At 68.6% G+C, this 47,179-nt stretch carries 49 protein-coding genes and 2 pseudogenes (1 of these 51 running past the window's edge); 21 read left to right on the top strand and 30 right to left on the bottom strand.

Translation table 11 applies throughout. The features are described 5' to 3' along the window. The 4 genes and pseudogenes from QZM35_RS21870 to QZM35_RS21855 form a co-directional block, all read right to left on the bottom strand. Positions 1-265: pseudogene (locus QZM35_RS21870) on the bottom strand (aspartate aminotransferase family protein); the annotation flags it as partial. A gap of 37 nt (positions 266-302) precedes the next feature. Beyond that, positions 303-1,640 (bottom strand): glutamine synthetase family protein, encoded by a 1,338-nt coding sequence (locus QZM35_RS21865; RefSeq protein ID WP_089426495.1) that lies wholly within the window; start codon positions 1,638-1,640, stop codon positions 303-305. A gap of 27 nt (positions 1,641-1,667) precedes the next feature. Next, the gene (locus tag QZM35_RS21860; RefSeq protein WP_089426494.1) at positions 1,668-2,456 is read right to left on the bottom strand and encodes a gamma-glutamyl-gamma-aminobutyrate hydrolase family protein; all 789 of its coding nucleotides are present in this window, start codon (positions 2,454-2,456) and stop codon (positions 1,668-1,670) included. Positions 2,457-2,739: 283 nt separating this feature from the next. Then, positions 2,740-2,925, bottom strand: a complete 186-nt coding sequence (locus tag QZM35_RS21855) for a hypothetical protein (protein WP_043184603.1) — start codon at positions 2,923-2,925, stop codon at positions 2,740-2,742. A 455-nt stretch (positions 2,926-3,380) separates the two neighbouring features. Between QZM35_RS21855 and QZM35_RS21850 the strand changes: the two genes are divergently transcribed. Beyond that, positions 3,381-3,932, top strand: coding sequence for a cupin domain-containing protein (locus tag QZM35_RS21850; protein ID WP_089426670.1), 552 nt, complete (start codon positions 3,381-3,383; stop codon positions 3,930-3,932). A gap of 96 nt (positions 3,933-4,028) precedes the next feature. Next, positions 4,029-5,519, top strand: coding sequence for an aldehyde dehydrogenase (locus tag QZM35_RS21845; RefSeq protein WP_301776758.1), 1,491 nt, complete (start codon positions 4,029-4,031; stop codon positions 5,517-5,519). Between the two features lie 64 nt (positions 5,520-5,583). On the opposite strand, the gene QZM35_RS21840 is transcribed toward QZM35_RS21845, so the two are convergent. Next, a complete protein-coding gene (locus QZM35_RS21840; RefSeq protein ID WP_011353438.1) occupies positions 5,584-5,784 on the bottom strand; it encodes a heavy-metal-associated domain-containing protein in 201 nt (66 codons plus the stop codon). A gap of 349 nt (positions 5,785-6,133) precedes the next feature. On the opposite strand from QZM35_RS21840, the gene QZM35_RS21835 reads away from it, so the two are divergent. Together QZM35_RS21835 and QZM35_RS21830 are read left to right on the top strand one after the other, a co-directional pair. Next, on the top strand, positions 6,134-6,466 hold the full coding sequence (locus QZM35_RS21835) for a cupredoxin domain-containing protein (RefSeq protein ID WP_011353437.1): 333 nt from the start codon (positions 6,134-6,136) through the stop codon (positions 6,464-6,466). A 12-nt stretch (positions 6,467-6,478) separates the two neighbouring features. Further along, positions 6,479-7,315 (top strand): FTR1 family protein, encoded by an 837-nt coding sequence (locus tag QZM35_RS21830; protein WP_089426492.1) that lies wholly within the window; start codon positions 6,479-6,481, stop codon positions 7,313-7,315. 87 nt (positions 7,316-7,402) lie between these two features. Here QZM35_RS21830 and QZM35_RS21825 read toward each other — a convergent pair whose 3' ends face one another. The 9 genes from QZM35_RS21825 to QZM35_RS21785 form a co-directional block, all read right to left on the bottom strand. After that, complete coding sequence (locus tag QZM35_RS21825; RefSeq protein ID WP_021162109.1) at positions 7,403-7,621, bottom strand: hypothetical protein; 219 nt, start codon at positions 7,619-7,621, stop codon at positions 7,403-7,405. Then, entirely contained in the window at positions 7,621-8,112 is a 492-nt protein-coding gene (locus QZM35_RS21820) for a hypothetical protein (protein WP_089426491.1), read from the bottom strand. Before QZM35_RS21820 ends, QZM35_RS21825 begins: the two co-directional genes overlap by 1 nt. A 67-nt stretch (positions 8,113-8,179) precedes the next feature. Beyond that, a complete protein-coding gene (locus QZM35_RS21815; protein ID WP_011353433.1) occupies positions 8,180-8,500 on the bottom strand; it encodes a DNA-binding transcriptional regulator in 321 nt (106 codons plus the stop codon). Then, on the bottom strand, positions 8,493-8,858 hold the full coding sequence (locus QZM35_RS21810; RefSeq protein WP_089426490.1) for a type II toxin-antitoxin system RelE/ParE family toxin: 366 nt from the start codon (positions 8,856-8,858) through the stop codon (positions 8,493-8,495). The genes QZM35_RS21815 and QZM35_RS21810 overlap by 8 nt, the downstream gene beginning before the upstream one ends. A gap of 129 nt (positions 8,859-8,987) precedes the next feature. Further along, the gene (gene glmS, locus QZM35_RS21805) at positions 8,988-10,805 is read right to left on the bottom strand and encodes a glutamine--fructose-6-phosphate transaminase (isomerizing) (protein WP_089426489.1); all 1,818 of its coding nucleotides are present in this window, start codon (positions 10,803-10,805) and stop codon (positions 8,988-8,990) included. A gap of 55 nt (positions 10,806-10,860) precedes the next feature. Then, entirely contained in the window at positions 10,861-12,222 is a 1,362-nt protein-coding gene (glmU, locus tag QZM35_RS21800) for a bifunctional UDP-N-acetylglucosamine diphosphorylase/glucosamine-1-phosphate N-acetyltransferase GlmU (RefSeq protein WP_089426488.1), read from the bottom strand. A 134-nt stretch (positions 12,223-12,356) separates the two neighbouring features. Continuing rightward, positions 12,357-13,352 (bottom strand): tRNA 2-thiocytidine(32) synthetase TtcA, encoded by a 996-nt coding sequence (gene ttcA / locus QZM35_RS21795; RefSeq protein WP_046544270.1) that lies wholly within the window; start codon positions 13,350-13,352, stop codon positions 12,357-12,359. Further along, positions 13,349-13,753 (bottom strand): dihydroneopterin aldolase, encoded by a 405-nt coding sequence (locus QZM35_RS21790; protein ID WP_043186999.1) that lies wholly within the window; start codon positions 13,751-13,753, stop codon positions 13,349-13,351. Before QZM35_RS21790 ends, ttcA begins: the two co-directional genes overlap by 4 nt. 79 nt (positions 13,754-13,832) lie before the next feature. Further along, positions 13,833-14,474, bottom strand: a complete 642-nt coding sequence (locus tag QZM35_RS21785) for a Rossmann fold domain-containing protein (RefSeq protein ID WP_301776757.1) — start codon at positions 14,472-14,474, stop codon at positions 13,833-13,835. A 13-nt stretch (positions 14,475-14,487) separates the two neighbouring features. Here QZM35_RS21785 and QZM35_RS21780 point away from each other — a divergent pair, with 13 nt between their 5' ends. Continuing rightward, complete coding sequence (locus tag QZM35_RS21780) at positions 14,488-15,681, top strand: class I SAM-dependent methyltransferase (protein ID WP_089426486.1); 1,194 nt, start codon at positions 14,488-14,490, stop codon at positions 15,679-15,681. 11 nt (positions 15,682-15,692) lie between these two features. Next, on the top strand, positions 15,693-15,887 hold the full coding sequence (locus QZM35_RS21775) for a DUF2905 domain-containing protein (RefSeq protein WP_039355363.1): 195 nt from the start codon (positions 15,693-15,695) through the stop codon (positions 15,885-15,887). 22 nt (positions 15,888-15,909) lie between these two features. Here the strand turns inward: QZM35_RS21775 and QZM35_RS21770 are convergent, their stop codons facing one another. The 6 genes from QZM35_RS21770 to QZM35_RS21745 all read right to left on the bottom strand — a co-directional run bounded on the left by QZM35_RS21770 (position 15,910) and on the right by QZM35_RS21745 (position 22,961). Then, the gene (locus QZM35_RS21770; protein ID WP_069249042.1) at positions 15,910-16,131 is read right to left on the bottom strand and encodes a hypothetical protein; all 222 of its coding nucleotides are present in this window, start codon (positions 16,129-16,131) and stop codon (positions 15,910-15,912) included. 101 nt (positions 16,132-16,232) lie between these two features. Continuing rightward, complete coding sequence (locus QZM35_RS21765; protein WP_089426485.1) at positions 16,233-17,141, bottom strand: carbohydrate kinase; 909 nt, start codon at positions 17,139-17,141, stop codon at positions 16,233-16,235. Continuing rightward, positions 17,138-18,418, bottom strand: a complete 1,281-nt coding sequence (locus tag QZM35_RS21760) for an AGE family epimerase/isomerase (protein ID WP_089426484.1) — start codon at positions 18,416-18,418, stop codon at positions 17,138-17,140. The genes QZM35_RS21765 and QZM35_RS21760 overlap by 4 nt, the downstream gene beginning before the upstream one ends. Next, entirely contained in the window at positions 18,415-19,434 is a 1,020-nt protein-coding gene (locus tag QZM35_RS21755) for a LacI family DNA-binding transcriptional regulator (RefSeq protein ID WP_039355370.1), read from the bottom strand. Before QZM35_RS21755 ends, QZM35_RS21760 begins: the two co-directional genes overlap by 4 nt. 362 nt (positions 19,435-19,796) lie before the next feature. Further along, positions 19,797-21,635 (bottom strand): phosphodiesterase, encoded by a 1,839-nt coding sequence (locus QZM35_RS21750; RefSeq protein WP_301776756.1) that lies wholly within the window; start codon positions 21,633-21,635, stop codon positions 19,797-19,799. Between the two features lie 294 nt (positions 21,636-21,929). After that, entirely contained in the window at positions 21,930-22,961 is a 1,032-nt protein-coding gene (locus QZM35_RS21745; RefSeq protein ID WP_301776755.1) for a bile acid:sodium symporter family protein, read from the bottom strand. A 346-nt stretch (positions 22,962-23,307) separates the two neighbouring features. Here QZM35_RS21745 and QZM35_RS21740 point away from each other — a divergent pair, with 346 nt between their 5' ends. From QZM35_RS21740 to QZM35_RS21730, 3 genes are all read left to right on the top strand, one after another. Then, the gene (locus QZM35_RS21740; RefSeq protein WP_301776754.1) at positions 23,308-23,802 is read left to right on the top strand and encodes a peptide-binding protein; all 495 of its coding nucleotides are present in this window, start codon (positions 23,308-23,310) and stop codon (positions 23,800-23,802) included. Between the two features lie 345 nt (positions 23,803-24,147). Next, positions 24,148-25,224: a porin gene (locus QZM35_RS21735; RefSeq protein WP_089426481.1), complete on the top strand. Its 1,077-nt coding sequence runs from the start codon at positions 24,148-24,150 to the stop codon at positions 25,222-25,224. A gap of 181 nt (positions 25,225-25,405) precedes the next feature. Further along, positions 25,406-26,368, top strand: coding sequence for a LysR family transcriptional regulator (locus QZM35_RS21730; RefSeq protein ID WP_089426480.1), 963 nt, complete (start codon positions 25,406-25,408; stop codon positions 26,366-26,368). 118 nt (positions 26,369-26,486) lie between these two features. Here QZM35_RS21730 and QZM35_RS21725 read toward each other — a convergent pair whose 3' ends face one another. Beyond that, positions 26,487-27,446 carry a nitronate monooxygenase family protein gene (locus tag QZM35_RS21725; protein ID WP_047852303.1) on the bottom strand — a complete coding sequence of 320 codons (960 nt, stop codon included), beginning with the start codon at positions 27,444-27,446 and terminating at the stop codon, positions 26,487-26,489. 266 nt (positions 27,447-27,712) lie between these two features. Between QZM35_RS21725 and QZM35_RS21720 the strand changes: the two genes are divergently transcribed. Then, the gene (locus QZM35_RS21720; protein ID WP_089426478.1) at positions 27,713-28,609 is read left to right on the top strand and encodes an alpha/beta fold hydrolase; all 897 of its coding nucleotides are present in this window, start codon (positions 27,713-27,715) and stop codon (positions 28,607-28,609) included. Positions 28,610-28,664: 55 nt separating this feature from the next. Here the strand turns inward: QZM35_RS21720 and QZM35_RS21715 are convergent, their stop codons facing one another. Further along, on the bottom strand, positions 28,665-29,156 hold the full coding sequence (locus tag QZM35_RS21715; RefSeq protein ID WP_011353413.1) for an Lrp/AsnC family transcriptional regulator: 492 nt from the start codon (positions 29,154-29,156) through the stop codon (positions 28,665-28,667). Between the two features lie 112 nt (positions 29,157-29,268). On the opposite strand from QZM35_RS21715, the gene QZM35_RS21710 reads away from it, so the two are divergent. Next, complete coding sequence (locus tag QZM35_RS21710) at positions 29,269-30,171, top strand: DMT family transporter (protein WP_089426477.1); 903 nt, start codon at positions 29,269-29,271, stop codon at positions 30,169-30,171. A gap of 265 nt (positions 30,172-30,436) precedes the next feature. On the opposite strand, the gene QZM35_RS21705 is transcribed toward QZM35_RS21710, so the two are convergent. The 4 genes from QZM35_RS21705 to QZM35_RS21690 are packed head-to-tail and all read right to left on the bottom strand — an operon-like array spanning position 30,437 to position 33,079. Further along, a complete protein-coding gene (locus tag QZM35_RS21705; RefSeq protein ID WP_089426476.1) occupies positions 30,437-30,649 on the bottom strand; it encodes a DUF1289 domain-containing protein in 213 nt (70 codons plus the stop codon). Continuing rightward, positions 30,646-31,152, bottom strand: a complete 507-nt coding sequence (locus QZM35_RS21700; RefSeq protein WP_089426475.1) for a YbaK/EbsC family protein — start codon at positions 31,150-31,152, stop codon at positions 30,646-30,648. The genes QZM35_RS21705 and QZM35_RS21700 overlap by 4 nt, the downstream gene beginning before the upstream one ends. Before the next feature lie 26 nt (positions 31,153-31,178). Then, positions 31,179-32,111 carry a hydroxymethylglutaryl-CoA lyase gene (locus QZM35_RS21695; RefSeq protein ID WP_089426474.1) on the bottom strand — a complete coding sequence of 311 codons (933 nt, stop codon included), beginning with the start codon at positions 32,109-32,111 and terminating at the stop codon, positions 31,179-31,181. A 26-nt stretch (positions 32,112-32,137) separates the two neighbouring features. Next, positions 32,138-33,079: a glyoxylate/hydroxypyruvate reductase A gene (locus QZM35_RS21690; RefSeq protein ID WP_301776753.1), complete on the bottom strand. Its 942-nt coding sequence runs from the start codon at positions 33,077-33,079 to the stop codon at positions 32,138-32,140. 334 nt (positions 33,080-33,413) lie between these two features. Here QZM35_RS21690 and QZM35_RS21685 point away from each other — a divergent pair, with 334 nt between their 5' ends. Next, positions 33,414-34,037 (top strand): alpha/beta hydrolase, encoded by a 624-nt coding sequence (locus QZM35_RS21685; protein WP_174973179.1) that lies wholly within the window; start codon positions 33,414-33,416, stop codon positions 34,035-34,037. 250 nt (positions 34,038-34,287) lie between these two features. On the opposite strand, the gene QZM35_RS21680 is transcribed toward QZM35_RS21685, so the two are convergent. After that, positions 34,288-34,575 carry a hypothetical protein gene (locus QZM35_RS21680; protein WP_089426471.1) on the bottom strand — a complete coding sequence of 96 codons (288 nt, stop codon included), beginning with the start codon at positions 34,573-34,575 and terminating at the stop codon, positions 34,288-34,290. A 553-nt stretch (positions 34,576-35,128) separates the two neighbouring features. Between QZM35_RS21680 and QZM35_RS21675 the strand changes: the two genes are divergently transcribed. From QZM35_RS21675 to QZM35_RS21665, 3 genes and pseudogenes are all read left to right on the top strand, one after another. Beyond that, positions 35,129-35,884, top strand: coding sequence for a (2Fe-2S)-binding protein (locus tag QZM35_RS21675; protein WP_089426470.1), 756 nt, complete (start codon positions 35,129-35,131; stop codon positions 35,882-35,884). A gap of 18 nt (positions 35,885-35,902) precedes the next feature. Next, positions 35,903-36,904, top strand: coding sequence for a xanthine dehydrogenase family protein subunit M (locus tag QZM35_RS21670; RefSeq protein WP_301776752.1), 1,002 nt, complete (start codon positions 35,903-35,905; stop codon positions 36,902-36,904). After that, a pseudogene (locus tag QZM35_RS21665) lies at positions 36,901-39,123 on the top strand (xanthine dehydrogenase family protein molybdopterin-binding subunit); the annotation flags it as partial. The gene QZM35_RS21670 and the pseudogene QZM35_RS21665, both read left to right, overlap by 4 nt. Here QZM35_RS21665 and QZM35_RS21660 read toward each other — a convergent pair. Beyond that, entirely contained in the window at positions 39,124-40,044 is a 921-nt protein-coding gene (locus tag QZM35_RS21660) for a LysR substrate-binding domain-containing protein (protein ID WP_089426467.1), read from the bottom strand. Between the two features lie 112 nt (positions 40,045-40,156). Between QZM35_RS21660 and QZM35_RS21655 the strand changes: the two genes are divergently transcribed. After that, positions 40,157-40,795: a glutathione S-transferase family protein gene (locus QZM35_RS21655; RefSeq protein ID WP_301776751.1), complete on the top strand. Its 639-nt coding sequence runs from the start codon at positions 40,157-40,159 to the stop codon at positions 40,793-40,795. Between the two features lie 56 nt (positions 40,796-40,851). Here QZM35_RS21655 and QZM35_RS21650 read toward each other — a convergent pair whose 3' ends face one another. Continuing rightward, the gene (locus QZM35_RS21650; RefSeq protein WP_301776750.1) at positions 40,852-42,123 is read right to left on the bottom strand and encodes an MFS transporter; all 1,272 of its coding nucleotides are present in this window, start codon (positions 42,121-42,123) and stop codon (positions 40,852-40,854) included. A gap of 106 nt (positions 42,124-42,229) precedes the next feature. Between QZM35_RS21650 and QZM35_RS21645 the strand changes: the two genes are divergently transcribed. From QZM35_RS21645 to QZM35_RS21635, 3 genes are all read left to right on the top strand, one after another. Next, positions 42,230-43,273: a LysR substrate-binding domain-containing protein gene (locus tag QZM35_RS21645; RefSeq protein WP_089426464.1), complete on the top strand. Its 1,044-nt coding sequence runs from the start codon at positions 42,230-42,232 to the stop codon at positions 43,271-43,273. A 115-nt stretch (positions 43,274-43,388) separates the two neighbouring features. Continuing rightward, positions 43,389-43,598, top strand: coding sequence for a hypothetical protein (locus QZM35_RS21640; RefSeq protein ID WP_089426463.1), 210 nt, complete (start codon positions 43,389-43,391; stop codon positions 43,596-43,598). After that, on the top strand, positions 43,598-43,978 hold the full coding sequence (locus tag QZM35_RS21635; protein WP_301776749.1) for a type II toxin-antitoxin system VapC family toxin: 381 nt from the start codon (positions 43,598-43,600) through the stop codon (positions 43,976-43,978). Before QZM35_RS21640 ends, QZM35_RS21635 begins: the two co-directional genes overlap by 1 nt. A 56-nt stretch (positions 43,979-44,034) precedes the next feature. Here QZM35_RS21635 and dapA read toward each other — a convergent pair whose 3' ends face one another. Next, entirely contained in the window at positions 44,035-44,928 is an 894-nt protein-coding gene (gene dapA, locus QZM35_RS21630; protein ID WP_301776748.1) for a 4-hydroxy-tetrahydrodipicolinate synthase, read from the bottom strand. Between the two features lie 453 nt (positions 44,929-45,381). Between dapA and QZM35_RS21625 the strand changes: the two genes are divergently transcribed. Next, complete coding sequence (locus QZM35_RS21625) at positions 45,382-46,401, top strand: sulfate ABC transporter substrate-binding protein (RefSeq protein WP_069249019.1); 1,020 nt, start codon at positions 45,382-45,384, stop codon at positions 46,399-46,401. 188 nt (positions 46,402-46,589) lie between these two features. Further along, positions 46,590-47,179, top strand: partial view of an ion channel gene (locus QZM35_RS21620; RefSeq protein WP_301776747.1) — the 5' portion only. Its footprint extends 373 nt past the window's final position; 590 of the gene's 963 nt are visible here — the first part of the coding sequence; the start codon lies at positions 46,590-46,592; the stop codon falls past the right edge of the window.

Below are 47,179 nucleotides of genomic sequence, written 5' to 3'. Positions count from 1 at the left end.
AGCCGACGTTCACGCACCAGAGGCCGGCCATCCCGTCGATCACCTTGTTGCCGTCCGAGTCCCACAGGTAGACGCCGTCGGCCTTCACGATCACGCGGCTGCCTGCACGGTTCAGCGCGCCCATGTCCGAGAACGGGTGGATGTGGTGCGCGGCGTCGAGCGCGCGGTATTCGGCGGTCGTGCGCGCCTGCGTCGCGCGCGGTGCGGCGGCCGTGGCGCTCGGTGCGGCCGGTTGGACCCAGGCAGATTCGTTGCGGTACGTCATGTTTCCTCCGTGATTCCGTATTCGGTCGAGTGCACGCTCAGACGTGCAGCAGCAGATGGCGGCGTTCCCACGAGCTGATCACGCGGAAGAACGCTTCGTATTCGGTTTCCTTCAGCGCGAAATACGCCTTCAGGAACTTGTGGCCGAGGATCTCGCCGAGCGGCTCGCAGGCGGCCATCAGCGTCAGCCCTTCCTCGAGGTTGCGCGGCAGCTGGTACGGCAGGTCGTAGCCGTCGCTGACGAGCGGCTCGGTCGGCTCCAGGCGCTGCGTCATGCCGAGATAGCCGGCCGCGAGCGTCGCGGCGAGCGCGAGGTACGGGTTGCAGTCGACGCCGGGGATGCGGTTCTCGATGCGGCGTGCCGACGGGCCCGAGTGCGGGATGCGGAAGCCGACCGTGCGGTTGTCGTAGCCCCACTGCACGTTGATCGGCGCAGCCATGAAGCGCGACAGGCGGCGATACGAGTTGATGTACGGCGCGAAGATCGGCATCAGCGCCGGCGTGTACTTCTGCAGCCCCGCGAGGAAGTTGTAGAACATCGACGTCGCGCCGCCGGTTTCCGGCGACGTGAACAGGTTCTGGCCCGTTTCCTCGTCGACGATGCTCTGGTGCACGTGCATCGCCGAGCCCGGTTCGTCTTCCATCGGCTTGGCCATGAACGTCGCGTACATGTTGTGACGCAGCGCGGCCTCGCGCACCGTGCGCTTGAACAGGAACACCTGGTCGGCGAGCGACAGCGCGTCGCCGTGCATGAAGTTGATCTCCATCTGCGCGGCGCCGACTTCGTGGATCAGCGTGTCGATGTCGAGGTTCTGCGCTTCGCAGTACTCGTAGATGTCCTCGAACAGCGGGTCGAACTCGTTGACGGCCTCGATCGAATACGACTGGCGGCCCGTTTCGGGGCGGCCCGTGCGGCCGACCGGCGGGCGCAGCGGCAGGTCGGGGTCCTTGTTCATGTCGACCAGGTAGAACTCGAGTTCCGGCGCGACGACGGGCTTCCAGCCCTTCGCCTTGTACAGGTCGAGCACGCGGCGCAGCACGTAGCGCGGCGAGATCTCGACCGGCGAGCCGTCGAAGTGCACGCAGTCGTGGATCACCTGCGCGGTCGGGTCGACGGCCCACGGGATCAGGCGGATCGTCGACGTGTCGGGCACGCACACCATGTCGGGGTCGGTCACGCCGGTCAGCGAGCCGTCTTCCGGATATTCGCCGGTGACGGTCTGCACCATCACGGCCTGCGGCAGGCGCATCGACTCGCCGGACGTGAACTTGTTGCGCGGCGTGATCTTGCCGCGCGCGATACCGGCCATGTCGGGAATGATCGCTTCGATCTCGGTGATCCGGTGCTGCTTCAGAAAGTCTTCGATGTCTTGCATGTCTGTTCTCGTTGGTTGGGTCGGCGCTCAGGCGAGCGCGGCGGCGGCCATGGCGCGCGTGCGGGCAGCGCGGCGGACGCGGCAGGCATCGCCGAAGGCGCGGAAGATCGCGCTCGACAGCGGGTCCTGCGCATGGCGCCACTCCGGATGCCACTGCACGGCGAGGGCGAAAGCCGGCGCATCGACGACGCTCACGGCTTCGATCAGCCCGTCCGGCGCGACGGCCTCGACGGCGAGGCCGGAGCCGAGTTGCGCGATGCCCTGCTTGTGCAGCGAGTTCACGTGCACTTCGTCGCGGCCGCCGGCGAGCGCGTGCAGCGTGCCGCCGGGCGTCAGGCGCACGACGTGCGCGGGGCCGTACTGCGTCTCCATCGGCGCGTCGTCGTCCTCGCGGTGATCGGCGAGGCCCGGCACTTCGTGCACGCGCTGGTGCAGCGTGCCGCCGCAGACGACGTTCAGCTCCTGGAAGCCGCGGCAGACGGCCAGCACGGGCACGCCCGCGGCGATCGCCGCGCGCAGCAGCGGCAGCGTGGTCGCGTCGCGGGCCGGGTCGTGCTTCGTGCCCGGTGCGCTCGGTTCGCCGCCGTACCGGTGCGGCTCGACGTTCGAGTAACTGCCGGTAAACAGCAGGCCGTCGACCGTGTCGAGTACGTCGTCGACCGACTGGCGCTCGCCGAGCGCGGGCAGCACCATCGCGAACGCCTGCGCACCATCGACGATCGCGGCGACGTATTTGTCGCCGACCGTATGCGACGCATGCGCGCCGATTTGCGTGTGGTCGGCGGTGATGCCGACGAGGGGTTTCCTTCTATCCATGACGTCAATCAGTTATCCGGAGGGTTGTTGCGTCTTGCTTGCCGGATGTGGCGAAACGCCGGCGTGCAACAGCCCCGCAGCCTTGCGCGAGACGCAGGGCCGCTGGTGAATGGGCGCAACGGGATGGCGTGGCGATCCGCGCTGCGCGCGACGATCAGGCCGTCGTTCGTTTCATTGCGACACGCGACGCGGCAACGCATGCGCGAACGCGTTCCGTCACCGCATGGACGATGCGGTTGGCGAATCAGCAGATGAAACGAACGACGTAAAGAAAGGAGAGGCGCTACGGCAGCAGCGACGCCACTTCGTCGGTATCGACGGCGACGAATGCGCGTGCGGAAACGGCGTTGTGACGCCGAACGGAACGACGGGACAGGATGGTGTAGATCGACAGGTGAAGCAGGCGAGGACTATGCCAGCCGCAACTGCCGTCGTCGGAAGCGGACGCCGCGCTGCGCAAACTTCGCACATCGCCTCGATCCCACCTCACCAGAGGGCCACGGACTCTCACGATTACACTCGACTGGGTTGTTGAAAGTATTGAACACCTGACCGTTTCGACGCGCGGGGCGTTTAAAATAATCAAGGCGCCGGTTACGCGTTATTTACATTGATGGGCATCAATTTTTGCGTTGCAATAACGTTTTTTGCTGCCGATGAATGCTTGATGACGCTAACCTGAGAGCCAGCATATACGAGCCAAAAACGGCGTCAAATGTTTTTTAACGGTGCTGTATCAGGGCTTTCCCGAGCAGTGCGAACAAAAGATTCGCAAAAGGAATAATCGACGGGGTGTTCATTATTTCGAACGCCTTTCAGGGTTTTCCCCGCTGATGTGCGGCATAAAGTGATTAGAATATTCAACGGCTGTCCACCGCGTCGTTTCACTTTGTCATCGCACTTATCGTGTCCGAAACCGAATCGATGTCCACCGAAGTCGCCGAGCGCCTGCGTTTCGTGCGCAACAAGCATGGCCTGTCGCAGCGCGAACTCGCGAAGCGGGCCGGCGTGACCAACGGCACGATCTCGCTGATCGAACAGGGCCGCGTGAGCCCGTCGGTCGGCTCGTTGAAGAAGCTGCTCGAATGCATCCCGATGAGTCTCGCGGAGTTCTTCACGTTCGAGCTCGTCGAATCGCGCTCGGTCGTGTCGCGTCGCGACGAGATGCCGAACCTCGGCAACGACACGCTCGCGTTTCATCTGGTCGGCGCGAGCATGAAGGATCGCAACATGTGCATCCTGCGCGAGATCTACCAGCCGCAGGCCGATACGGGGCCCGAGATGCTCGTGCACGCGGGGCACGAGGGCGGGGTCGTCGTGTCGGGCCGGCTCGAGCTGACCGTCGACGGCGCGACGTGGCTGCTCGACCCCGGAGACGGCTACTACTTCGAAAGCCGTTTGCCGCACCGTTTTCGCAATCCCAGCGCGGACCTGATCTGCGAGGTCGTCTCGGCCAATTCGCCGGCGACCTTCTGAGCTCCCCCCGCGCGTCACTGCATTCGCTGCCGGCCGGCTGCGCGTCATGCGCAGCGGCGTGTCGCATCGCGAATGCCAAAAAACTGAGGCATCCTGATGAACAAGTTGACTTTGGCTGACTGGCAGGACAAGGCGGCGTCGCTCGAGATCGAAGGGCGCGCATTCATCGACGGCGCGTCGCGCGACGCGCACGGCGGCAAGACGTTCGACTGCGTGAGCCCGATCGACGGCCGCGTGCTCGTGAAGGTCGCCGATTGCGGCGAAGCCGACGTGAACGCGGCCGTCGCGGCCGCGCGCCGCGCGTTCGACGCGGGCGTGTGGGCCGGCATGAACCCGCGTGCGCGCAAGGCCGTGCTGCTGCGCTGGGCCGCGCTGATGCGCGAGCATCTCGACGAGCTGTCGCTGCTCGAGACCCTCGACGCCGGCAAGCCGATCGGCGACACGACGACGGTCGACGTGCCGGGCGCCGCGTACTGCGTCGAATGGTTTGCCGAAGCGATCGACAAGGTGGGCGGCGAGGTTGCGCCGGCCGATCATCATCTCGTCGGTCTCGTCACGCGTGAGCCGGTCGGCGTGGTGGCCGCCGTCGTGCCGTGGAACTTCCCGATCCTGATGGCCGCGTGGAAATTCGGCCCGGCGCTCGCGGCCGGCAACAGCGTCGTGCTGAAACCGTCGGAGAAATCGCCGCTGACCGCGATCCGTGTCGCGCAACTCGCGGTTGAGGCCGGCATTCCCGCGGGCGTGTTCAACGTCGTGCCGGGCGCGGGCGAGCCGGGCAAGCTGCTCGCGCTGCATCGCGACGTCGACTGCATCGCGTTCACGGGCTCGACGGCGGTCGGCAAGCTGATCATGCAGTACGCCGCGCAGTCGAACCTGAAGCGCGCGTGGCTCGAACTCGGCGGCAAGTCGCCGAACATCGTGCTGCCCGATTGTCCCGATCTCGACCGCGCGGCGCAGGCGGCTGCCGGCGCGATCTTCTACAACATGGGCGAGATGTGCACGGCAGGTTCCCGCCTGCTCGTGCATCGCGACATCAAGGACGCGTTCATCGAGAAGCTCGTCGCGGCCGCACGCGCGTACGTGCCCGGCAATCCGCTCGATCCGTTGGTGTCGATGGGCGCGATCGTCGACGGCATCCAGCTCGAGCGCGTGCTCGGCTATATCGAGGCCGGTCGCAGCGAAGGCAGGCTCGTCACGGGTGGTGCGCGCGTGAAGGCGGAAACGGGCGGCTTCTACGTGGAGCCGACGGTGTTCGAGGTGAAGCCCGACGCGAAGATCGCGCGCGAGGAGATCTTCGGGCCCGTGCTGTCGGTGATCGTGTTCGACGACGTAGACGAAGCGGTGCGGATCGCGAACGACACCGAATACGGGCTGGCCGCGGCCGTGTGGACGTCGAACCTGACGACCGCGCACGACGTGTCGCGCCGGCTGCGTGCGGGCACCGTCTGGGTGAACTGCTACGACGAGGGCGGCGACATGAACTTCCCGTTCGGCGGCTACAAGCAGTCGGGCAACGGCCGCGACAAGTCGCTGCATGCGCTCGAGAAATACACCGAGCTGAAGTCGACGCTGATCCGGCTGCGCTGACGCGCAATCGGGCGCGGGCGCAGCGCCGGTCGGCGGTGTGCCCGCGGTTCGCAGGGTGCGGACGTTATGCGGCGCGCAGCGCGGGGTGGAAGCCGGCGGCTTCGATGATCGACTGCACGCGCTCGGCGCCTTGCGCCGATTCGACCTTGACGATCTTCGCCGCGACGTCGATGTCGAGCTTCGCGGCGGGATCGGCGGCCGTCACCGCGCGCGTGATGGCGTTGGCGCAGCCGCCGCAGGTCATGTCCTGGACTTCGAATTCCATCGTGTTCTCCTGAGTTGACGATTGACAAGCATCGACAGCATGAAGCTTGCCACGGTGGGAAGGTCAAGCGTACGCGTGTTGCGGGAAATCCGTGTCGCGGCGTCGCTGCAGCGACAGACGGTTGTAAACGTGAAGTCTGACGAATTGCGGTCGCGCCTTTGACGTCATTCGGAATTTATCCCGATTGACGGCGAAGCGTTCCGGGCACGGCGGGGCGGATGCCTTGCCGGGCAACGCGCGACTGCGATCCATGAAGCGTGATCACCATGTCGCCAGTAAGGGTACGCGAGTTGAAAATGCGAATCGATCTTAGTATCGGTTCCCTTCGATATTTCAATTCGTTACCCTCATGAACCGTTTTGCTTTCGGCTTCGCACTGGCCCTGCTGGGCGCATCGGCCACGTCCGCATTCGCGGCCGACGATGTCGTCAACCTGACCCTGAAGGACCACAAGTTTTCGCCCGATGGCGTGACGATCCCGGCCGGCAAGAAGGTGAAGTTCGTCGTGAAGAACCTCGACGCGACGCCCGCCGAATTCGAGAGCGACGACTTCAAGGCGGAGAAGGTCGTGCCCGCGGGCAAGTCGGTGGAGATCCTGGTCGGGCCGCTGAAGGCCGGCACGTACGAATTCCACGACGAGTATCACGAAGCGCAGTCGAAGACGCACCTGACCGTCAAATAAGCCCCTATCGCCATGTTGTCTACTGCCCTGATCGTCTTTCGTGAAGTGCTCGAGGCCGCGCTGGTGGTGTCGATCGTGATGGCCGCCACCAAGGGCGTGCCGCGGCGCGGCTGGTGGGTCGGCGGCGGGCTGGCGGGCGGCGTGATCGGCGCCGGCCTGATCGCCGCGTTCGCCGACGGGATCTCGCAGTGGGCGTCCGGCATGGGGCAGGAAGTCTTCAACGCGGGTGTGATGTTCGTCGCGACGCTGATGCTCGCGTGGCACAGCATCTGGATGAGCCGGCACGGCCGCGAGATGGCGATGCAGATGACCGCGGTCGGGCGCGCCGTCGCGGACGGCAGCAAGCCGCTGACGGGGCTGGCGATCGTGGTCGGCGTCGCGGTATTGCGCGAAGGCTCCGAGGCCGTGCTGTTCCTGTACGGCATCGCGGCGGGCGATCCGGGGCAGACGCCGCAGATGATCGTCGGCGGGCTGCTGGGTGTGCTGGGCGGCGCCGGGCTCGGCTACGGGATGTATGCGGGCCTGCTGCAGATTCCGCTGAAGCGCCTGTTCTCCGTCACCAACTGGCTGATCGTGCTGCTCGCGGCGGGGATGGCCAGCCAGTGCGTCGGCTTCCTGCTCTCGGCGGGCCTCGTGCCGTCGTGGGGCGATACGATCTGGGATACGTCGTGGCTGCTCAAAGATTCGAGCCTTGTCGGCAAGGCGCTGCATGCGCTGATCGGCTATACCGCGCGACCGGCGGGGATCCAGATCGTCGCGTACCTCGCGACACTGGCCACGATCGTCGGGCTGGCACGGCTCGTCGGCCGGCCGCAGACGGCCATGCGGCCGCCACGGCCTGCAGCCTGAGTTGTTCGGGGTCGACGAGGAAAGGGGCGTCCATGACGCCCCTTTTTTTCATTTGCGGTGTGCAGCCGGCCGATGCGTGGCGCCGGCTCAGCGGTGGCTGTCGATCCAGGCGCGAGCCCATTCGAGCCCTGCTTCGCGCGCATCGTCCTCGGTGTCGAACACACCGAGCACGCCCGACGCCTCGACCAGCTTGTTGTTCTGCGTGATCGTGCCGCTCGCCGCGAAGCGCTCGGGTTGCAGGATCTCGTCCTGCTGCAGGATCGCGTGGCCCCAGATCTGGTAGCCGTGGTAGGTTTGCGCTTCCATTATCGAGTCACCTCCGCGGAGCGGCCGTGCGTGCCGACCTGCAGCACGTTGCCGTCCGGCGTGTATTGACGCGGGATGTTGGAGTAACTCAGTGCGTGCGGCGCATCGGGCGCAGCCGGCTGCATCACCGTCAGGCGTCCCGGTGCGGGCTGCGCAACGGGGCGCGGAGCGGCCGGCGTCCCGGCCGCGGGCGGGCGATGCGAATCGGCTTTCACCGCCTGCGCGACGCGGCGCTTGTGCGGCTTCGCCGCGGCTTTCGGGGTGGCGTTCGCGTGCTTCTCCGCGCTCTTGCCGGTGCGCGCGTCGGCGCCCGTGTGCGTGGCCGGGGTACGGGCGTCCGGCATACGGGCTTCCGGCGTACGGGCTTCCGGCGCATGGGCCGCCGGCTTCCGCGCCTCGGGCGGGTTCCAGACCTCGACGTAATGCTCGGCGGCCCAGCCCGTCGACGCGAACGTCAGCGCCAGCACACCGCATCCAATCAGTCTTACCATTGTCTCTCCGTCATATTCCTTGCGACCCGCGTTCGGCCGGCCGTGCATGCGCATTCGGGGCAGTGGCTCAGGAGAACACCTCGAGCCCGTGCTTCTCGACGATCTGCAGCATCCGGGCGGCGATGCCGCTCGGCCGCTTGTCGCCCTGTTCCCATTGGCGGATCGTCGAAGCCGTCGTGTTCAGGTAGAGCGCGAACACGCTCTGGCTGACGTTGACGGATTTGCGGATGCGGGCGATTGCCTCGGGGTCGAACTGCGGCGCGGCTTCGATGCAGAGATCGTCGTATTCGCGCATCGTCTTCTTGTCGATCAGCTTGGCGCGATAGAGGCCCGACGCGGCGCTGTGAATCGCCTCCGTCGCATCGCTCTTGAATCGACTCTTAGCCATTGCAAATCTCCACAAGCTCTTTAAGTGCGATCAGCGTCGCGACCTCGGTGTCGCTGCGGCGCCCGATATCCGCGGCGAGCTTTCTGAAGGCGCGCAGTTCGCGTTCGTCGATGTCGTCCCGATCGCGTTTCGCGAACAGGAACACGAACACCCACGCTCGCCCGACCTTGCTCAGCACGATCCCGCGCTGCCGATTGCCGTCCAGGCGCTTTTTCCAGACGTTGCCGCCGAGCTCGGTGCCCTGGCCGCGTGCCAGTTCCTGCGCGACGCGGCAGCGTTCGGCATCGGCGATACCTGATTTTCTCGCTGCCTTGTGAAACCACTTCGTCTTGAAGACGCGTCGTACGGAAGCAGGCATGTCGGGTCGGTCGAGTTTGCACAGGATTATATACCACCAAGTGGTATATATTTCGACCTGGCCGAATGGCCTGCTTCACGCCGGACCGCGCCCGGGACGGCCCGGCGGAGGCCATCCCGACTTCCCGCCTTATTCCACCGTCACCGACTTCGCGAGGTTCCGCGGCTTGTCGACGTCGGTGCCGCGCGCGCACGCGGTGTGATACGCGAGCAATTGCAGCGGCACGACGTGCAGGATCGGCGACAGTTGCCCGTAGTGCTCCGGCATCCGGATCACGTGCAGGCCGTCGTCGTTGACGATCTGCGTGTCGGCATCGGCGAACACGTACAGCTCGCCGCCGCGCGCACGCACTTCCTGCATGTTCGACTTCAGCTTCTCGAGCAGCGTGTCATTCGGCGCGACCGTGACGACCGGCATCGCTTCCGTGACGAGCGCGAGCGGCCCGTGCTTCAGTTCGCCGGCCGGATAGGCCTCGGCGTGGATGTACGAGATTTCCTTCAGCTTCAGCGCGCCTTCGAGCGCGATCGGGTAGTGCAGCCCGCGGCCGAGGAACAGCGCGTTTTCCTTGCGCGCGAATTCCTCCGACCACGCGATGATCTGCGGCTCCAGCGCGAGCACGCTGTTCAGCGCGGCCGGCAGGTGGCGCAGCTGCTTCAGGAATTCGGCTTCCTGCGCGGCATCGACGTGCCCGCGCAGCTTGCCGAGCGTGGCCGCCAGCACGAACAGCGCGACGAGCTGCGTCGTGAACGCCTTCGTCGACGCGACGCCGATCTCGGTGCCCGCGTGCGTCAGGAACTGCATTTCGGTGAGGCGCACCATCGCGCTCGTCGCGACGTTGCAGACCGCGAGCGTATGCGTATGGCCGAGCGACTGCGCGTGCTTGAGCGCGGCGAGCGTGTCGGCGGTCTCGCCCGACTGCGAGATCACCAGCACGAGCTGGCGCGGGTTCGGCACCGATTCGCGGTAGCGGTATTCGCTCGCGATCTCGACCTGGGTCGGGATCTTCGCGATCGATTCGAGCCAGTACTTCGCGGTCAGGCCCGAGTAGTAGCTCGTACCGCACGCGAGGATCAGCAGGCTGTCGATCTCCGCGAACGCGGCGGGCGCGGCGTCGCCGAACAGCGTCGCGTCGAATGCATCCGTCTGCGGCACGGTATCGCTGAGCGCGCGCGGCTGCTCGAAGATTTCCTTCTGCATGAAGTGGCGATACGGCCCGAGTTCGACCGCGCCGCCGTAGGCGCTGACCACGCGGATCTCGCGCTGCACGGTGGCGCCGTTGCGGTCGACGATCTTCACGCCATCGAGCGACAGCTCGCACACGTCGCCTTCCTCGAGGAACGTGAAGTGGTCGGTGCTGCCCGCGAGCGCGAGTGCGTCGGACGCGAGGAAGTTCTCGCCGTCGCCGTGGCCGACCACGAGCGGCGAACCCTGGCGCGCGCCGACGACGGTGTGCGGCTGGTCCTTGTGGATCACGGCGATCGCATACGCGCCGTGCAGCTGGCCCACCGCCTCGCGCACCGCGTCGAACAGGTTGCCGCGATACAGGCTGTGCACGAGGTGGGCGATCACTTCGGTGTCGGTCTGCGACACGAATTCGTAGCCCTTCGCGCGCAGCGCTTCGCGCAGCGATTCGAAGTTCTCGATGATGCCGTTGTGGACGAGCGCGAGCGCGTTCGACGAGAAGATCGGATGCGCGTTGTGCGTGACGGGCGCGCCGTGCGTCGCCCAGCGCGTGTGCGCGACGCCGGTGGTGCCTTCGAGGTGCGATTCGCGCACCTGCGCGTCGAGATCGGCGACGCGTGCGACGCTGCGCGCGCGCTTCGGTGCGCCCGGCTCGAGCACGGCGACGCCGCACGAGTCGTAGCCACGGTATTCGAGGCGCCGCAATCCTTCGATCAGCACCGGAACGATATTACGCTGCGCAACTGCGCCGACAATGCCGCACATGAATGAGTGAGTCCTGTAAGTCGACGCGGACGCCGTCGGGGCGCCCGCAAAAGGTTCAGCTTTTCTTCTTGACCGGGCGGACGTAGCCGCTCTTCGCGGTCTGGGTCTTCTCGTTCAACGCGAGCAGGCCGTCGGCCACGTCCTTCCAGATCGTCGTGCCGGCGGCGATCGTCACGCCGCGGCCGACGCGCACGGGCGCGACGAGCTGCGTGTCGGAGCCGACGAACACGTCGTCCTCGATCACGGTGCGGAACTTGTTCGCGCCGTCGTAGTTGCAGGTGATCGTGCCCGCGCCGATGTTCACGCGCGCGCCGATGTCGGCGTCGCCGATGTACGTGAGGTGGTTCGCCTTCGAGCCGTGGCCGATCACCGCGTTCTTCACCTCGACGAAGTTGCCGACGTGCGCTTCGTCCGCGAGTTGCGCGCCGGGGCGCAGCCGCGCGTACGGGCCGATCACGGTGTGCGCGCCGAGCTCGGCGCCGTCGATGTGCGTGAACGCGTCGATGCGCGTGCCCGCGCCGACCGACGCGTTGCGGATCACGCAGTTCGCGCCGATCGTCACGTTGTCGGCGAGCGTCACGTTGCCTTCGAACACGCAGTTCACGTCGATCGACACGTCGCGGCCGCAGCGCAGCGTGCCGCGCACGTCGACGCGCGCCGGATCGGCGAGCGTGACGCCGTCGACGAGCAGTGCGTCGGCGATATTGCGCTGGTGGATGCGCTCGAGCTCGGCGAGCTGCGCCTTGCTGTTCACGCCGAGCGTTTCCCATTCCTCGTCGGGCTGCGCGGTGACGACCTCGAAACCGGCCTCGATCGCCAGTTCGACGACGTCGGTCAGGTAGTACTCGCCCTGCGCGTTCTCGTTCTTCAGCGCGCCGAGCCACATCGACAGCTGGGCCGTGGGCGTGACGATGATGCCGGTGTTGATCTCGGCGATCTTCAGCTGTTCGGGCGACGCGTCCTTCTGTTCGACAATGCGCGTGACGAAGCCGGCCGCGTCGCGCACGATGCGGCCGTAGCCGGTCGGATCGTCGAGCGTGACCGTCAGAATCCCGTAGCGGCCTTCGCGCGCGGCGTCGACGAGGCGCTGCAAGGTCGACGCGCGCGTGAGCGGCACGTCGCCGTACAGCACGAGCGTCGGTTGCGCGGGATCGAGGAGCGGCAGCGCCTGGCGCACCGCGTGGCCGGTGCCGAGCTGCTCGGCCTGCACCGCGAACTGGACGTCGGGCGCGGCGACGGCGGCCTGGACCTGCTCGGCGCCGTGACCGACGACGACGACGAGCCGGGACGGCTGCAGCGTGCGCGCGGTGTCGATGACGTGGGAGAGGAGCGGCCTGCCGGCCAGGGGATGAAGCACTTTCGGCAGCGCGGAACGCATGCGCTTGCCGGTGCCTGCCGCCAAAATCACGATATTCATGGCGCCAGCTGTAAGAGGAGTTCGAAGCCGCCTATTTTAGCATGCGGCCCCCGGCGTCCCGGGCCTGTCGCGGCGGGGCGACAGTGCCGGAAAGAGGACTTGCCGCCCCGTTCCGACAAGGGTTCCGGCCCCGCTTACAGGTCGTCGAACTGGACGATCGAGATCGGTTGGGCGCCGCCCGGCGCCGCGCTGTCGTCGCCCGACGCGCACGGTTCCTCGTCGAACGCGATGTCGCCCTGCGGATCGGCCTCGCCCGTCGCGCGCAGCGACTGGAACGGGTACAGCGTCGTGTCCATCAGGTGCGACGGCACGACCTTCGCGAGCGCGTTGAACATATTCTCGACGCGGCCCGGGAAGCGCTTGTCCCATTCGCGGATCAGCGCCTTCATTTCCGCGCGCTTCAGGTTCGGCTGGCTGCCGCACAGGTTGCACGGGATGATCGGGAATTCGCGCAGTTCCGCGTATTTCTCCAGATCGGTTTCCTTCACGTACGCGAGCGGACGAATCACGATGTTCTTGCCGTCGTCCGACTGCAGCTTCGGCGGCATCCCCTTCAGCTTGCCGCCGTAGAACATGTTGAGCAGCAGCGTCTGCACGATGTCGTCGCGGTGGTGGCCGAGCGCGATCTTGGTCGCGCCGAGCTCGCCGGCCACGCGGTACAGGATCCCGCGGCGCAGCCGCGAGCACAGCGAGCAGGTCGTCTTGCCCTCGGGCACGAGGCGCTTGACGATGCTGTAGGTGTCCTGGTTCTCGATGTGGAACGGCACGCCGACCTGCTTCAGGTATTCCGGCAGCACGTGCTCGGGAAAGCCCGGCTGCTTCTGGTCGAGGTTCACCGCGACGATGTCGAAATCGATCGGCGCGCGCTCGCGCAGGCGCAGCAGCACGTCGAGCATCGCATAGCTGTCCTTGCCGCCCGACAGGCACACCATCACCTTGTCGCCCTGCTCGATCATGTTGAAGTCGCCGATCGCCTGGCCGACCTGGCGCACGATCCGCTTGAACAGCTTGTTGTTCTCGTACGCGTCCTTCTGTTCGCGGCGCGTGAGCGCCGGGCGGCCGGCCGGGGCCGCGGGCGTGTCGAGGGTGGCGGCATCGGCCGCCGTGTCATTCATGTGGGGGGCGTTCATGCGCGCTCCTCGTCCTTGATGCGAAAGACTTCGACGCCGACGGCGTCGCAGTCCGGATAAGCGTCCGGTTTCTCGGTACAGACGCGTACCGCGCGCACGGCATCGTGCGCCAGCAGGCGCGCGGCGATCGCGTCGCACAGCGTTTCCTGCAGGTGGATGTGGCCGCGCGCCAGGCATTGCGTGACGCTCTGCTTCATCAGATCGTAGTCGACGATTTCATGCAGCCGGTCGTCGACGGGGGTGGACAGCGCGAGCGGCACGAACAGGTCGACATTGATGACGACGCGCTGCTCGCCGCGCTTCTCGTGTTCGAAGGCACCGATGTTGATGTGCACTTCGTAGTCGCGCAGGTAGAGCCTGCGGCAGTCCGCGAGGCGGGGGTGCAGGAGAGCGGAAAACATGGTCGTCCCAGTCAAATTGGCGTGCGCACACGCAAAGCGGCGCGGGCGGCGGCGCTCAGGCCGCGCGTTTCCGCGCAGTTCATTCATTCGGGCCGACGGCGGGCGGCACGAGGTGCTCGCCGCCGTCGACGGTCAGCGTCGCGCCGGTGACGCCCGGCGCGCTCGCGAGATAGCAGGCGGCCGCCGCGATGTCGTCCGCGTGCGGCGCGTGGCCGCGCACGAGCGCCGCGACCCGCACCTTCGGCGCGAGCGCCAGCGCCAGCGCCGACGTCGCGCGATTCAGCGCGGCCTGCATCAGCGCGTGCGACATCTGCGCCGGCGCAGGGTGAAACAGGGCCTGATCCAGCACGTGGATCGCGCAGGCGCGCAGCGCCTCGTGCTCGCGCGCGTCGTCGGCGCCGGCGCTGGCGCTCACGAACACCGCGCACGCGGGCCGGCCGAGCGCCGCGCCGCACGCGGCGACGAGTCCGGCGGCGTCGGCTTCCAGGGCCAGATCGGCGTCGAGCACAATCGCGCGGCGGCCGAGCGCCGCGACTTCGGCGACGAGTGCGTCGGCTGCCGCATGCGGCGCGCCGTGGCTGCGCTGCAGCGCGACGTCCCAGCCGCGCCGGGCGAATCCGGTGGCGAGCGCACGACCGATCGACGCGGCGTCGGCCGCGCTGCCCAGGGCACCCGTGACGAGCGCCACGCGCTGGGTCGACATATCGGCTGAAACGGTCATTTACAATGCCGGGATGAACCCGAAAGCTCACGAACCCGCTAGTTTACCTGCTCCCGGCCCTGACGCGCTTGCGCAGTCCGAAACCCTCGCCGCGCAACTGCGCGACGAGATCGCGGCGGCCGGCGGCTGGCTGCCGTTCGACCGCTTCATGGAGCGCGCGCTGTATGCGCCCGGCCTCGGTTATTACAGCGGCGGCGCGCGCAAGTTCGGGCGCCGCGCCGACGACGGCAGTGACTTCGTCACCGCGCCCGAGCTGTCGCCGCTGTTCGCGCAGACGCTCGCGCAGCCGGTCGCGGAAGCGCTTGCGGCGAGCGGCACGCGCAGCGTGATGGAATTCGGCGCCGGCACGGGCAAGCTCGCGGCCGGGCTGCTCGCGGCGCTCGACGCGCAGGGCGTCGAACTCGACGCCTACCTGATCGTCGACCTGTCCGGCGAGCTGCGCGAGCGACAGCGCGACACGATCACGGCCGCCGCGCCGGCGCTCGCCGCGAAGGTGCGCTGGCTCGACGCGCTGCCCGAGCGGTTCGACGGCGTCGTGGTCGGCAACGAGGTGCTCGATGCGATGCCGGTGCGCCTGTTCGCGAAGGCGGGCGGCGCATGGCAGGAGCGCGGCGTCGCGCTCGACGCGCGGCAGGCGTTCGTGTTCGAGGACCGCCCGGCCGCACCGGCCGGCTTGCCGCCGGTACTCGCGGGCCTCGACGATGCGGCGGACGGTTACGTGACCGAGACGCACGAGGCCGCGCTGGCGTTCACGCGCACCGTCTGCACGATGCTCGGGCGCGGCGCGGTGCTGCTGGTCGACTACGGCTTTCCCGCGCACGAGTACTACCACCCGCAGCGCGACCGCGGCACGCTGATGTGCCACTACCGTCACCATGCGCACGACGATCCGTTCCTGTACCCGGGGCTGCAGGACATCACCGCGCACGTCGAATTCACCGGCATCTACGACGCGGCCGTCGCGACCGGCGCCGATTTGCTCGGTTATACGTCGCAGGCGCGCTTCCTGCTGAACGCGGGCATCACCGACGCGTTGTCCGCGATCGATCCGTCGGACATCCACGCGTTCCTGCCGGCCGCGAACGCGGTGCAGAAGCTGATTTCCGAAGCCGAGATGGGCGAGCTGTTCAAGGTGATCGCGTTCTCGCGCGGCATCGACGGCACGCTCGACGCGTTCGCGCGCGGCGACCGCTCGCACGCACTCTGACGGGAGCCGACATGCTGCGCTGGCTGATGACGTCGTTCGTCGCGGTGATGATCCTGACGCGCTGCTGGCCGTGGCTCGGCAAGCTCGGCATCGGGCGGATGCCGGGCGACGTCACGCTGACGCTCGGCGGGCGGCGCTACCCGTTCCCGTTCATGTCGACGCTGGTGCTGACGATGCTGCTGTCGATGGTGGCGCGGCTGCTCTGAGCCGCGCCTGAATGGCGGCGCGCTACAGCTCGATTTCGCCGAGGATCCGGTGCGCGAGCGCCTTTGCCTCCTCGAATGCTTCCTCCTCGCTGGGGCTCGTCGAGTGGACGTCGTAGCGCGTGTTCTCGGTGTCGTCCCCGTCGTCCCGCGCGAGGATCACGTAACCCTGGAACTGCCCGTTGCCCGCATGCTGGGTATGCGCCTTGGCCGTGTAGATGCCCTTCGTGAACGTGTTGGTGTCCATGGTGCTCTCCCGCAAAAGGACACTTCATCGTAGCACTGCGGCGCAGCATGTACAGCGCGGCTTATCGGTGACCGAACGGAGTCCGGCCGCCATCCTGCCCGTCATCGTTCGATCAGCGCGACGACCTCGTCGAGCGTCGGCGCGTGCGCGCCCGTATGCCGGCAGGCCGCGGCGCCCGCCGCCAGCGCGAACACGAGGTGCTCGCGCCAGGTTCGCTGCGGCGCGGCCATCAGGCTGAACAGCATGCCGCCGATCGATGCGTCGCCCGCGCCGACGGTGTCGGCGACCTCGACGCGCGGCGGGCTCGCTTCATGCACGTCGCCGTCCGCGTAGAGCGTCGCCGCCTGCGCGCCGCGCGTGACGAGCACGGCCGCGTGCGGGTTCAGCGCGCGCACCGCGGCGATCGCGTCGGGGCCGTCGCCGCCGAACAGGTGCCGCAGGTCCTCGTCGGACACCTTGATCAGGTCGGCGAGCGCGGCCATCTTCTCGAGCGTCGGCCGGAATGCGGCCGTCATCAGGTTCCGGACGTTCGGGTCGAAGCTGATCTTCACGCCACGCGCGTGCAGGTCGGCCGCGAGCGCGGCCAGCGTGCCGGCGAGCGGTTCGCGCACGAGGCTGATGCAGCCGAAGTGCGCCCATTTCACGTGGTCGGTCCAGCCGGCCGGCAGCCGCGCCGGATCGAACGCGAGGTCGGCGCTCGCTTCGCCGATGAAGAAGTAAGCAGGCGGGCGCGTCTCGTGGACGATCGCGAGCAGCGGCGGCCGCGCGACGCGCTGCAGGAAGCGCAGGTCGAGCCCGGCCGCTTCGCTCGTGCGCCACAGCACGTCGGAGAAGCAGTCCTCGCCGATCGAGCCCGCGAGCGCGCTCGGCACGCCGAGCCGCGCAACCGCGCGTGCGACGTTCCAGCCGGCGCCGCCCGGCACCGAGGTCCATTGCGCGTCGCCCGCGCGCACCATGTCGGTCAGGATGTCGCCTGCCGACACGAAAGCCGGAAACGTGCCGCCGCTCATTGCGTCGGCTCGCTGCGTTGCGCGCGCGCGAGGGTCGCGAGCACGTCGTAGCACGCGCCCATCGTGTGATAGTCGGTCTTGCCGGCCGGGCTCTTCTCGTCGCTGTACTTGCGGTTGTCGCAGGTGAGGATGCGGTACCACGCGCCGTAGCGGTGATCGACGAAGTGGGCCCAGCTGTAGCGCCAGATCTCGTCGTACCAGTCCCAGAAGCGCTCGCTGCCGGTGCGCGCGCCGAGCATCGCGGCGGCCGCGAAGGTTTCCGCCTGCACCCAGAAATACTTGTTGTGGTCGCAGATCGTGAAGTCGGGGCCGAAGCCGTAATACAGGCCGCCGTGATCGGCGTCCCACGCATGCGTGAGCGCCGCGTCGAACAGCTCGGCCGCGCGCGGCACGAGCCAGTCGAGCGGGCGATGCCGCTCGAGGATCAGCAGCAGCTTCGCCCATTCGGTCTGGTGTCCGGGCTGGAAGCCCCACGGGCGGAAGATGTTCGAGCTGTCTTCCTTGTTGTAATCCCAGTCGACCGACCAGTCCGCATGGTAGTGCTCCCACACGAGCCCGCCCGACAGCGCGGCCTGGCGCTGCGTGATGTGGGACGCGAGCTTTTCCGCGCGATCGAGGTACGTGAGGTGGCCGGTCGCCTCGTACGCGGCGAGCAGTGCCTCCGTCATGTGCATGTTCGCGTTCTGGCCGCGGTACGACGACACGATCCAGTTCGGCGTCGCATCGTCCGCATAGAGGCCCGCGGCCGCATCCCAGAAACGGTGCTCGGCGAGCTCGAAGGTGGCCGCGATCAGCGGGCGGGCCTCGTCGAGGCCGGCCATCGTCGCGTGCGCGGCCGCGAGCAGCACGAACGCGAGCCCGTAGCAGTGGCGCGTGCCGTCGAGCGTCGCGCGCTTCGCGCCGTCGCGCCAGTCGAGTTCCCAGTCGTAGCCCTGCAGTGCGTCGTCCCAGTGCGCGTCGCGCAGGAAGCGCAGCCCGTGGCGCGCGTATTCCAGGTGGCGCGGATCGCCGAAATGCCGGTACGCCATCGCGTAGTTGAAGACGAACCGGCAACTGCTGACGAGGTGGCGCGACGTGCGGTTGTAGATGCTGCCGTCGTCGCGGAAGTAGTGGTAGAAGCCGCCCGTCGGGTCGAACGCGTTCGTCGCGTAGAAGCGCAGCGTGTCCTCGATGTGCGACAGCAGGAACGACGGGTCGCGGAAGCTCGCGACGAACGGCGCGGCTTGCGTGTGGGCGGCCGGCGCGGCCGTGCAGGGTTGGACCGGGGGCATGTTCATGATTCGGTGACCGTGGCGGTATCGAGTGCCGGGGAGCCGGCGGGCTGGCTGCTGGCCCGCACGATCAGCTCGACGGGCAGGGAGATCTCGGTGCGCTCGGGCGCCTCCGCGAGCAGCAGCTCGACGCCGCGGCGGCCGAGCGCCTCCTTGTCGACCGCGAGCGTCGTGAGCGGCGGGCTCGCGTGCGCGGCGGCGGGGATGTTGTCGAAGCCGACGATCGCGATGTCGTCGGGAATGCGCAGCCCGCGCGCGGTGCAGACGCGCTGCGCGGCGAGCGCGGCCGCGTCGTTGTACGCGAACACGGCTTCCGGGCGCGGGCCCGGCGCGTCGAGCAACTGCTCCATCGCGCGTGCTGCGCCGGTGTCGGGATCGAGCCCCGCATCGATCGTCACTTCGTACGCGGGATCGAACAGCCGCCCGGCCTCGAAGAATGCGCGCCGGTAGCCGATCGCGCGCTGCGCGATGCTGTAGTGCGCGGGCGAGCCGCCGATGAACGCGATCCGCGTGCGGCCGGTGGCGAGCAGGTGGCGCATCGCGAGCGCCGCGCCCGTCGCGTTGTCGATGTTCACCGAGCGCAGCCCGGGCGCCCACAGGTCGATCAGCACGAGCGGTCGGCCGGTCGCGGCGAGCGCCTCGATCGTCTCGGGCTCGATGAAGCCGGCCACCGCGATCGCGTCGGGCGCGTGCGGGCGCATCTGGCGCAGCACGTCGTCGTTCGGCCCGACCGTGAGCAGCGTCGGCACGATGCCGCGCTCGCGGCACGCATCCTCGACGCCGTGCAGCACGTGCGAGAAGAATGGGCTGGCCGGGAAGCGGTTGTGCTGGCGATGCAGCAGGAACGTGAGCCGGCGGATGCGCGGCCGCAGTTGCGCGGGATCGTAGCCGAGCCGCTGCGCGATCTCGACGATGCGCGCACGCGTCGCTTCGGACAGGCCCGGCTGGTTTTTCAGCGCGCGGGAGACGGTGCCGATCGAGACCTCTGCCGCCCGCGCCACATCGCGAATGGTCGTACCCATCGTTCGGGGTCCGGTTTGTTTAGGGTGAAAGCGATTGTATAGTAAAACGTATTGCGGAATTCGGGCCGGATAGCCGGGGAATACCCGCAAATTCCCGGGTTTTAAGCGCTAATCTGCGAAAACACCGTTACTAAAAATACTAAACAAAGCGCGAAAAAGGCAAGGTGAACGTGCGGGTGCATGGCGAGCGGGAAGCGGGCGGCAAGCGGGCTGGCTTCACGCATTCGCGCGAGTCGTGCGCGGTTGCCTCCGCCGGCCGCCGGAAAGGTGCAGTGCAACTAACGGTCTGGCTGCATGGTGCATGAATGCGCGCCCCCGCCGCACCGGGCGCGTCGTGTCTGCAAACGGCGATCGCCCGCCGTTCAGCGGATTGCCACGGCCGGTGGTTCGCCGCGATGGCGCAGCGCAGCGCGGCCCGCATCGAGGTCGACGACCGCGAGCCCATCCGGCTGCTGTTTCGCGCGCCGCTTCGCGAGCGCGGCGACCGATGCGATCTCGTCGCTGCCGTAGTGTTTCGCGCCGTGCGCGCCGGCCGCCACGCCGACCGCGCCGATCGCCATCGTCACGAAGCCGAAGAACGCCGGGTTGCCATGGCGGTCCTCGCCGTGCAGCCCGCCCGCCTGCCGGTCGGCCTGCGTGTAGAAGAGCTGCGCGCCTTCGTTGAAGCGGGCGATCGCGTCGGCGGCGCGTTCGCGCCAGTCGGCGCGCTGGAACAGCACGAGGAAATCGTCGCCGCCGACGTGCCCGAGAAAGTCGCGTTGCGGGTCGCACACGCCGGCCAGCACCGTCGCCGCGAACTTCAGCACCTCGTCGCCCTGCCAGTAGCCATACTGGTCGTTGAACGGCTTGAACTGGTTCAGGTCGACGTAGCACGCATGAAAGCCGGCGTCGCGCTGGAGCAGGCGGTCGATGTGCGCGCTGATCGGGATGTTGCCGGGCAGGAACGTCAGCGGATTCGCGTAGCGCGCGGCCTCGATGCGCATCTCGGTCACCGCGCGCACCAGGCTCTCGCCGGTGCCGAGCCCGACGTAGCGGCCGTGTTCGGTGATCACGAAGCCGTCCGCGAGATAGCGCTGGTCGTGGCTCGCGAGCAGCATCGCGAGCTGCTCGAAGGTCGTCGCGTTGTCGATCATCAGCGGTGCGTCGTTTGCGAACTGCAGGCACGGCTTCTTCCCGAACACCTCGCGGTGATACGGCAGCGCGAAGCGGTCGATGAAGCCGCGGCGATTCACGAGCGCGACGGGCCGCCCGCGTTCGACGAGCGCGACCGCATGCAGGTCGGGCATCCGGTTGAACAGGTCGAGCACGTCGTTGCTGGTCGCGTCGCGCGGCAGCGCCGGCGCCGGCACCAGCATCTTCCCGGCAATCGTGCCGGCCGGCCGCACCGAGCGCGTCGCGCCGGGAAACACCGCGATGTGCGGCGCGCGGATCGCATCGCGCGCGGCCGGCGCGACGACCCGCGACGGCTGCGCGTTCGGCCGGCCGAGCAGGAAACCCTGCACGCAGCAGATGCCCATGTCGCGCACGACGATCAGGTCGCTTTCGTTCTCGATGCCTTCCGCGATCAGTTTCGCGCCGCTCGCCTGCGCGAAGTGCTGCATCGCCTTCACGGCTTCGAACTTGAGCGGGTCGCGGGCGATGTCGTGGATGAAGAAGCGGTCGATCTTCACGACATCCGGATGCAGGCGCAGCCACAGGTTCATGCTCGCGTTCGCGGTGCCGTAGTCGTCGAGCGCGAACTGGATGCCGGCGTCGCGCAGCGAGGCGACGGCCGGGCCGATCTGGGCGACATCGGGAATCGCATTCTGCTCGGTCAGCTCGATCACGATGCGCTCGGCGCCGATCCGCGCGCGCACGAGGAGCTGACGTGCACGCTCGCGTTCGCTGGCGAGCTTCAGGATCGTCCCGGCGCTGAAGTTGAGGAACAGCTTGCCGTCGCAGCCGAGTGCCGCGAATGCGTCGAGGCAGGTGCGCGCGGCGGCCTGTTCGAGCGCGATCGTCTCGCCTTCGCGCGCGGCCTGCGCGAACAGCGCGGCGGGTGGTTCGAGGTCGGTGCCGCGCGGGCCGCGTATCAGGCCCTCGTAGCCGACGACCGTCCCCGACCCGAGATCGACGATCGGCTGGAAGACGGCGGCGAGCGCGCGATCCGCGATCAGGCGCGTGATGCTGGCTGCAGCGGAATCGGAGTGGGGCGCGGGCATGGGCGAGAGCAGCCGAATCGACGGGACGCCCGACATAACGGCATCGCGCGCGGAGAATTGAATGAAGATTTCGTGACGCGATGGGCGTTGGTGGTGCATCGCGCCGGGTGTGAAGCTGGAAGGGCGGTGAGGCGGTGAAGCCGGAAGCGGACGGCGGAAAGCAGGAGGGCGGAAAGCAGGAAGGCGGAAATCAGGAGGGCGGAAATCAGGAGGGCGGAAATCAGGAGGGCGGAAGGCAGGAGGACAAAACCGCCGGAACGGCACCCCCCGCTGACCGTCCCGCCGCCCTGCTCGTCAGCGCTTGCCCGGGCTCAGCGCGCCGGACGTCGATGCCGCGTCGCCCTCGTCGTGCTCGCCGCTCATGTCGCGCGCGCCCCAGCGCTGCGCGAGCGCCGCGCACGCCATCAGCTGGATCTGGTGGAACAGCATCAACGGCAGCACGATCGCGCCGACCGCGTTCGCCGAGAAGATCACCTTCGCCATCGGCACGCCGGCCGCGAGGCTCTTCTTCGACCCGCAGAAGATGATCGTGATCTGGTCGGCGCGGTTGAAGCCGAGCCGCTTGCTGACGAACGCGGTCAGCAGCAGCGCGATCGCGAGCAGCACGAGGTTGACGACGAGCAGGCCGCCGAGCGCGCGCGGCGGGATCTGGTGCCACAGGCCTTCGTTGACGGCCTCGCTGAAGGCAACGTAGACGACGAGCAGGATCGAGCCCTGATCGACGAAGCGCAGCACGCCGCGGTTGCGGTCGATCCAGCCGCCGATCACGGGCCGCAGCAACTGGCCGGCGATGAACGGCACGAGCAGCTGCAGCACGATGCTGCCGACGGTGCTCCATGGCGACGCGGCGGCCGCCGACTGCGACGTGATCATCAGCCCGACGAGCGCCGGCGTGACGAAGATCCCGAGCAGGCTCGACGCGGATGCCGCGCACACGGCGGCCGGCACGTTGCCCTTCGCGATCGACGTGAACGCGATCGACGACTGGACCGTCGACGGCAGCGTGCACAGGAACAGCACGCCCGCATACAGCGTCGGCGTGACGAGCGGCTGCAGCACGGGTTTCAGCGCGAGGCCGAGCAGCGGGAACAGCGCGAACGTGCTGAGCAGCACGACCGCGTGCAGCCGCCAGTGGGTCGCACCCGCGATGACGGCTTCGCGCGACAGCTTCGCGCCGTGCAGGAAGAACAGCAGGCCGACGGCGATGTTGGTCGCCCAGTTGAACGCATGGGCGGCCGGGCCACGGCACGGCAGGAAGCTTGCGAGCACGACGGTGCCGACGAGCGCGAGCGTGAAGTTGTCGGGAAGAAAACGGGGACGGGCCATCGGGAACTCGATTCGGAAACGGCAAAGGCGCGCGTCGCGCGCGCGGATGGCGTCATTGTCCCGGTCGGCGATTCACTACACAAATGCATTGTGGGAATCGATTGATGAGCTGATCTCATGCAACAGCGCCCGCGGCATCGGCCCGGCCGGGCGCAAAACGGCAGAAGAATGTTCTGTCGCGGTCGCGCCCGGAAGTGAAAAAACCTAGCAGTAACATGGTGTTACACCGATGCCGGCGACATAACACTTTTTGGCTCGACACGCTTTCGGCCCGCTCATAAATTACTGCTGAAAGCCTTGGGTCGGCCGAAAGGAGCCGGCGGCGGGCGTGGACAGGCACTGAACGATGACGGAACGGGTGAAACGGAAGATCGGACGATGGGTGGCAGGCGTGTTCGGCGCGCTGCTGTTGCCGCTCGCGCTCGCGCAACCGCCCCACGGCGGCGGTCATGCGTTCGGCGGCCACGGCTTCGGTGGCGGCGACATGCGCGCGTACGGCGCGTACGGTCAGCCGGCTGGTGGTGGGCCCGTCTGGCGCCGCGCGGCGCCCCTGGCCGGTGCACGCGCCGGCGGCGTGAACGGCTACGGCTCCCGCTGGGGGCTGCGGCCGACGCCGTCGTATGGCCATTACGCCGCGCAAAGCCCGTATCGTCCGATCAGCGCCGACGTGCGCCAGGTGCCGCGCCCGCCGGGCGGCGGCAACGTGCCGCTGCGTGCCGGTTCGATCCGCGCCGACGTCGCGCGCTACAACGAGGAGCGCGGCGGACGTCCGATGCCGCCGCCCCGCTCGCAGGAAGAGCCTGCGCACTCGCCGTCTTTCTCCCCGTTCTACCGAAACTGAGCGCCCGCGCGCTCGTCCCTCCGCCGGCTGATGCGAATTCGCCACAGTCGCGCACAGATTTCCGCTGATTTTCCCGTCGCATTGCGCTATCTTTCGCGCCCGGCTCGCGTGTGCCCCGCTGCCGTCCCGCCGCGCGACCGCGTTCGTGCGGGGCCGCCGGCAGGTGCCCGGCCATGTATCCATTCCGCGAAGTTAATGCTGGCGCTATACCAGCAATAAGTGTGCGCAATTTTGGCCGGACGAATGATCCGTAAAGATGGCTGCGCCCCATACGACGCAAGCACTCGGCTCCATAAAACAACGCTCGCGCCACTTATCGACAATTCGACAAAATCTGGAGATCCAATGAAAGCATTCGCTCGCCGTGCGTCGCGCACGTCCGTCAAGCTGATCGCCGCGGCCGCCTGCGTGGCGGCTACCGCCCCCGTCCATGCACAGTCGAGCGTGTCGCTCTACGGGCAGGTCGACGAATGGGTCGGCGCAACCAAGTTCCCGGGCGGCAACCGCGCATGGAACGTGAGCGGCGGCGGGATGTCGACGTCGTACTGGGGCCTGCACGGCGCCGAGGATCTCGGTAACGGCTACAAGGCGATCTTCACGCTGGAAAGCTTCTTCCGCGCCCAGAACGGCCAGTTCGGCCGCTTCCAGGGCGACACGTTCTTCGCACGCAACGCCTACGTCGGCATCGATTCGCCGTACGGCACGGTGACGGCCGGCCGCCTGACGACGCACCTGTTCCTGTCGACGATCCTGTTCAACCCGTTCTACGACTCGTACACCTTCTCGCCGATGGTGTATCACGTGTTCCTCGGCCTTGGCACGTTCCCGACCTACCCGAGCGACCAGGGTGCCGTCGGCGATTCGGGCTGGAACAACGCGCTGTCGTACACGTCGCCTTCGTTCGGTGGCCTGAATTTCGGCGCGATGTACGCACTCGGCAACCAGGCCGGCGACAACGGCTCGAAGAAGTGGAGCGCGCAGTTCAACTATGCGAACGGTCCGTTCGCGGCGACCGCGGTCTACCAGTACGTGAACTTCAACAACGGCCCGCGTGACCTGAGCGCGCTGGTGGCCGGCATGAAGAGCCAGGGCATCGCGCAAGTCGGCGCGACCTACGACCTGAAATACGTGAAGCTGTTCGGCCAGTACATGTATACGAAGAATGACCAGGTCGCGGGCAGCTGGCACGTGAACACCGCGCAGGGCGGCGTGTCGGTGCCGCTCGGCGTGGGCAACGCGATGGCGTCGTACGCGTACTCGCGCGATTCGGGCGGCCTCGACCAGACGCGCCAGACCTGGGCCGTCGGCTACGACTATCCGCTGTCCAAGCGCACGGACGTCTACGCCGCGTACATGAACGACCACATCAGCGGCCTGTCGACCGGCAACACGTTCGGCGCCGGCATCCGCGCGAAGTTCTGACGCGCACGCGCGGCCGGCGTGCCGGACGCGGGTGAAAAGCGCGTCCGGACTGCATGTTTTCCCGCCAAAAACGGCGCTGCGACCCCGCGGCGCCGTTTTGCCTTTCTTGACCTTTCTGTTTCCCCGCCTTTGTTACCCTATCTCGTAATTGGACCATTCCCCGTCATTACGAGCTAGTTCGATGGATACCCTCGTCAGCATGAATGTGTTTCGCTACGTCGTCGAAGTGGGCAGCTTCGTCGGCGCGGCCGAGCGCATGCAGATGTCGGCTGCGATGGCGAGCAAGCACGTGATGCATCTCGAGCAGCAGCTCGGTGCGCGGCTGCTGCATCGCACGACACGACGCGTCGCCCCTACCGAGGCGGGACGCGAATACTATGAGCGCCTCGTGCAGGCGCTGTCCGAACTCGACGAAGCCGGGCAGGCCGTCGGCGCCGCGAGCGTGGTGCCGCAAGGCCGGCTGCGCGTCACGTCGCTATCGGCGTTCGGGCTGCGTCATGTGATGCAGGCCGTCACCGACTATGCGGGCCGGTTCCCGGACGTGACCGTCGACATGACGCTGTCCGATCGCGTGGTCGACCTGATCGAGGAAGGCTACGACGTCGCGGTGCGCGCGGCGCCGAACGGATTGAAATCGTCGTCGCTGGTCGCGCGGCAGATCGCGACCGCGCACATCCTGCTGGTCGCGTCGCCCGAGTATCTCGAGAAGCACGGCACGCCCGCGACGATCGGCGATCTCGCGCACCACAACTACCTGCGGCGCGACTCGAATTCGACGATGCTCGACGCGCTGGTGATCGACGCGGCCGCCGCGTCGCGCGTGAACCTCAACGGCAACCTGATCGTGAATCATCTCGAAGGGCTGCGTGCGGCCGTGCTCGCGGGCGCGGGCATCGCGCTGCTCGGCACCGAGGTGGTCGGCGACGACATCGAGTCCGGCCGGCTCGTGCCGGTGCTGCTCGATGCGGTGCCGCCGCACGAGGCGCCGATCTACGCGGTCTACGCGAGCCGTCGTCACGTATCCGCGAAGGTGCGTTCGTTCGTCGACTTCCTGGCGGCGCGTTTCGAAGGGCAGTCGCTGTGCCCGTCGATCGAATCGCGCCTGCGCGTGATGCCGATCACGCGGATGAAGCGCGCGGTCTGAGCCGCCGTGTGTCCCGCTACAGCGGGGCAATGAAAAAGCGCGAACCGCTGCGGTTCGCGCTTTTTGTTTTGTCCGCCGGCATGCGCGCCGGCGGCGGCCGCGAGGGCCGACGCATCCGTCAGCGCGGAATGCCGAGTCGCGCCTTCGCGTCGTCGTATTCGCGCTTCAGGCGCTCGACGAGCGCGCCCACGCTCGGCAGGTCGTCCATCAGGCCGACGCCCTGGCCGGCGCCCCAGATGTCTTTCCACGCCTTCGTCTTGTCGCTGCCGAAATTCATCTTGGTCTTGTCGGATTCCGGCAGCGCCTCCGGATCGAGGCCGGCCTTCTCGATGCTCTCGCGAATGTAGTTGCCGTGCACGCCCGTGAAGAGGTTCGTGTAGATGATGTCCGACGATTTCGCGTTCACGATCGCGTGCTTGTAGTCGTCGATCGCGTGCGCTTCCTGCGTCGCGATGAAGCGCGTGCCCATGTACGCGAAGTCGGCGCCCATCGCCTGCGCCGCGAGGATCGAGCCGCCGTTCGCGATCGCGCCGGACAGCACGATCGGGCCGTCGAAGATCTTGCGGACTTCGCCGACGAGCGCGAACGGCGACGTCGTGCCCGCATGGCCGCCTGCACCGGCCGCGACGAGGATCAGCCCGTCGACGCCGGCTTCGAGCGCCTTCTGCGCGTGGCGCAGGTTGATCACGTCGTGCAGCACGATGCCGCCGTAGCTGTGCACCGCATCGACGATCTCGCGCGCCGGTGCGCGCAGGCTCGTGATGAAGATCGGCACCTTGTGCTCGACGCACACGCGCACGTCGTGCTCGAGCCGCGCATTCGACTGGTGGACGATCTGGTTGACCGCGATCGGGCCGATCACCGCGTCCGGATTCTTTGCCTGGTGATCGGCGAGCTCGGACTGGATTTGCGTGAGCCACTCGTCGAGCAGTTCGGCCGGACGGGCGTTGAGCGCGGGGAACGAACCGACGATGCCCGCCTTGCATTGCGCGAGCACGAGTTCGGGGTAGCTGACGATGAACATCGGCGATGCGATGACGGGCAGCGTCAGGTTCTGCAGGACGGTGGGCAATGCCATGTGATGTCTCCAGTCTCCAGGGGCGCCCGCGCGGTCGCGCCGGCGCCATGCTTTGCGGTCGAACGGTGATTCGAGTGTAGCGGCGAAACGATGTCGTCCTTATTAATACGAACGATCGTGCGATTCTACGCGAGCTTAACAAAATGCGCGGTGTGCCGGCAATCGAGTGAGTGTTCTCTTTCTACGGATTCTGGCTGTTGCCCCGCTGTGCTGACGCGCAAGCGCTCCTAAAATAGCCGCCATAACAAACCAACGAGAAATAAACCATGTCGTTTGAGGCGTTTGCACCGTTTCGCGTGACGGTGCAGGACACCGACATCTTCGGTGTCAAAGGAGGCGCGGGTCCGCCGCTCCTGTTGCTGCACGGACATCCGCAAACCCACATGATCTGGCATCGCGTTGCGGCGACGCTCGCGAATCATTTCACGGTGATCGCCACCGACCTGCGCGGGTACGGCGCGTCGGGCAAGCCGCCGAGCGACGCGCAGCACGTGCCGTATTCGAAACGGGCGATGGCGGCCGACCAGGTCGCCGTGATGCGGCATTTCGGCTTCGAGCACTTCCATGTATGCGCGCACGATCGCGGCGCGCGGGTCGCGCACCGGCTCGCGCTCGATCATCCGGACGCCGTCGAGCGGATGATGCTGCTCGACATCGCACCGACGCTCGCGATGTACGAGAAAACCGATCGCGCGTTCGCGACCGCATATTTCCACTGGTTCTTCCTGATCCAGCCGGAGCCGTTGCCCGAGACGCTGGTCGGTGCGCATACCGATGCGTACATCGAGCGCGTGATGGGCAACCGGTCCGCCGGGCTGGCGCCGTTCGCGCCCGAGGCGCTCGCCGCGTACCGCGCCGCGCTCGCGCAGCCGGGCGCCGTGCATGCGATGTGCGAGGACTACCGCGCGTCCGCGACGATCGATCTCGAGCACGACCGTGCGGATCTCGAGCGCGGCAACAAGGTCGCGTGCCCGCTGCGCGTGCTGTGGGGAGAGAACGGGATCGTCGGCCGCTGCTTCGATCCGCTCGACGAATGGCGCCGTGTCGCGCGCGACGTCAGCGGCCGTGCGCTCGAGTGCGGGCACTACATTCCGGAAGAGGCGCCCGTCGCGCTGATCGACGAACTGCTGGCGTTCTTCGAGGCGCGCGACGCGGCTGCCTGACGGTACGCGCGGGCACCCGTCGGCACGCGGGCGGCGCGGCCGCGTACCGGCTCGTTCAGCGGTGCGCGCCGTCGTCCTCGACGAGCGGCGGCAGCCGGCGCGGCACTGGTGTCGACTTCACGATCGCGGTGCTCGTCTCGGCGCGCTCCGTCACTTTCGACAGGATGTCGTCGAGGTGCGCGATCGTGCGCAGGTAGAGCCGGCAGATGAAGCAGTCGTCGCCGGTCACCTTGTCGCACTCCACGAATTCGGGAATCCGCCGCAGCATCTCTTCGACGAGATGCAGCTGGCCGGGCAGCGGCTTCACGCGAACGATCGCCTGCAGCGTGTAGCCGAGCGCGCGCGGGTCGAGCTCGACGGTGAACGCGGCGATCACGCCTTGCGCCTCGAGCCGCCGCACGCGGTCGGCGGTCGCGGGCGCCGACAGCCCGATCTGCCGGGCGAGTTCGCTGGTGGCGATGCGCGCGTCGTCGGCCAGCGCCGCGAGGATCGCGCGGTCGGTCGCGTCGAGCGACGCGACGGCGGGCGGGGAAAGGCGTTTCGGCATGATCACTTTGCTTTCGAAGGTGAATCGGTCGATTCACTTCAGTTTAGCCGTGGTTGCCGCGAAAGCAAGTTTCTAGAATCGAAGTCATCCACTCTTCTGAACGGAGTTCACGATGGCTTCGAATGAAATTCGCCGCGGCGCCGCCGAGATGGTCGTCGCGATGATGATGTCCGGCACGATCGGCTGGCTCGTGATGTCGTCGCAGCAGCCGCTGACGAACGTCGTGTTCTTCCGCTGCCTGTTCGGCGCCGCGACGCTCGCGATCGTCTGCGCGGCGTTCGGGTTCCTGCGCCGTGCACTGTTCTCGCCGCGGATGCTCGCGCTGGCGACCCTCGGCAGCGTCGCGATCGTCGCGAACTGGCTGCTGCTGTTCGCCGCCTATTCGCGCGCGTCGATCTCGATGGCGACCGCCGTCTACAACACGCAGCCGTTCATGCTCGTCGCACTCGGCGCGATCGTGTTCCGCGAGCGGATCACCGCGTCCACCGTCGCGTGGCTCGCGCTCGCCTTCGTCGGGCTCGTCGCCGTGGTGCGCGTCGAGCCGGCCGTGCTCGCGGTGCCGGGCGAATACCTGGAAGGCGTCGCGCTGTCGCTCGGCGCGGCGTTCCTGTATGCGATCTCGTCGATCGTCACGAAGCACCTGAAGGGCACGCCGCCGCATCTGCTCGCGCTGCTGCAGGCCGGCCTCGGGGTCCTGCTGCTCGCGCCGTTCGCGCACTTCGGCACGTTGCCGGCGACCGCCGGGCAGTGGCTCGACCTCGTCGTGCTCGGCGTCGTGAACACCGGTCTGATGTATGTGCTGCTGTACGGCGCGATCCAGAAGCTGCCGACCGCGATGACCGGCGCGCTGTCGTTCGTCTATCCGGTCGTCGCGATCGTCGTCGATCACGTCGCGTTCGGGCAGACGCTCGCGTGGACGCAGGTGGTCGGCGCGCTGCTGATCCTGCTCGCGGCGGCCGGCGTGAATCTCGGCTGGCGCATCGTGCCGGCCCGTCGTGCGGCCGTCGGCCATTGAAACGGTCGTGCGATTCGGCGAGCCGCTACGGGGCAGCGCAGCCGCTCGTCGAATGCGTATTTCGGGCGCGTGTATTGCGGAGACGGCGTGTGCGTGACGAGCAAAAGTCGTGCGCGCGCACGCGTCCGAGACGCTGTAAGAAGTTGTAGGGAAACACCCGATGCGATGCGGCCGCGTCGCTCGTATGATGCGGGCTGTGACGTTGATCACGTTCACAGGATTCCGATCTCGATGCCGTTCGCCTGTCAGGTTGAACGGCTTTTTTTTATGCGCCGCTTCTCGCCAGCAGACGCCGCCGCGCATCGAGCCGCGCGAGCAACGCGCGCCGCGCGTCGTCGTCCGACGCACGCCATCCCTTGATCTCGCCGCGCGTGCGCAGGCAGCCCGCGCACCAGTCGGTGCGCGGATCGATCCGGCATACGTCGGTGCACGGCGACGCGACCGTGCCGACCGGCACCGTCACCGGCACGTCGCTCATGCGGGCTCCCGCAACGCGACGTCCGCGACCGGCGCGCCCGTCAGCGACACCAGTTCGTTCGGCGACAGGTTGAACACCGCGTGCGGATGGCCGGCGGCGGCCCACAGGCTGTCGAGCTCGAGCAGGTCGGCGTCGATCAGCGTGACGGGTTCGACGAGATGACCGATCGGGCACACGCCGCCGATCGCATAGCCGGTGTGGTCGCGCACGAACTTCGCGTCCGCGCGGCCAACCGCGCCGACTTGCGCGGCGACCTTCTTCTCGTCGACACGATTCACGCCGCTGGCGACCACGAGCACCGGCGCGCCGTCCGACTGGCGGCGAAACAGGATCGACTTCGCGATCTGCGCAACCGAGCAGCCGAGCCCGGCCGCGGCTTCGGCCGAGGTCTTGCCGGTTTCGGCGAGCATCACGATGCCTTTCGCATGGCCACGCTCGCGCAGCAGCAGCGCGACGCGTCGCGCGGAGTCGGGGAGGGAATCGAATGAAGCAGGTGTCGTCATGTTGAGGAATCCATCGAATACCGGGGTCATACGCAGTTCGCGGCGTCGGCCGCGCTCTGCGCCTTGGCGAGCAGGGCGCGACCGGCGCGCGACACGTTCGCGCGGCCGATCGCGTTCGAGATGAAGTCGCCGGCGGCGACGACCTGCGCGAGGTCGATGCCGGTGTCGATGCCGAGGCCCTGCATCAGGTACAGCACGTCCTCGGTCGCGACGTTGCCGGTCGCGCCCTTCGCGTACGGGCAGCCGCCGAGGCCCGCGACCGACGCGTGGAAGATCTCGATTCCTTCGAACAGCGCCGCGTAGATGTTCGCGAGCGCCTGGCCGTAGGTGTCGTGGAAGTGGCCCGACAGGCGTTCGCGCGGGAACACGCGCGTGACGGCCGCGAGCACTTCGCGCGTGCGCTTCGGCGTGCCGACGCCGATCGTGTCGGCGATGTCGATCTCGTCGCAGCCGAGCGCCGCGAAGCGCTCGACGACGTCGACGACCGATGCGACCGGCACGTCGCCCTGGTACGGGCAGCCGAGCGTGCACGACACGCTGCCGCGCAGCCGCAGGCCCGCATCCTTCGCCGCCTTCGCGACCGGCTCGAAGCGCGCGATGCTCTCGGCGATGCTGCAGTTGATGTTCCGCTGCGAGAACGCCTCGCTCGCCGCGCCGAAGATCACGACTTCGTCCGCGCGCGCCGCGACCGCATTCTCGAAGCCCTTCAGGTTCGGCGTGAGCACCGAATACACGGTGCCCGCGCGGCGCTCGATGCCGGCCATCACGTCGGCGCCGTCGGCCATCTGCGGCACCCATTTCGGCGACACGAACGACGCGGCCTCGACGTTGCGGAAGCCGGCGTGCGACAGGCGGTCGACGAGCGCGATCTTCACGTCGGTCGGCACGAAGGTCTTCTCGTTCTGCAGCCCGTCGCGCGGGCCGACTTCGACGATCTTGACGGCGGTGGGGAACGTCATGGTTGTCTCCTGGTGTGCTTGTAGGTTCAGTAGCCGCGTGCGTAATCGACGATGCCGCCGATGCGCTCGCCGCGCTCCAGTGCGCGGATCTTGCCGGCGATCTGGGCGATGGCTTCGTCGCGCAATGTCTCGGCCGAGCTGTGCGGCGTGATCGTGATGCGCGGCGCGTGCCAGAACGGATGGTCTTCCGGCAGCGGCTCGCGGTGGAACACGTCGAGCGTCGCGGCGGCGATCTGGCCGCTCGCGAGCGCGTCGAGCAGGTCGGCTTCGACGAGATGCGCGCCGCGCGCGACGTTGACGACATACGCGCCGGGCGCGAGCCGTGCGAACGTGCGCGACGCCAGGATGCCGTCGGTGTCGGGCGTGCTCGGCAGCAGGTTGACGAGCACCTTCGCGCCGTCGATGCACGCATCGAATGCGCCGTCGCCCGCGAAGGTCGTCACGCCGTCGAGCTGCTTCGCGCTGCGGCTGTAGCCGCGCACGGGCAGGCCGAGCGCGGCGAGCGCGCGCGCGACCTGCGCGCCGAGCACGCCGAGGCCGAGCACGGCGACGATGAAGCTGGCGCGCGCATGCGGTTCGAGCGGTTGCCAGCGGCGCTCGCGCTGCAGCACTTCGTATTCGTCGAAGCGACGCAGGTAGCGCAGCACCGCGTGCGTCACGTATTCGACCATCTGCTGCGCCATGCCCGAATCTTCCAGCCGCACGAGCGGCACGTGCGGCGGCAGCGTGCCCGGATGCGCGTGCTCGAGCGCGAGCAGCGCGTCGACGCCGGCACCGAGGTTGAAGATTGCGCGCAGGCCGTCGCGCGGGGCGAAGAATTCGCGCGGCGCGCGCCAGACGAGCGCGTAGTCGGCGGCGGCCGTGTCGCCCGGCTGCCACGCGCGCAGTTCGGCTTCCGGCAGCGCATGCGCGATCTGGTCGCGCCACGCGGCGGCTTCCTGGTGCGGGGAATGGAACAGGATCTTCATTGGATGACGGCGCGCGCGCCGGCGAGGCGCGTCACGGGAACGGCGAGCGGGGCCGGGCGCAGCGCGCCGGCGGGCGTAGCGGACATCGGGCGTCTCCTGACGACCGGGCGCCCGGCGCGTCGGCGCCCGGCCCCGGTTCCGTGTGAAGCTGACGGGAAGCCCACATTCTACGGTTTCGCGGCGCATCGCGCGCCGGTGCGCGAGGCGGGCGGACGCCCGGATGGCCTGCCCCCGGATGGCCGGCCCATGCAAAAGCAAAGCACAAAATATTGGTTCGGCCGCCGCAGACGCCGCGCCACAATCGAATCCCGTCTTCAAGCAAGCGAGGGCAATCATGCGCGCATGCAGCAAATCGGCGTGGCCGCCGCGGCTCGTCACCGTTCCGGGCCTGCACGGCAGCGAAGGCGCTCACTGGCAGACCTGGCTCGAACGGCAGTTCCCGCGCTCGCTGCGCGTCGAGCAGGACGACTGGGATGCGCCCGATCTCGCGCGCTGGGCGCAATCGGTGCGCGCATTGCTCGACCGCGAACGCGGCCCGTTCGTGCTGGCCGCGCACAGCTTCGGCTGCCTCGCGACCGCCCATGCGCTCACGCAGTGGCCGCATACGGGCGATGTCGCGGGCGTGTTGCTCGTCGCGCCCGCCAGTCCGAAGAAATTCACGTTTGCCGGGCCGTTCGACGCGCGCCGGCTCGCCGTGCCGTCGATCGTGATCGGCAGCGAAACCGATCCGTGGATGCCGCTCGGCGACGCGCGCACGCTCGCGCAGCACCTGGGCAGCGCGTTCGTGAACCTCGGCGACGCGGGGCACATCAACACCGCGGCCGGCTTCGGGCCGTGGCCGCGCGCGAAGTACTTCATCGATACGCTCGTCCATTGCGCGGCACCGCTGCGCTTTCGCGACGCGGACGACGGCTTCGAAACCGCGCTCGTCGACCGCGCGCTCGCGCACGCGGTCTGACGGGCGGGCGGCGCGTGCCGCGCGGCGGCTGTCGCGGCATCGCGTGCCGTTGCGCGTGCGGCGCACGCACGGGCCTGACGCCGGCCGGGGCCGAATCGCTCGGCCGGCCGGGCTCGGCGTGGCCCGCGAGGTGGCGCGACGCCATGCCGTTTGCGCCGCCGCCGACCGTGACGTCATGTCAGCGACGCCTCCCAACGAATGCCCACCGCTCTCCCCGAGCGGGTCCGACTCATTTCACGTGGTGGCGGGATCAGCCCGGCGACGACGCGGCCGCGCTGGAGGCGGCTGCATTCGCGGCGGGCTTCGCATCGTCGTCGTCATCGGGCGGGTAGTGCACGACGGGCGGCGCGAGCGGCGCGGCATCGGACGCGGCGGTATTCGCGCTCGCGTCACTGTTGAACGCGCCGGCGGCGCCGCTCGATGCGCCGCCGGCCTGCTGCGCGGCGTCGGTCGCGTTGGCGTCGTGCGGCGCGTCGTCGCTGCAGGCGGCGACGAAAACGGCGGCACATAGAACGACGGCGACGAAAACGCGACGCATGACTTCTCTCCTGGCAGGCTGATCGGGAAACGTTTTCGAGTATGCCGCCGCGATGCGACGTTTCGGTGAATCGTTTGCGATGCGAGTGTGATCGCGACATGTTTTCGTCAGGCCGACGGAACGCCTTCGCGGCGATCCGCCGGCACGCGTGGCGGAATTTTCCAGCAGAGACGGATGCTGCGCGCATTTACACGGCGCGCCACGACGCGACCCGGCCACGGCGACGCAAGCGCCGTGTGCGCCGCGGCACATGCACCCGGCAACTTGCGACCGATGTGTGGCCGGATGCGCCGGAAAACCGGGCGTTATTGCCGCTTCGTCAGCGAACGGCCAGCCGCGCGCCAGCGTGGTGTCATGAAGGCAGGGTCAGCGGCAACGTGTTCCGTCTGCCGCCCGTGCCGCGCCGCGCACGGGTGACTGACGCGACACATCGGCGTTGCCCCGCCGTTTCGCGGCACCGGAATTGCTCGTTGCCGATGGGCGTGCCGCCCGCGCCGCCATCCGGGCGCGGGCAGCACATCTGCGTCCATCGACCATTGAGCGAGCAGAAGCCATGTCCAGCGATCGATCCGATTCTCCGTCTGCCGAACCGGCGCGCGATGCCGCCCCGTCGCCGCTCGGGCCCGGCCATTCAGCGGCGCCGCGGTTGCCGCACGACACGCCGTCCAGTGCCGCGCGGCGCCGCTTCCTGCAATCCGCGGCGGCGGCCGCCACCGTCAGCGCCGCATCGCACGTTCATCCGCCGCCGTCGTACGCGGCATCCACGCCGGCCGCGCCCCGCCGCGATCCGGTGCCGGCGCAGCCCGTGCGTCTCGACATCAACGGGCGCGCGTACACGCTGCAGCTCGAACCGCGCGTCACGCTGCTCGACGCACTGCGCGAATACGCCGGGCTCACGGGCACGAAGAAGGGCTGCGATCGCGGGCAGTGCGGCGCGTGCACGGTGCTCGTCGACGGGCGGCGCATCAACGCATGCCTGACGCTCGCGGTGATGCACGAAGGCGCACGAATCACGACCGTCGAAGGGCTGGCGCGCGGCGGCGTGCTGAGCCCGGTGCAGCGCGCATTCGTCGAATGCGATGCGTTCCAGTGCGGCTACTGCACGTCCGGCCAGCTCTGCTCGGCGACCGCGCTGCTCGACGAGTTCGCGGCGGGGGCCGGGAGCGCCGCCACCGACGACGTGCGGCGCCGTCCCGCGCAGCTGTCGGACGACGAGATCCGCGAGCGCATGAGCGGCAACCTGTGCCGCTGCGGCGCGTACCCGAACATCGTCGCCGCCGTGCGCGCCGCGCATGCGGCGCGCGGCTAGCCGACGGAGGGCACCACAATGGAAGCGATCTCCTACGAACGCGCGACCGACGTCGCCGGCGCCGTGCGCGCGGCGCAGCGGCCCGGCGCCGCCTTCATCGGCGGCGGCACGAACCTGCTGGACCTGATGAAGGGCGGCGTCGCGCGGCCCGTCACGCTCATCGACATCACGCACATCGCGGGCCTCGATACGGTCGAGGCGCTGCCCGGCGGCGGCGTGCGCATCGGCGCGCTCGTGCGCAACAGCGATGCGGCCGATCATCCGCGCCTGCGCGCCGACTATCCGCTGCTGTCGCAGGCGCTGCTCGCCGGCGCGTCCGCGCAATTGCGCAACATGGCGACCGTCGGCGGCAACCTGATGCAGCGCACGCGCTGCCCGTATTTCTACGATCCCGCGTTCGCGCAATGCAACAAGCGCGAGCCGGGCAGCGGCTGCGCGGCGATCGGCGGCCACAACCGGATGCACGCGATCCTCGGCGCCAGCCCCCAGTGCGTGGCGGTGAACCCGTCGGACATGAGCGTCGCGCTCGCCGCGCTCGACGCCGTCGTGCAGGTGAGCGGCCCGAGCGGCGCGCGGCAGATTCCGATCGCATCGTTTCACCGCTTGCCGGGCGATCGTCCCGACCTCGACACGGCGCTCGAGTCGGGCGAGCTGATCACCGCGGTGGACTTGCCGCCGCCGCGCTTCGCCGACCATGCGCACTATCTGAAGGTGCGCGATCGCGCGAGCTATGCGTTCGCGCTGGTGTCGGTCGCGGCTGCGCTGCGGATGGACGGCCCGCGCGTCGCCGATGCGCGGATCGCGCTCGGCGGCGTCGCGCACAAGCCGTTGCGTGCGATGGAGGCGGAAGCGCATCTCGTGGGCCGCACGCCGACCGACGCGACGCTGCGCGAGGCGGCCGCGCTGGCGTTGCGCGACGCGCGGCCGCTCGACGGTAATGGCTTCAAGGTCGCGCTCGCGCAGCGGGCGATCGTCCGTGCGGTCGAAACGGCAGCCGCCACGACGGGAGGTGCCGCATGAACACGATGACGGGACAGCCGCTGGACCGTGTCGACGGCGTGCTCAAGGTGACGGGGGGCGCACACTACGCGGCCGAATTCTCCGATGCGCGGCTCGCGCACGCGGTGCTCGTGACGAGCACGATCGCAGCCGGGCGCATCGAGTCGATCGATGCGGCGCGCGCCCGCGCGATGCCGGGCGTGCTGATCGTGATCACGCACGAGAACGCGATGCGGCTGCCCAACGGCGGCCGGCCGCCGCTGTCGCCGCCCGCCGGGCGCCGACTCACGTTGCTGCAGGACGACACGGTGCGCTACAGCAACGAACCCGTCGCGGTCGTCGTCGCCGAAACGCTCGAGCAGGCGACCGACGCCGGGCATGCCGTGCACGTGCGCTATCGCGCGAGCGATGCCGTGGCGGATTTCGCGCAGGCGTTGCGCTGCGCGCGCGTGCCGCCGAAGCAGGAGGGCCGCCCGATGGATACGCAGCGCGGCGACGTCGATGCGGGCCTGCGCGAAGGCGCGGTGCGCATCGACGCGACCTATACGACGCCGATGCAGCATCACAACCCGATCGAGCCGCACGCGACGATGGCGCGCTGGGACGGCCCGACGCTCACGCTGCACGATGCGACACAGGGCGTGTCGGGCGCGAGCACGGCGGTGGCCGCGGTCTTCGGCATCGCGCCGGACCACGTGCGCGTGATTTCACCGTTCCTCGGCGGCGGCTTCGGCTGCAAGGGTTCGTCGTGGTCGCACGTGTCGTTGTGCGCGATGGCCGCGAAGCAGGTCGGGCGCCCGGTTCGTCTCGCGCTGACGCGGCCGCAGATGTTCGGCCCGGTCGGCGGGCGGCCGTTCACCGAACAGCGCATCGTGATGGCCGCCCGCCAGGACGGCACGTTGACGGCGATGCGCCACGACACGATTGCCACCACGTCGACGTTCGAGGACTGGATGGAGATGTGCGGGATGCCGTCGCGGATCATGTACGCGGTGCCGAACCACACGACCACGCACCGGATCGTGTCGCTGAACGTCGGCACGCCGACGTTCATGCGCGCGCCCGGCGAGGCGTCGGGCTCGTTCGCGCTGGAATCGGCGATGGACGAGCTCGCGTGGCAACTCGGCATGGACCCGGTCGCGCTGCGGCTCGCGAATTACGCGGCGGTCGATCCGCAGGACGGCAAGCCGTGGTCGAGCAACAAGCTGCGCGAATGCTACGAGCTCGGCGCGCGGCGCTTCGGCTGGTCGCGCCGCACCGGCGCGCCGCGCACGATGCGCGACGGCGACACGCTGATCGGCCTCGGGATGGCGGCCGCCACGTATCCGGCGAACCGCAGCGAAGCGTCGGCGCGGGCGCGCATCTTGCCGGACGGCACGGCCGAAGTCGCGTCGGGCACGCAGGACATCGGCACCGGAACCTACACGGTGATGACGCAGGTCGCGGCCGATGCGCTCGGTTTCTCGCCGCAGAACGTGCGCTTCGTGCTCGGCGATTCCAGCCTGCCGCGTGCGCCGGTATCGGGCGGCTCGCAGTCAGCGGCGAGCGTGGCGCCGGCCGTGCGCGAGGCCGCGCTGCAGGCGCGCGCGAAGCTGGTCGCGCTGGCGGTCGCCGCCCCCGGATCGCCGCTGCACGGCGTCGCGGCCGACGACGTGACGGTCGACAACGGCTGGGTCGTGCATCGCGACGACCCTTCGCGGCGCGATCCGGCCGCGGCGGTGATCGCGCGCGCGGGCGGTCAGCCGATCGACGTGCAGGCGACGACGAAGCCGGGCGACGAGAAGTCGCGCTATGCGTCTCATTCCTTCGGCGCGGTGTTTGCCGAAGTGCACGTCGATGCCGAACTCGGCACGATTCGCGTACCGCGCATCGTCGGCGTCTACAGCGTCGGCAGCCTGCTCAACGCGAAAACGGCACGCAGCCAGTTGATCGGCGGGATGGTGTGGGGGCTCGGCACCGCGCTCGAGGAAGGCTCGCATCTCGACGTGCGGCACGGCCGCTTCACGAACGCGAATCTCGCTGAATATCACGTGCCCGTGAACGCGGACATCGGCGAGCTGGACGTGAGTTTCGTCGACGAGCGCGACACGCATTTCAATCCGCTCGGCATTCGCGGCATCGGCGAGATCGGCATCACCGGCGTGCCGGCCGCGATCGCCAATGCGGTCTTTCACGCGACCGGCGTGCGGGTGCGCGATCTGCCGATCACGCTCGACAAGGTGGCGATGCCGATGCGGGCGTCAGCGCCGCGGCGTCCTGCGCCGCACTTCGCTGCGCAGCCAGTCGAGCCAGGTGCGGATCGCCGCTTCGTGCGGATGGCCGGGGCGCCACACGACGTAGTGCGCATACACGTCGGTCACGCGCACCGTCGACACGCGCACGAGCGTGCCGTTCGCGAGTTCGGGCTCGATCAGCGAGCGGCGCGCGAGGGCGACGCCGCGGCCTTTCAGCGTCGCGTCGATCAGCGCATTCGGATCGGTGAAGCGCGGCGCGCGCGCGGATTCGGTGAGGTCGAGCCGCGCGGCCTGGAGCCACGGTTCCCACGGCTGCGCGGGATGGCGCAGCAGCGTCGCGCGCACGAGATCGGCCGGCGCGCGCGGCGCGACGCCGTCGCGATTGCGGTACGCGGGGCTCGCGACTGGAAAGATCGTCTCGTTCATCAGCTTCTCGGCGACGACGCCCGGCCACGTGCCGGGCCCGTAGCGCAGCGCGACGTCGATGCGGTCGCGCTTGCGCAGCGGCGCCAGCGCCACGTCCGGGTGCAGCGCGATCGCGATGTGCGGATGCGCGGCCGCGAAGCGCGGCAGGCGCGGCGCGAGCCAGCGCTCGGCGACGCTCGGCAGCACGCTGACGTTCAGCGTGACGTCGCAGGTGCGCGGGCGACTGCGCACGGCGAGTGCCGGCTCGAACGCGCGCTCGAGCACGCTGAGGCCCTGGCGTACCTGCAGGGCGAGCGCGTGCGCGGCGTGCGTCGGCGTCGCACCGTTGCGCTCGCGCGTGAAGAGCGGATAGCCGAGCTGCGCCTCGAGCGCGCGGATGTGCTGGCTGACGGCGCCTTGCGTGAGCGCGAGTTCATCGGCCGCACGCGTGAAGCTCTGCAGCCGCACGGCGGTCTCGAACGCGCGCAGCGTCTGCAGCGGAGGGAGGTGGATGCGTCGCATGCGGGTATTAGTAACACTAATGTCCGAGCACGACAATTCATCGTTTGCGGCGGGCGGGCACGCGTTCCTACACTCGGTTCCGTCTTCCACAGCCTCGTCGGGCCCCACCACCATGAACGCCTATCGTCTCTATCTATCGCCGGGCGCCTGCTCGCTTGCCGTCCACATCGCACTGGAGGAAACCGGCGCGCCGTTCGACGTCGAGATCGTCTCCGTGCAGAAGCAGCAGAACCTCGAGGCGCGCTATCTCGCGATCAACGCGAAGGCGCGCGTGCCGGTGCTCGCGATCCCGGGCGAGCCGCACGTGCTGACCGAAACGCCGGCGATCCTCACGTATCTCGCGCGCCGTTATCCCGAGGCGCAGCTGCTGCCGTTCGGCGATCCGCTGCGCGAGGCACGGTGCCACGAATGGCTCGCCTGGCTGGTCGGCTGGGTGCATGGCGTCGGCTATGGCGCGCTGTGGAGGCCGGGCCGCTTCATCGGCGATCCGGCCCTGCATGGCGAGGTCAGCGCGCACGGCCGACGCACGATCGAAGCCGCGAACGAGGCGATCGAAGCCGCGCTCGCCGACGGCCGCACGTGGGCCGAGCCGGGCGCGCATTCGATCGTCGATCCGTTCCTGTTCGTGCTGTATCGCTGGGGCGTCGCGATCGGGCTCGACATGACGCGGCATGCGGCTTGGACTGCCCACGCGCAGCGCGAGGCCGAGCGGCCGGCGTCGCGGCGTGCGCTGGCGCGCGAGGCGGCCTGACGGATCGCGCGGGCGTCGTGGCGTGCGCGGCGACGCCCGCATGAGACGTGCGGCTGCTATTTCGCGGCGAACAGCGGATAGGTCGCGCCGGCGACCAGCGCGGCCGCGAGCCACACGACACTCCACGAACTGACCGCGAGCAGCGGTGGAATCGCGAGTGGCGTCGCGAACAGCCCGAGGTAGACGATGGTATTGGCCATCCCGAGTGCGGTGCCCGCCTGATTCGCGCCCGCGAGCGTCGCGAGCTCCGTGTACGCGACGCCGTGCCACGCGGACACGCAGATGCCGGCGAAGACGAGAATCGCGACGATCGCGGCGAGCGGCACGTGCGCATGGCCAGCCGTCGCGGCTGCGAGCAGCGCGAACGAGCCGGCCGCGACGAACACCGATCCGCGCAGATACGCGCGCCGGTTGCCGTGCCGGTCGGTATGACGGCCGCTCCACACGCGCATCACCATCGCGCCCAGCTGCAGCGTGACCATCGCCGCACTGATGCCGGCGAGGCCGAGCCGGCCGAAGTCGTGCAGGAACACCGTCGCGAACGTGAGCACCGCGAACTGCGGCGCGCACAGCAGGCCGATGCCGAGCACGATGCGCCACACGGGGCCGCTCGCGAGCGGGTTGCGCCCCTGCCGCGCGGACGGCTGCTGTTCGACGGGGCGATGCGTGGCCGGGTGTGTCACGGCCGGCTCGGCCGGCGGCTCGTGCAGCCAGCGCCAGGTGAGCGCGGCCGAACCTGCACACAGCAGCATCAGCGCGCCGAATACCGCGGCGAAGCCGATATGCGATGCGAGCGACGGCAGCAGCGCCGCGCCGATGCCGCCGCCGAGCGGCACGGCCGTCTGGCGGATGCTCATCGCGAGCCCGCGTTCACGCTCGCCGAACCAGCGCATCACCGCGCGCCCGCTCGACCCGTTCACGCTGCCGCCGAGCAGGCCGACGCAGCACATCGCCGCGACGACGCGCATCAGCGGCGGCACGCCGTGCGCGCTCGGGACGATCGTGCACACCATCAGCGCGAACATCGCGGCCGTCGCGACGAGCCCGGCGAGCAGCACGCGGCGGTCGCCGAAGCGGTCGGCGGCCATTCCCCACGGCAGCTCGGACAGCGCGACGCCGAAGCCGAGCGCGCCGAGCACGAGGCCGAGTGCGCCGTTGTCGAGGTGATAGGCCGTGCGCATCCACACGGCCGTGGTCGGAATGCCGGCCGCCGCGGCCGAAAAGCTCATGTTCGCGGCGACGCCGGCCGCCAGCACGCGCCAGCGATGAGCCGCGCCGCGCACGTCGCGGGCGGGCGAGGAGGGGGAAGCGATGCACGAGGTATCCATGACGGCAGGCCCGGTTGGAAATTGACATCCACAGTCTGGCGACCTACATTCATCCTGAAAATCGGAAAGTTTTTGATGAATCGCTCGATAAAACAGGATGGTTGAGATGTCCGGACAAGACATTCCACGCGACGACGGCGAGTCGCTTGCGCTGGCCCGGCCCAACTTCGACGTGGCGGCGCTGCGCAGCCTCGTCGCCGGGGTGGATCTCGGCAGTTTTGCGAAGGCGGCCGACCGCGTTGCGCGCTCGTCGTCGGCGGTGAGCGCGCAGATCCGCAAGCTCGAGGAGCAGGCCGGCACGCCGCTGTTCGTGAAGGCCGGGCGCGGGCTGGCGTTGACCGACGCCGGCGACGCGATGCTGCGCTACGCGCGGCGGATGATCGAGCTGAACGACGAGGCGGCCGCGGCCGTGCGCGGCATGAATCTCGACGGCTGGGTGCGCGTCGGGCTGCAGGAGGATTTCGGCGAGGCGATTCTGCCCGACGTGCTCGGGCGGTTCGCGCGTGCGCATCCGAAGGTGCGGATCGAGGCGCGCGTGGCGCGCAATGCCGACTTGCTCGACCGGCTCGACGCGAACCAGCTCGATCTCGCGCTGGTGTGGGGAGACCCGGCGTCGGCGGCGCTGGTGGCGCGCGCGGGGATCGATAGCGAAGCGATCGCGCAGGTGCCGATGCAGTGGGTGGGGGCGGCGGGCTTGGCCGCGGGCGGCTTCGGCATGCCGGGCGGCGGTGCCGAGGAGGGGATGGACGGCGGCGCGGTCGAAACGGGCGATCGTGCGGGGCGGGAGCCCGGCGAGCCGCTGCCGCTCGTCGTGTTCGACCGGCCGTGCCGGTTCTTCGGCGCGGCGACCGGCGCGCTCGATCGCGCGGGCGTGCCGTGGCGCGTTGCGTTCACGACCCCCAGTCTCGCCGGGCTATGGGCCGCGGCAGCGGCCGGCCTCGGGCTGACGGTGCGCTCGCAGTACGGGCTGCCCGCGTCGGTGCGCGTGCTCGATGCGGCTTCGAGCGGGCTGCCGGCCCTGCCGAGTTTGCCGCTGATTTTGCTGCGGCGGACGTCGTCGGCGACGCCGACCGTCGATCGGCTCGCGCGGATCGTGAAGCAGGCCGTGCGGGATGCGACGGAGGGGACGGGGGTGGCGCTGGCGGCGTGACGAAACGCTCGATTGCCGCTGCGGGTTGCAATTGGGCAGCCCCTCTGCCGATCGGTCGAATGGATCGATCAGGTGAACCTCTCTACAGTGATGATCACTTGAAACGGAGGTCATCATGCAAAACGCGAATACGCCCGGCACCAATGCGGTCGATCCGGCCCAAAGGGCAGATGCCACGATCCGCGGTGACGGGACGTCAACTGATCGACTTGTGCCCGGCGATCCGCCTGTTCGGTTCGGTGTCCTGCAAGGGCAGGCGTGGATCGCGGACGACTTCGATGCTCCGCTGCCCGATTACCTGCTGGATGCCTTCGAAGGGCGCTGATGCGGCTGTTGCTCGATACGCACATCTTTCTGTGGATCGTGACCAATGACCCCAGGCTGAGCGCAAGGGCGCGCCGCCTGATCTCGGCCGCCGACGTACGTTTCGTCAGCAGCGCGAGTATCTGGGAGGCCGCCATCAAGGCCGGCCTGGGGCAGCTCGATATCGACGTCGGCAAGCTGATCCGAGCGATCGGCTCGAGCGGGATTCGCGAGCTACCGGTTCGGGCCGCGCATGGGGCCGCGGTTCGTGATCTGCCGCACCACCATCGTGATCCATTCGATCGCTTGCTGGTCGCACAGGCCCGTCACGAGCCGCTTCAGCTCGTGACGGCCGATGCCCATCTTGCGCGGTATGACCGGTCGCTCGTTCTGACAGTTTGAAGCAATCTGTCGGGGCGAAATCCATCGGTCGGCTGCACGTCATGTGGCGTCGCGGTTCATGCTGCCGCGACGTCCGGCTCGATTTCGTCCAGTTCCGCACAAATGGCCGCCAGCCGCTCTCTCAACCCTTCACTCGCCGGCACGAACGGCAGCCGCAACCCGTCCTCGCACCACCCTTGCGCGGCCAGCACGGCCTTCACCGGCGCCGGGTTCGGCTCCGCGAACAGCGCCGCGACGAGCGGCTGCAGCGCGACCGACAGGCGCCGCGCATCGGCGAGCCGGCCGTCGCGCAGCAGCGCATGGATGCGCACATGCCATTCGGGCAGCACGTGCGCGCTGCTCGCGATCGCGCCGTGCGCACCGGCGCACATCGCCGCGAAGTTCTGGTTGTCGTCGCCGGACAGGATCGCGAGCGGCGTGTCGTGCACGAGCCGGCTCATCCGGTCGAGCGTGCCGCCGCATTCCTTGATGCCCGCGACGCGCGCGTCGCGCGCGAGCGCCTGCAGCGTGTCCAGTTCGACGTTCACGCCGGTGCGGTACGGGATGTTGTAGACGAGCACCGGCAGGTCGGCCGCGTCGACGATCGCCTCGACGTGGCGGCGGATGCCGTCCTGCGTCGGCCGAACGTAGACGGGCGGCGTGACGAGCAGCCCGTCGGGCCGCAGCGCCGCGAGTTCGCGCGCACGGGCGGCCGCGAAATGCGTCGCACTCGCGGTCAGCCCGACGACGATCGGCAGGCCGGGCGCCGCGTCGCGCAGCGTCGCAAACACGGCGTCCTGTTCGCGCGCGTCGAGCAGCACGCCTTCACCGGTCGTCGCGCCGGCGACGAAGCCCGCGAGGCCCGCGGCCGCATAGTGGCGCGCGAGTCGCGCGAGCGCGGCATGGTCGACTTCGCCGTGGTGGAACGGCGTGATGATCGGCAGCCAGATACCTTCGAAACGTGTGTTCATGCAAAGCCTCAGGGTGGAAACGGAGTGGGAAGGAACCGTTCCGCCGGCGGAGAGCCGGAGTGAGGCGTGCGAGCAAGGAGAAAGAAACGACCTGCGGGCATCCCGTCCGGCATTCGCCTGACGGGACGCGACGTCCCCGTCAGTCGAGGAGTCGTTTTTTCAGTTTCAGCCCGGCCGCGCGCGCACCTGCCGCGACGGCGGCGAGGATCGGAAGCGAGCGCAGGGCAGCGGACATGGGAGAACCGGGAAAATGGGCTGAGCGGCGATCTTAACACCGGATCCGATCCGCACGCGAGCGCCCGCCGCCGTTTAGCAGGATTCGAGATTTGCTTTCCACGACTGATTGGAAAGCGCGCCGCGCCCGGCCGCTAGAATGCCCGCTTACGTTTCGATGACAGCGCGTACGCGTGCCGTCACGCACATTCACCACCACTGGAAACGGGGCATATCACGATGGCAAGCATGAAGGGGATCGGCCGCTGGCTGCACACGGGCGCGGCGGCGGCGCTGGTCGTGGCGGCAACGGCCGCGCACGCGGATACGTCGATCCTGAACGTGTCGTACGACGTGACGCGCGAACTGTACAAGGACATCAACGCGGGTTTTGCCGCTGCCTACAAGCAGAAGACCGGCGAGACGGTCGCGATCAAGCAGTCGCACGGCGCGTCGAGCGCGCAGGCGCTGTCGGTGCTGCAAGGGCTGCAGGCCGACGTCGTGACGATGAACCAGCCGAACGACATCGACCTGCTCGCCGAGCGCGGCCAGCTGCTGCCGAAGGACTGGCGCGCGCGTTTCCCGGACAACAGCTCGCCGTACTCGACCACGATGGTGTTCCTGGTGCGCAAGGGCAACCCGAAGGCGATCAAGGACTGGAGCGATCTCGCGAAGCCGGGTGTCCAGGTGATCATCGCAAACCCGAAGACGTCGGGCAACGGCCGCTATGCGTATCTGGCCGCGTGGGGCTTCCAGAAGCAGAAGGGCGCGACCGACCAGCAGGCGATCGACTTCGAGAAGGCGATCTTCCGCAACGTGCCGGTGCTCGACTCCGGCGGCCGCGGCGCGACGACGACGTTCACGCAGCGCGGCATCGGCGACGTGCTGGTCACGTTCGAGAACGAAGTCGCGCTGATGGACACCGGCGCATCGGGCGCGCAGTTCGACGCGGTGTATCCGTCGGCGAGCATCCTCGCGGAGCCGCCCGTCGCCGTCGTCGACAAGGTCGTCGACAAGAAGGGCACGCGCAAGGTCGCGCAGGCGTATCTCGACTACCTGTACACGCCGGAAGCGCAGGAAATCATCGCGCAACACCATCTGCGCCCGCGCGACGCGAACGTGCTGAAGAAGCATGCGGCCGAATTCAAGTCGCTGAAGACGTTCAGCGTCGAGCAGGTCTTCGGCAGCTGGGCGAACGCGCAGAAGACACACTTCGCGGACGGCGGCACGTTCGACCAGGTGATCGTCGACCGCAAGTGAGCACCGCTCGCAAGTGAGCACCGCTCGCTTGCCCATACGCTGAAGACGCAGCCGGCCGTTTCCGCGGCCGGCTTTTTTTTGCGTCGCGCGGCCGGTGGCGCGACGGATTTCCATTCCGAACCGGTACGCATATCCGGCCGCCGCCGCGCGTGCTACGCTCATCGCCTCCCTGCTTCCGGCACCGCGCGATGATCGTCGATTCGTCCTCCCCAGCCTCCCGCGGCCGTGGCCGCAAGCTCTGGTCGGGCACCCGCCCGGTGATCGCGTACGGGATGCCGCCGCTCGGCTGGCGCGACCTCTATCACCGCGCGCTGACGGTGAGCTGGCCCGTATTCTTCCTGTCGCTCGCCGTGCTGTTCCTGCTGCTCAACGGCGCCTTTGCGACGCTCTACCTGCTTGGCCATGCGCCGATCGCGAACCAGTCGCCGGCCGGCTTCGGCGGCGCGTTCTTCTTCAGCGTCGAGACACTCGCGACCGTCGGCTACGGCGACATGCATCCGCAGACCGTCTATGCGCACCTGGTCGCGACGTTCGAGATCTTCGTCGGGATGTCGGGCATTGCGATGGCCACGGGGCTCGTGTTTGCGCGGTTTTCGCGGCCGCAGGCGAAGATCCTGTTCGCACGCTACGCGATCGTCCGGCCGTTGAACGGCAGGATGACGCTGATGGTGCGCGCCGCGAATGCGCGCCAGAACGTGATTGCCGAGGCGCAGGCGAAACTGCGGCTGATGCGTGTCGAGGGCACACACGAGGGCTATACGCTGCGCAAGATCCACGA

The sequence above is a fragment of the Burkholderia sp. AU45274 genome (genome assembly GCF_030482505.1).
Lineage (GTDB): Bacteria > Pseudomonadota > Gammaproteobacteria > Burkholderiales > Burkholderiaceae > Burkholderia.
This window is presented reverse-complemented; position numbering and strand designations above follow the sequence as displayed.

What these genes read in the sequence shown, in the direction of transcription:
- QZM35_RS21705 (WP_089426476.1), bottom strand. Translation starts at nt 30,649, where the DNA reads ATGAGCGACGTGCCGGTGACGGTGCCGGTCGGCACGGTCGCGTCGCCG.
- QZM35_RS21825 (WP_021162109.1), bottom strand. Translation starts at nt 7,621, where the DNA reads ATGGAAGCGCAAACCTACCACGGCTACCAGATCTGGGGCCACGCGATC.
- ttcA (WP_046544270.1), bottom strand. Translation starts at nt 13,352, where the DNA reads ATGAACGCCCCCCACATGAATGACACGGCGGCCGATGCCGCCACCCTC.
- QZM35_RS21745 (WP_301776755.1), bottom strand. Translation starts at nt 22,961, where the DNA reads ATGGCCCGTCCCCGTTTTCTTCCCGACAACTTCACGCTCGCGCTCGTC.
- QZM35_RS21625 (WP_069249019.1), top strand. Translation starts at nt 45,382, where the DNA reads ATGGCAAGCATGAAGGGGATCGGCCGCTGGCTGCACACGGGCGCGGCG.
- QZM35_RS21645 (WP_089426464.1), top strand. Translation starts at nt 42,230, where the DNA reads ATGTCCGGACAAGACATTCCACGCGACGACGGCGAGTCGCTTGCGCTG.
- QZM35_RS21780 (WP_089426486.1), top strand. Translation starts at nt 14,488, where the DNA reads ATGAACCCGAAAGCTCACGAACCCGCTAGTTTACCTGCTCCCGGCCCT.
- glmU (WP_089426488.1), bottom strand. Translation starts at nt 12,222, where the DNA reads ATGAATATCGTGATTTTGGCGGCAGGCACCGGCAAGCGCATGCGTTCC.
- QZM35_RS21785 (WP_301776757.1), bottom strand. Translation starts at nt 14,474, where the DNA reads ATGACCGTTTCAGCCGATATGTCGACCCAGCGCGTGGCGCTCGTCACG.
- QZM35_RS21765 (WP_089426485.1), bottom strand. Translation starts at nt 17,141, where the DNA reads ATGAGCGGCGGCACGTTTCCGGCTTTCGTGTCGGCAGGCGACATCCTG.
- QZM35_RS21715 (WP_011353413.1), bottom strand. Translation starts at nt 29,156, where the DNA reads ATGCCGAAACGCCTTTCCCCGCCCGCCGTCGCGTCGCTCGACGCGACC.
- QZM35_RS21755 (WP_039355370.1), bottom strand. Translation starts at nt 19,434, where the DNA reads ATGGGTACGACCATTCGCGATGTGGCGCGGGCGGCAGAGGTCTCGATC.
- QZM35_RS21680 (WP_089426471.1), bottom strand. Translation starts at nt 34,575, where the DNA reads ATGCGTCGCGTTTTCGTCGCCGTCGTTCTATGTGCCGCCGTTTTCGTC.
- QZM35_RS21695 (WP_089426474.1), bottom strand. Translation starts at nt 32,111, where the DNA reads ATGACGTTCCCCACCGCCGTCAAGATCGTCGAAGTCGGCCCGCGCGAC.
- QZM35_RS21815 (WP_011353433.1), bottom strand. Translation starts at nt 8,500, where the DNA reads ATGGCTAAGAGTCGATTCAAGAGCGATGCGACGGAGGCGATTCACAGC.
- QZM35_RS21700 (WP_089426475.1), bottom strand. Translation starts at nt 31,152, where the DNA reads ATGACGACACCTGCTTCATTCGATTCCCTCCCCGACTCCGCGCGACGC.
- QZM35_RS21850 (WP_089426670.1), top strand. Translation starts at nt 3,381, where the DNA reads ATGTCCACCGAAGTCGCCGAGCGCCTGCGTTTCGTGCGCAACAAGCAT.
- QZM35_RS21675 (WP_089426470.1), top strand. Translation starts at nt 35,129, where the DNA reads ATGTCCAGCGATCGATCCGATTCTCCGTCTGCCGAACCGGCGCGCGAT.
- QZM35_RS21655 (WP_301776751.1), top strand. Translation starts at nt 40,157, where the DNA reads ATGAACGCCTATCGTCTCTATCTATCGCCGGGCGCCTGCTCGCTTGCC.
- QZM35_RS21635 (WP_301776749.1), top strand. Translation starts at nt 43,598, where the DNA reads ATGCGGCTGTTGCTCGATACGCACATCTTTCTGTGGATCGTGACCAAT.
- QZM35_RS21770 (WP_069249042.1), bottom strand. Translation starts at nt 16,131, where the DNA reads ATGGACACCAACACGTTCACGAAGGGCATCTACACGGCCAAGGCGCAT.
- QZM35_RS21775 (WP_039355363.1), top strand. Translation starts at nt 15,693, where the DNA reads ATGCTGCGCTGGCTGATGACGTCGTTCGTCGCGGTGATGATCCTGACG.
- QZM35_RS21820 (WP_089426491.1), bottom strand. Translation starts at nt 8,112, where the DNA reads ATGGTAAGACTGATTGGATGCGGTGTGCTGGCGCTGACGTTCGCGTCG.
- QZM35_RS21860 (WP_089426494.1), bottom strand. Translation starts at nt 2,456, where the DNA reads ATGGATAGAAGGAAACCCCTCGTCGGCATCACCGCCGACCACACGCAA.
- QZM35_RS21865 (WP_089426495.1), bottom strand. Translation starts at nt 1,640, where the DNA reads ATGCAAGACATCGAAGACTTTCTGAAGCAGCACCGGATCACCGAGATC.
- QZM35_RS21830 (WP_089426492.1), top strand. Translation starts at nt 6,479, where the DNA reads ATGTTGTCTACTGCCCTGATCGTCTTTCGTGAAGTGCTCGAGGCCGCG.
- QZM35_RS21650 (WP_301776750.1), bottom strand. Translation starts at nt 42,123, where the DNA reads ATGGATACCTCGTGCATCGCTTCCCCCTCCTCGCCCGCCCGCGACGTG.
- QZM35_RS21670 (WP_301776752.1), top strand. Translation starts at nt 35,903, where the DNA reads ATGGAAGCGATCTCCTACGAACGCGCGACCGACGTCGCCGGCGCCGTG.
- QZM35_RS21810 (WP_089426490.1), bottom strand. Translation starts at nt 8,858, where the DNA reads ATGCCTGCTTCCGTACGACGCGTCTTCAAGACGAAGTGGTTTCACAAG.
- QZM35_RS21730 (WP_089426480.1), top strand. Translation starts at nt 25,406, where the DNA reads ATGGATACCCTCGTCAGCATGAATGTGTTTCGCTACGTCGTCGAAGTG.
- glmS (WP_089426489.1), bottom strand. Translation starts at nt 10,805, where the DNA reads ATGTGCGGCATTGTCGGCGCAGTTGCGCAGCGTAATATCGTTCCGGTG.
- QZM35_RS21750 (WP_301776756.1), bottom strand. Translation starts at nt 21,635, where the DNA reads ATGCCCGCGCCCCACTCCGATTCCGCTGCAGCCAGCATCACGCGCCTG.
- QZM35_RS21735 (WP_089426481.1), top strand. Translation starts at nt 24,148, where the DNA reads ATGAAAGCATTCGCTCGCCGTGCGTCGCGCACGTCCGTCAAGCTGATC.
- QZM35_RS21720 (WP_089426478.1), top strand. Translation starts at nt 27,713, where the DNA reads ATGTCGTTTGAGGCGTTTGCACCGTTTCGCGTGACGGTGCAGGACACC.
- QZM35_RS21685 (WP_174973179.1), top strand. Translation starts at nt 33,414, where the DNA reads ATGCGCGCATGCAGCAAATCGGCGTGGCCGCCGCGGCTCGTCACCGTT.
- QZM35_RS21790 (WP_043186999.1), bottom strand. Translation starts at nt 13,753, where the DNA reads ATGTTTTCCGCTCTCCTGCACCCCCGCCTCGCGGACTGCCGCAGGCTC.
- QZM35_RS21835 (WP_011353437.1), top strand. Translation starts at nt 6,134, where the DNA reads ATGAACCGTTTTGCTTTCGGCTTCGCACTGGCCCTGCTGGGCGCATCG.
- QZM35_RS21690 (WP_301776753.1), bottom strand. Translation starts at nt 33,079, where the DNA reads ATGAAGATCCTGTTCCATTCCCCGCACCAGGAAGCCGCCGCGTGGCGC.
- QZM35_RS21640 (WP_089426463.1), top strand. Translation starts at nt 43,389, where the DNA reads ATGCAAAACGCGAATACGCCCGGCACCAATGCGGTCGATCCGGCCCAA.
- QZM35_RS21725 (WP_047852303.1), bottom strand. Translation starts at nt 27,446, where the DNA reads ATGGCATTGCCCACCGTCCTGCAGAACCTGACGCTGCCCGTCATCGCA.
- QZM35_RS21760 (WP_089426484.1), bottom strand. Translation starts at nt 18,418, where the DNA reads ATGAACATGCCCCCGGTCCAACCCTGCACGGCCGCGCCGGCCGCCCAC.
- QZM35_RS21710 (WP_089426477.1), top strand. Translation starts at nt 29,269, where the DNA reads ATGGCTTCGAATGAAATTCGCCGCGGCGCCGCCGAGATGGTCGTCGCG.
- QZM35_RS21660 (WP_089426467.1), bottom strand. Translation starts at nt 40,044, where the DNA reads ATGCGACGCATCCACCTCCCTCCGCTGCAGACGCTGCGCGCGTTCGAG.
- QZM35_RS21845 (WP_301776758.1), top strand. Translation starts at nt 4,029, where the DNA reads ATGAACAAGTTGACTTTGGCTGACTGGCAGGACAAGGCGGCGTCGCTC.
- QZM35_RS21740 (WP_301776754.1), top strand. Translation starts at nt 23,308, where the DNA reads ATGACGGAACGGGTGAAACGGAAGATCGGACGATGGGTGGCAGGCGTG.
- QZM35_RS21840 (WP_011353438.1), bottom strand. Translation starts at nt 5,784, where the DNA reads ATGGAATTCGAAGTCCAGGACATGACCTGCGGCGGCTGCGCCAACGCC.
- dapA (WP_301776748.1), bottom strand. Translation starts at nt 44,928, where the DNA reads ATGAACACACGTTTCGAAGGTATCTGGCTGCCGATCATCACGCCGTTC.